Source organism: Streptomyces niveus (assembly GCF_001723055.1).
GTDB lineage: Bacteria > Actinomycetota > Actinomycetes > Streptomycetales > Streptomycetaceae > Streptomyces > Streptomyces niveus.
Genome location: NZ_MDCR01000178.1, coordinates 1 through 54,807 on the forward strand (window position 1 = coordinate 1; position 54,807 = coordinate 54,807).

Sequence of the window (54,807 nt, forward strand, 5' to 3'; positions counted from 1 at the left end):
CCCGCCGCACCGTCTATCTGGCGCTGTGGGTGCCCAACGGTCTGGTCGTCGGCTGTGAGTCCCTGTACGTGTCCTATGCGCCCGACCGCGCGGGGCTCCTCTTCGCCGCCGGTGCGGCGGGCATGCTGACCGGGGACATCCTGATCGGCCGGTTCGTGCCCCGCCGCTGGCGCTCGCGTCTGACGGTCCCGCTGTTGCTGCTGCTCGCCGTGCCGCACCTGTTCTTCTTCCTCGGCCCGGCGCTGCCGGTGGCCGTCGTAGCCGTCACGCTGGCGACGGTCGGCTACGCGGCGAGCCTGATCTCCCAGGAGCGCCTCATGGCCCTGACGCCGGACGAGCTGAGCGGGCACGCGCTCGGGCTGCACTCCGCCGGCATGCTCACGATGCAGGGGGTGTGCGCGCTCCTGGCGGGGGCCGTCGCCGAGCGGACGTCACCGGCGACGGGCATCACGGTGCTGGCGGCGGCCTCGGTCGCGGTGACCCTGATGCTGGCGCGGGGGCTGCGGCGGGCGGAGGAGCCGGTGCCGGAGGCGGTGGTTGTCGCCCGTACGCGTGCAGCTGACGCCGTACCGCCGTCCCCGGGCGATCCGGTGGGTACGGATCCGGCATGAAGTACTTGGTGCGCGACAAGATCTTCGCCATCGGCGACGACTACTGGATCGAGGACGAGCAGGGCCGCCAGGCCTTCCTCGTGGACGGAAAGGCGTTGCGGCTGCGCGACACCCTTGAGCTGAAGGACCCTCAGGGGCGCGTTCTGGTCACGCTCCGTCAGAAGCTGCTCAGCCTGCGGGACGCGATGACGATCGAGCGGGACGGCGAGCCGCTCGCCACCATCCGTAAGAAGAGGCTGTCGCTGCTCCGTAACCACTACCGCGTCGCCCTGGCCGACGGCAGCGAACTGGACGTCAGCGGGCGGATCCTGGACCACGAGTTCGCGATCGAGTACGACGGCGAGCTGCTGGCGCACGTCTCGCGCCGGTGGTTCCGGGTGCGCGAGACGTACGCCGTGGACGTGATCAGGGACGACGCTGACACGTCGCTGCTGATCGCGGTCACGGTGTGTGTGATCCGGATGGCGGAGAAGGAGCGCGACGACGGCTGAGGACGCGCGTCGTGGCCCGTCAGCGGCGGGGCGCGGTCACACCCAGCAGACGGTCCTTCAGGACCGGGAACTGCTCGCGCGTCGTCGCGACCTTCGCCGGGTCGAACTCGACGCTCAGGACCTCCTCGCCCGTCCCCGCCTCGGCCAGCACCTCGCCCCAGGGGTCGACCACGATGCTGTGGCCGGACTGCTCCACCCCGGCGTGCGTGCCGGCCGTGGAACAGGCGAGCACGTACGCCTGGTTCTCCACCGCGCGCGCCTGCGCCAGCAGCGTCCAGTGCGCGCGGCGGCGGGCCGGCCAGCCCGCCGGGACCACGAAGACCTGCGCGCCCTCGTCGAGCAGCCCGCGGAACAGCTCGGGGAAGCGCAGGTCGTAGCAGGTGGCGAGGCCGAGCACGGCGTCCGGCAGGGCGACGGTGACCAGTTGGTCGCCCGCGCCCATCAGCGTCGCCTCGCCCTTGTCGAAGCCGAAGCGGTGGATCTTGCGGTACGAGCGCGCGAGGGCGCCGTCGGGCGAGATGACGAGCGCGGTGTTGTAGAGGTCGGGGGCGCCGTCCAGGACGGCCTCGGGGGCGCGTTCCACGAGGGATCCGGCGTGCAGCCAGACGCCCGCGTCGCGGGCCGCGTCCGACATGGCCCGGAACGTCGGACCGTCCAGCGTCTCGGCCTCGGCGGCGAACGATTCGTACGCGAAAGCGCCCACCGGCCAGAGCTCCGGCAGAACCACGAGGTCGGCGCCGCGCTGCTGCCTCACCAAGGAGGCCGCGCGCTCCCTACGGGAATTGACCGATTCGTCCGGGTCTACTGCGATCTGGATGAGGGAGGCGCGCACACTACCACCGTCCTGGCATTCGAGCCTTCTACACGGGCCTACGATCGTCACACGAAAGCACTGCCGGGGTGCCAACGGGCAGCGTAACTTAGGCTCTCGAACCTCCCACGCAGCACGCAGCCCGCCGCCCGCATCCAGCAGCCCAGCCCGCTAACCGCAGAACCGTCGAGGGGTCCCGTGACCGTCCATCCCAGCCTTCAAACCTACGCCGATGCCTGGTCCCACTCCATCGAAGCCATAGCCGAGCTGGTACAGCCACTCGTCGAGGGTGAGTGGAACCGGCGCACGCCGTGCCCCGGCTGGTCGGTGCGGGACATCGTCTCGCACGTCATCGGGCTGGAGACCGAGATGCTCGGGGATCCACGGCCCATCCACACGCTGCCCCGCGACCTGTTCCACGTGCAGAGCGAGATCTCCCGCTACATGGAGATGCAGGTGGACGTACGGCGCCACCACACCGCTCCGGAGATGACCTCCGAGCTGGAGTACACGATCATCCGCCGCAACCGTCAGCTGCGGAACGAGAACCGCCAGCCGTCCACCATGGTCCGCGCCCCGCTCGGCACCGAGCAGACGCTCGAACAGGCCATGCGGAACCGCGCGTTCGACATCTGGGTGCACGAGCAGGATCTGCGGACGACGCTGAGCAAGCCCGGCAGTCTGGACTCGCCCGGCGCGCTCGTCACCCGCGACGTACTCCTCGAAGCCCTCCCGAAGGTCGTCGCGAAGGACGCGGGCGCGCCGCCGAACACGGCGATCGTGCTCGACGTGCACGGCCCCGTCGAGTTCCTCCGGACGGTCCGGGTCGACGCGGACGGCCGCGGCACGATCGACGGCTCGCCCTCGCTCGGCCCCGCCGTGACGCTGACGATGGACTGGGAGACGTACTTCCGGCTGGCGTGCGGGCGGGTACGCGCCGCCGCGGTGCCGGACCGGATCAAGACGGACGGCGACGGGCAGCTGGCGGCGGCGATCCTGCGGGAGTTCGCGGTCACGCCGTAGCGGCTCCCGCCGCCCCGTGGCTCACGCGGGTACGTGCACGGCCTCCACCCGGCTCGCCACCAGCCGCTCCCGCTCGCGCCGCGCCGTGCGCGCCCGCAGCCGCAGGATCTGTGTGATCCCGAGCGCTTCGAGGACGAAGACGGACGAGAACGCGACGCGGTAGTTGCCGCCGGTCGCGTCGAGCAGCACGCCGACCGCGAACAGTGTCGTCATCGAGGCCATGAAACCGCCCATGTTGACGATGCCGGAGGCGGTGCCCTGACGGGCCGGCGGGTTCGCGGGGCGGGCGAAGTCGAAGCCGATCATCGACGCGGGTCCGCAGGCGCCGAGGACGACGCAGAGCGTGATCAGCAGCCACATCGGCGCGTGGGGGCCCGGGTAGGCGAGGGTCGACGCCCACACGAGCGCGGTCACACCGACCGTACCGAGGGCGAGCGGGGCCCTGGCGGCGTGGTGGCGGGCGATGATCTGCCCGTAGACGAGGCCGATCACCATGTTGACGAGGACGATCAGCGTCAGCAGATCACCCGCCGTGGCCCGGGACTGCCCCTGCGCCTCGACGAGGAACGGCAGGCCCCACAGCAACAGGAAGACCATGGCGGGGAACTGGGTGGTGAAGTGCACCCAGAGCCCCAGCCGGGTGCCAGGCTCCCGCCACGACTCGGCGATCTGCTTCCGTACATAGGTCGCGCCGGCGTGCTCGGCGGGCGGCGGCTCGTGGCCCTCGGGGTGGTCCTTGAGGAAGAACAGCATCAGTACGAGGACGACGACACCGGCCATGGAGCTGCCGACGAAGGTCGTCGTCCAGCCGAGGTCGCTCAGCAGCCGGGCGATGACGAGGGTGGAGACCAGATTGCCCGCCATCCCGAAGAGCCCGGTGAACTGGGCGATCAACGGGCCCTGGCGGGCCGGGAACCAGTGGGCGCCGAGGCGCAGTACGGCGATGAAGGTCATCGCGTCGCCGCAGCCGAGGAGCGCGCGGGCGGCGAGGGCCATGCCGTAGGTGGGGGCGAGGGCGAAGCCGAGCTGGCCGAGGGTGAAGAGCGTCACGCCGAGGGTGAGGACCCGGCGGGTGCCGAGCCGGTCGACCATGAGGCCGACGGGTATCTGCATCCCGGCGTAGACGAGGAGTTGGAGGATCGAGAAGGTGGAGAGGGCGGAGGCGTTGACGTCGAAGCGGTCGGCGGCGTCGAGTCCGGCGACGCCGAGGCTGGTACGGAAGATGACGGCGACGAAGTAGACGGCGACGCCGATGCTCCACACGGCGACGGCGCGCCGGCCGCCGGGCGGATCACCGGGCAGGCCGGGGGCCGGGCGTCGCCCGGATCCTCCTCCGGCCGAGGCACCCTCCCGCCCGGAATCTCCTCCCGCCGACGCGCCGTCGCGCCCGGATCCTCCTCCGGCCGACGCGCCGTCGCGCCCGGAACTTCCTCCCGACGAGGGCGCGCTCACCGGCCCTCACCCCGGATGAGCACCTTGACGCGGCCGACGTGGGCGCGCACGCACCGCGCGGCGGCGTCGGCGTCGCCGGCCCGGATGGCTTCGAGCAGTTCACTGTGCTCGGTGATGCTGGTCCGCACCCGCTCGGGATGCGCCTCCATGACGGCGACGCCCATCCGCAACTGCCGGTCCCTGAGCTGGTCGTAGAGCTTGGACAGGATCTCGTTGCCCGCGTTGCGCACGATCTCGGCGTGGAAGCACCGGTCGGCGACGGCCACGGCGGCCAGGTCACCCTCGTCGGCGAGGCGGCGCTGCTCCTCGACCAGTTCCTCCAGGCGCGCGATGAACGCCGCGGACGCGGGGACGGCCTTGCGGGCGGTGAACTCCTCCACCAGCAGGCGCGTTTCCACGACGTCGGCGATCTCCTGCGCGGAGACGGCGAGGACGAGCGCGCCCTTCTTGGGATAGAGCTTGATCAGCCCCTCGACCTCCAGCTTGAGCAGCGCCTCACGTACGGGCGTACGGGACACCCCGACGGCCTCGGCGAGTTCGCCCTCCGTAAGGAGGGTGCCGCCCTCGTAGTGCCGGTCGAGCACGCCCTGCTTGATGTGGCTGTAGACACGGTCGGCGGCGGGTGGCTGTCTCACGGGAACGACGGGTGCGGCAGGCATGCGCACAGCTTAGATACAACAGGGATGCGACGGGGATTCCGTCCACATCGCGAACACATCGCGAAACGTCGAAGTTTCTCGGGCGTGTCGTACATCCATTTCGCTCTTTCAAACGTCTTTCTGTGGACTCCCTGTTTACCAACGGGGTCCCAATTCACTTCAGACCAAGGCAATTGCGACATCGGAGTCTTCCTTTGATAAGCAGCTTCCCGGGCGTACGCCGAAACGCTCGCCGTTCCACGGTCGTAGCCCTCACCGCCGGCGCCCTGCTGACGGGCTCGGCCCTGGCCGCCCCGGCGGCCCTGGCGACCGAGACCGCGCCCGCCGCCCAGGCCGCCGCCGCGGTCCCGACCATCTCGGCCAAGGGCGCCTTCCTGCTGGACAGCGACACCGGCAAGGCGCGCTACACCAAGACGGGTGACACCCGCCGCCAGATGGCGAGCACCACCAAGATCATGACGGCCGCCGTCGTGCTCAACACCAAGGGCATCGACCTCAACCGCAAGGTCACCATCAAGCAGTCGTACCGCGACTACGTCGCCCGCGAGGGCGCGAGCACCGCGGACCTGCGCACCGGCGACAAGGTCACGATCCGCCAGCTCCTCTACGGCCTGATGCTCCCGTCCGGCTGCGACGCGGCGTACGCCCTCGCGGACGCGATCGGCACCGGCTCGACCGAGGCCGCGCGCACGAAGTCGTTCATCTCGAAGATGAACGCGAAGGCCACCGAACTTGGCCTGAAGAACACCAAGTTCGACTCCTTCGACGGCATCTCCCAGGCCGGCAACAACTACACGACCCCGCGTGACCTGGCGACCATCGCCCAGTACGCGCTGAAGAACTCCGCGCTCCGCACGGTGGTCAAGACGACGACCATCAAGACGTCGGCCACCAGCAGCACGGGCGCCACGCGCACGTACACCTGGCACAACACGAACCAGCTGCTCGGCTCGTACAGCGGCGCGTTCGGCGTCAAGACCGGCACGGGCACCGCCGCCGGCCCCTGCCTGATCTTCGCGGCCACCCGGAACGGCAAGACGCACATCGGCGTCATCCTGAACGGCACGGACCGCTACACCGACGCGGCGAAGCTGCTCGACCACTACTCGGGCGTTTCGACGGCGAAGACGATGAAGCTGCGCCAGCTCCCGGCGGGCGCTCAGCGCGACTGACCCCCCTGCGGGATGCGGTGAAGGGGCGCGGCCACCGGAGGGTGGCCGCGCCCTTGCGTTCGCGGACCGGGCGGCGGAGGCGACCCGGCCCGCCGCTGTAGCCTTCCCCGGTCAGGCAGAACGATCGCGGAACGCACGACATCGCGGAACGACGAGGAGCACGGGTGGCCGGTCAGCGGATCACAACCCGCAACGCCCGCTTCCAGCAGTGGCACGCGCTGCTCGCCAACCGCAACAAGCGCAAGCGCCAGAACGAGTTCCTCGTCCAGGGCGTACGCCCCATCACGATGGCCGTCGAGCACGGCTGGACCGTACGCGCCCTGCTGTACGACGCGAGCCGCCCGCTCTCGCGGTGGGCCGAGGAACTGCTGCGCGACATCCGTACGGACCGCGTCGCGATGGCCCCCGAACTCCTCGCCGAACTCGGCGAACGCGCCGACGGCGCGCCCGAGGTCCTGGCCGTGGTCGAGATGCGCCCGGACGACCTGAGCCGGATCACCGTCCACGACGCCTTCCTGGGCGTGCTGTTCGACCGCCCCACCCAGCCGGGCAACATCGGCAGCATCGTCCGCTCGGCGGACGCGTTCGGCGCGGACGGCCTGATCGTCACCGGCCACGCGGCGGACGTCTACGACCCGAAGGCCGTACGCGCCACGACGGGCTCGCTGTTCGCGCTCCCCGTCGTCCGCAGCCCCTCGCACCACGAGGTCGGCGAATGGCTGGCGGCGGAACGCGCGCGGGGCCGCCCCGTCGCGGTCGTCGGCACGGACGAGCACGGCGATGCCGACGCCGACGCGTTCGACCTGACCCGGCCCTCGCTGCTGCTGATCGGCAACGAGACGAGCGGACTGAGCGCGGGCTGGCGGGAGTTGTGCGACCACGTGGTGAGCATCCCGATGTCGGGCTCGGCCAGCTCCCTGAACGCGTCGAACGCGGCGACGGTGGTGCTCTACGAGGCGGCGCGCCAGCGCCGCCGGGCCGCGCGAGGATCCGCCAAGCGGGGCGCGCCGGCGGGCCCCCGGGAATAACCTCGTGGGATGACGACCGACGACGGCGCGGCAACGGCCCGACAGGCGGCCATCGGAGGCGCCTTCGTCCACGTGGGAGGCCGCGCCATCGCCGTGGTCTGCTGGGCCTCCACCCCGATCCTGCCGGCCCTGGCCGTCTTCGACGGTCTCCACTGGGCCTGGTCGCTGTTCTCGCCGCTCATGGCCCTGAGCGGTCTCGTCATCTGGTCCGACGCGGTCAAGACCAAGCGGGACACAGCACGGCTACGGAAGTCCGGCCGGCCGGCGGTGGCGAAGATCATCACCGCGAAACGCGTCAACCCCGGCGACGGCACGGCGGACGTCTCCGTACTGACCCTGCGCATAAGCGGCGCGGGCGTCCCACCCTTCGACGCGACCTACACCTGCTACCACGACGAACGCTACCGGGCCGGAGCCAGCTTCAAGGCGGTGGTGGACCCGTCGGACAACCTCTTCACGCTGAAGCCGCTGTGAGCCGCCGCGACGACCGGGCGGCGCTCAGGGCCCGCTCCGGGTGGTCCTGACCGGGCTCCCGGGCTTGTCCAGCCATGTCTCCTGGCGCCCCCGCGCCGTGACCGTCAGGCCGAAGCGGGTGAGGGGTGGGCGGCCGTGGGTGTCCCACCAGGTGCGGGCCGACGTGATCTCGTCCCAGAGGCGGCGGGTGCCCCATTGGCGGACCGCGTCCGGTGCGTCCCACGACTCGTAACGCACCGACGCCCAGGAGCCGTTGCCGTCCGACAGGGCGATGCGGTAGGTGGCCGCCGGGTTCGCGGTGTCCCAGGTGTGGACGTAGCGGGCGTCCGGGACGTGGAGGCCGATCGTGAACGCCACGTCCGCGTTCGACAGGGCCAGATCCGGGTCCATCGCGGACGGGCCGCGCTGATCGGGCTCCGTGGGTGGGAGGGTGACGGCGTGCGGGCGTTGGGCGCGCATCCACATGAAGCTGACGTTGGCCACGAAGCGGCCGTACGAGGGGGCGCCGGGCTCGCCCGTCACCAGGCGCAGCAGGCCCGCGTTGGCGTACGGGGTGCCCCACGGCGTCACGATCGTCGCGCCCGGGCGGGTCTGTTCGATCCAGGTGCGGGGGACGCGGCGGACAGCCGCCGTCGAGTGGATGCGGTCGTACGGCGCGGACTCGGGCCGGCCCGCCAGGCCGTCGCCGACCACCAGCCGCGCGGGTTCGAGCGCGGCGGACCGCAGGCGCAGCGCGGCCTGCTCTGAGACGCGGGGGTCGACCTCCACCGTGGTGACGGCCTCGCCACCGAGTCGGGCCGTCAGCAGGGCACTTGTCCAGCCCGTGCCCGTACCGATGTCGAGGACCCGCGCGCCGTCGGTGACATCCAGATGCCCGAGCATCGACGCCACCAGCGAGGGCTTGGAGGCGGACGACGTGGGGATGCCGGGGCCGCCATCGGCGCCGTCGTCCAGCTGCGTGACGACCACCCCGTCGGCGTCGACCAGCGCCCACCACGTCTCGGGTTCCCCGGCCCGGGTCACCAGCCGGTGGCCGGTCGGGGATGTCTCGTCCGGCGCCCATACGGCCTCCGGCACGAACACCGCACGCGGGGCGCGCTCGAACGCGCCCCGCCATCCGTCCGCCAGCGCACCGGACTTGGTCAGGCCGGAGAGCAACCTCGCGTAGCCGTCGCCGTCAGTCACTTCTTCGGCGGAACGGGCCTGGTCCACTGGCCGTCCGACTCCTTCGGCGTCTGCTTCTGATCCCCTTCCGTACCGCCCTTGCCGTCACCGTGCTCGCCCATGGGTGGCTCCCCTCGCTCCCGGACCGACTGCGGTCGGTCACCAAAGCAGGTATACCCGCTTCGCTCCGTAACCACAGGAGCGCACGGAAGCATCCGGACCGAACGGGGCGCACGGCTGTCAACGACCGGCGCGCGGAACCGTCACCGCCAGGGTCCCGGCCGGGCCGCCGACGCGGGTCCAGGTGCCGGTACGGGGGTCCCAACGCCGCACCGACGTACGGTCGTCGGTCAGGACGAACACCTCACGTCCGGCCACCCGGACCTCCGCCCCGGCCGGGCCGATGTCGTGCCACGCGTCCTTCGCGTAGTGGCGCAGCCGGGTCCCCGTCGGGTCGGTGGAGAAGAGCCCGGCGGCGCCCGCGAACAGGGCGCCCGCCGGTCCCGCGGCCCAGGTCCATCTCTCGTCCGCGTCAGGCGTCTCGGGAGCCAGCCAGCGGGTGACCATCGCGCGGTCGGGCGTGAGGCCGTAGAGATGCCGGTCCGTGAGCGCGAAGTCCGCGCCCGCCGTGCCCACGAACTCCCATTCGCCGGGGCGCCCGGCGTACTTGAAGATCCGGCCGTCCTTCGGGTTCGTCGCGAACAGGCCCGGCCCGCCGCCGTACAGCCTGCTCGCGGGACCGCCCACCCAGGTCCATGACGTACCCCGGCCGTCCCAGACATGGACCGAACCGCGGTCCGGCGCCAGGCGGTAGACACGCGTACCGCTGATCGCGAAGTCGGCGCCCGGCTCGCCGACTTGGTGCCAGCGGCCGGGGCTGCCGCCGTACGCGAACAGACCGTCGCCGCGCACACCGGTCGCGAACAGACCGGCGGGTCCGGCCCACAGGCGCTTCGCGGTGTCGCCGATCCGGGTCCAGTCGCCGGCACCGGGGCCGTCCCACTGGAGGACGCCGTCGCCGCCGGGGCCGATCGCGAAGACCCCGGTGCCGGTGAGCGGGGCGGCCCGTACGGGGGGTGAACCGTCCGGCGAGGCGCCGCCGGACGGCGGTTTGCCGCCGGCCGAGATGTTCTCGTCCCCGGACGGGAGCAGGGCGACCAGCAGCAGGAGGGCCACGACGGCGACCGCCGCCGTGACAGTCAAGCCGACCGCGAGGCGGTGGCGCCGGCGCCGCGGTGCTCTATCCGTAGGCGGACTTGGAACCGTGCCCGGAGCGCCGGGCTCGGGAGCCGGCTCGGGCGCCCCCGCCGCCGCGTCCACCACCGTGACGACCACCGCCGCGTCCACCGCCGCCGCGTGCAGCCTCCGCGCCGTCCGCGTACGGCTGACACGGGTCGCCTCGTCCGGCGTACGGTCCGCCACCAACCGCTCCAACAGGTCCAGCGGTACGAGCTTCTGGCCCGAGCGGTACTCCCCCCACATGGTCTTGCCGACGTGATACCGCTCCGCCAACTCCCGCAGCGTGACCCCGTCGGTCACCTCCAGCACGAACGACGCCAGCGCGTTCGCCTGTTCCGTACGGCCCCTCGGCGCGCCCTGCCGTCTGCCGGCTCTGCCCGCGCTTCCCGCCCCGTCCGTCGTGCCACCACCAGTCATCACGGCCCCCCTAGCCCAGTGAGATCCCAGCAGCTCGATTGTCCGCGGACAACTGATTGTCCGGACTTCCCCCGCGATTTCCGGTCGAATCATCCGGACAATCACCGGTCGCGCCAGCCTGGTGTCACGGGCCTCACCGCCCGCCTCCACCAGGAGACACGACGAGAGGAGACCGATGAGACTCGCGTTCGCCGGGGCACTCGCCCTGCTCGCCACCGCACTCGTCACCGTGCCGGCGAGCGCCGACGGCCCGGCGGAGGTCGCGGCCCCCGCGCAGACCGCACCCGCGCAGGCCGCCCCCGCCCAGTACCAGATCGGCACCTTCAACATGGCGGGCGGCAACGCCGAGCACGGCACCAAGGGGGACGAGGCGCCGGAAGCACTGGCGCGCAGTGTGCGCGACCGGATGCCCGCCGTCGTGGCGTTCCAGGAGGGCTGCGGCGACTGGACCTTCGCGCTGGGGAACAAGCTCGGGGCGCAGGGGTACGACGTGTTCATGAGCCCGGTCCTCCAGCGCGCCGGTGGTCCCGACGCCGAGTGCCGGCACCCGAATTCGTCCGGCTTCGGCAACGGGCTGATCACGCGTAAGGACATCGGCTTCGACCCGGACACCTACCGGGAACACGAGCTGACGAGGAACGCCGCGGTGGACCCGGCGCGCAAGGATCTCAAGGAACAGCGGGAGATGCTCTGCGTCAGCGCGCCCGCGCGGCAGTTGGTCGCCTGCTCGGTCCATCTGACCCACGACGACCGCACGTTGCGCATCGCGGAGGCGGCGGAGGCGCGGCGCGTCCTGGCCTTCGAGTACGCCGGGTACACGCAGCTCGTCGGCGGTGACCTGAACGACGATCCGCTGTCCGCCGTGGCCGACCAGTTCTACGACTCCGGTTACGGGTTCGGGGCGCGGGGCGGGCTGAAGGAGAGCGACAGCATCTGCGGCAACGAGATCACCCCTCTCTCGAACATCTACCGGGCGCCCTGCCGGCTGGGTGAACGCACCCACGGCTCCGGCAAGATCGACTATCTCTTCGTCTCCCCGCAGGTCCACGTCCGGTGGGCCGACGCCACTTCGGCGAACCACTCCGACCATGTGCCGCTGTGGGCCGAAGTGACCCTCTGACCATCAACCATCACCAGCACAACTCGCTTTCCAACAAGGAGGAACCATGCCGTTCAGCGACGACGAGATCACCGAGATCGCCTTCCGGGAGCAGCGGGAACGCGACCGCCAGCACCAGGAGATGATGGAGCGCCAGGAGGCCGAGCGGCAGGCGCGCTACGCCGAGGAGCAGGCCCGCAGGGCCGCCGAGCAGCCGCACTCCGGGCCCACCTGGTAGGTCCCGCGAGCGCCCTCCTGAAGAGGGCCGCACAGAGGGCCGCACAGACGGAAGGGTCGCAACCCACGGGGGTCGCGACCCTTTCCCGCGTCCGGGGCGCTCAGCCCCAGGTGATCAGCCGCTTCGGCTGTTCCAGGATCGCCGCGATGTCCGCGAGGACCTTGGAGCCCAGTTCGCCGTCGACCAGGCGGTGGTCGAACGACAGCGCCAGGGTGGTGACCTGGCGGGGCTTCACCTTGCCCTTGTGGACCCATGGCTGGAGCTTGATCGCGCCGACCGCCAGGATCGCGGACTCGCCCGGGTTGAGGATGGGCGTGCCCGTGTCGACGCCGAAGACGCCGACGTTGGTGATCGTCACCGTGCCGCCCTGCATGGCCGCCGGGGTCGTCTTGCCCTCGCGGGCCGTGGACACCAGTTCGCCCAGGGACTCGGCGAGTTGGGGCAGCGTCTTGTCGTGCGCGTCCTTGATGTTCGGGACGAGCAGACCGCGCGGGGTGGCCGCCGCGATGCCGAGGTTGACGTAGTGCTTGAGCACGATCTCCTGGGCGGCCTCGTCCCAGGTGGCGTTGACGTCGGGGTGCCGCTTGATGGCCACCAGCAGCGCCTTGGCGACGAGCAGCAGCGGGTTGACCCGTACACCCGCCATGTCCTTGTCGGACTTGAGCTCCTCCACCAGCCTCATCGTGCGCGTCACGTCGACCGTCACGAACTCCGTGACGTGCGGCGCCGTGAACGCGCTGCCCACCATCGCCGCCGCCGTGGCCTTCCGTACGCCCTTCACGGGGATACGGGTCTCCCGGCCGGCCACCGCGGGAGCTGCGGCCACCGGAGCCGGTACGGGCTCCGCGACCGGAACGGCCTGCGGCGAGGGCGCCGGCGCCGTCGCCGCGTGCACGTCCTCGCGCGTGATGATCCCGTCCGGACCCGTCGGCGTGATCGTCGCCAGGTCCACGCCCAGATCCTTGGCGAGCTTGCGCACCGGCGGCTTCGCCAGCGGGCGGGACAGCGCGGCGGGGGCCGGTACGCCGTTCATCTCCGCCTGGATCGCCGCGGTCGCCGCGCCCTGCTCGGGAACGGCCGCCGCCCCTCTGCGCGGACGCCGCTTCGTGGACGCCTCCGAGACGCCGTAGCCCACGAGCACCGGCTGGCGTCCCTTCGGCTCGGCGGCCTCGGCCTCGGGCTCGGGCTCCGTCGCCGGCGCCGCGGCGGCGGGCGCCTCCGACGGGGTGCCCGGCGCCACGTCCACGGTGATGATCGACGCGCCGACGTCTACGGTCGTGCCCTCGTCGAAGCGCAGCGCGTGCACCACCCCGTCGTAGGGGATGGGCAGTTCGACGGCCGCCTTCGCCGTCTCCACCTCGCACACGACCTGCCCGTCGACGACGGTGTCGCCCGGCTGTACGTACCACTTGAGGATCTCGGCCTCGGTGAGTCCCTCGCCCACGTCGGGCATCTTGAACTCTCGATAGCGAGCAGAAGTGTCAGCAGTCATGGTCACGGCACTCCTCAGTACGCGAGCGAGCGGTCGACGGCGTCGAGCACTCGGTCCAGGCCCGGAAGGTACTCCTCCTCCAGGCGCGCCGGCGGGTACGGGGCGTGGAAGCCGCCGACCCTCAGCACCGGAGCCTCCAGGTGGTAGAAGGAGCGCTCCGTGATCCGGGCGGCGATCTCCGCGCCGGCGCCGTAGAACACCGGTGCCTCGTGGACCACGACCAGCCTGCGCGTCTTCTCCACCGACGTCTGGATCGTGTCGAAGTCGATCGGGGACATCGAGCGGAGATCGAGCACCTCCACCGACTTGCCCTCCTCGGCAGCGGCGGCGGCGGCCTCCAGGCAGACCTTCACCATCGGGCCGTACGCCGCGAGGGTGAGATCCGTGCCGGTCCGGGTGACCCGGGCCTTGTGCAGGGGGCCCGGGATGGCCTCGGTGTCGACCTCGCCCTTGTCCCAGTAGCGCCGCTTGGGCTCGAAGAAGATGACCGGGTCGTCGCTCTGGATGGCCTGCTGCATCATCCAGTAGCCGTCGGCGGACGTCGAGGGCGAGACGATCTTCAACCCCGCCACGTGCGCGAACAGGGCCTCCGGCGACTCCGAGTGGTGCTCGACGGCGCCGATGCCGCCGCCGTACGGAATGCGGATGACGACCGGCATCTTGATCTTGCCGAGCGCGCGGGCGTGCATCTTCGCGAGCTGCGTGACGATCTGGTCGTACGCGGGGAAGACGAAGCCGTCGAACTGGATCTCCACGACGGGCCGGTAGCCGCGCAGCGCGAGGCCGATCGCCGTACCGACGATGCCGGACTCGGCGAGCGGGGTGTCGATGACCCGGCCCTCGCCGAAGTCCTTCTGGAGACCGTCGGTGACCCGGAAGACGCCGCCGAGCTTGCCGACGTCCTCGCCCATGATCAGGACCTTGGGGTCGGTGTCGAGTGCGACGCGCAGCGACTCGTTGATCGCCTTCGCGAGGGGGAGTTTCTGTACGGCCATGGCTACTTGCCCTCCTCGACAGCGCCGGCACCTGAGTCCGAGAACGACGCCTCGTACGCCGCGAACTGCGCCCGCTCCTCGTCCACCAGAGCGTGCCCGTCCGCGTAGACATGGTCGAAGATCGCCATGTGGTCGGGGTCGGGCATCGCCCGTACCGCCTCACGCACCCGTCGCCCGAGCGCCTCGCTCTCCTTCTCCAGAGCCGCGAAGAACGCCTCGTCGGCGGCCGACTCGCGCTCCAGATAGGCGCGCAGCCGCAGGATCGGGTCCTTCGCCTCCCACGCCTCGCGCTCCTCGTCGGCCCGGTACTTCGTCGGGTCGTCGGAGGTGGTGTGCGCGCCCATGCGGTAGGTGAACGCCTCGACGAGCATCGGGCCCTGGCCGGTGCGGGCGCGCTCCAGCGCGGCGCGTGTCACGGCCAGACAGGCCAGTACGTCGTTGCCGTCGACCCGGACGCCGGGGAAGCCGAAGCCCTGCGCGCGCTGGTAGAGCGGTACGCGCATCTGCTTCTCGGTCGGCTCGGAGATGGCCCACTGGTTGTTCTGGCAGAAGAACACCACCGGCGCGTTGTAGACGGCCGAGAAGGTGAACGACTCCGCCACGTCGCCCTGGCTGGACGCCCCGTCGCCGAAGTAGGCGATGACGGCCGAGTCCGCGCCGTCCTTGGCCACGCCCATCGCGTAACCGGCGGCGTGCAGCGTCTGCGAGCCGATGACGATCGTGTAGAGGTGGAAGTTGTTGGTCTTCGGGTCCCAGCCGCCGTGGTTCACACCGCGGAACATCCCGAGCAGGTTCGTCGGGTCGACGCCCCGGCACCAGGCGACACCGTGCTCCCGGTAGGTCGGGAAGACGTAGTCGTCGTCGCGCAGCGCGCGGCCCGAGCCGATCTGGGCTGCCTCCTGGCCGAGCAGCGAGGCCCACAGGCCCAGCTCGCCCTGGCGCTGGAGGGACGTGGCCTCGGCGTCGAAACGGCGCGTGAGGACCATGTCGCGGTAGAGCCCGCGCAGGGATTCGGGGGTGATGTCGGCTACGTAGCCGTCGTACTCGTCGTTCTTGACGCGCTCGCCCTCGGGCGTCAGCAGCTGTACGAGCTGGGGCTCGGAAGCCTTCGGCTGCGACGCCGTCTTGGCGCCGGCGCGCTTGGTGCCGCTGCTACGTCGCGGCTTTCGCGCGGCGGCAGTGCTCTCCACGGTCACGTGCGTGCTCCTCCGTCGGTCCGGTCCCCGGGATCCGCCGGGAACCAGTGCGGCTCGCCTGCTTCCGGACGCGTGCACGGGGTGGGTGCGGCCCGGCCGGGACAGGCGTGACAGGTGCCCCGGCGAGCGCCCTGTCACAGGCACGTTACCCAGTGGGTCGCATTCCTGCGAAACCCCTATTGACCTGCGATTTTGCTTGGATATCCAAGTAAATCGCAAAAGTCGGGGACAACCACTGGTCACAGCCTTGCAGGCCGCCGGAACAACGGCACGTTATCCCGGCGGCCCACGACGGGGATAGAGGGAAGTGTGTTTGACTGATCTCGTGCCTGAAAAGGGAAAAATCACCGTATTTCTGCTGGATGACCACGAGGTCGTACGGCGGGGCGTGCACGAGCTGCTCGCCGTCGAGGACGACATCGAGGTCGTGGGCGAGGCGGGTACGGCCGCGGACGCGCTGACCCGGATCCCGGCGACGCGTCCCGACGTCGCCGTCCTGGACGTACGGCTGCCGGACGGCAGCGGGGTCGAGGTCTGCCGCGAGATCCGCTCCAGGGACGACGCCATCAAGTGCCTGATGCTCACCTCGTTCTCCGACGACGAGGCGCTGTTCGACGCGATCATGGCCGGGGCCTCGGGTTATGTGCTCAAGGCGATCCGCGGCGACGAACTGCTGACCGCCGTACGGGACGTGGCGGCCGGCCGCTCCCTGCTGGACCCGGTCGCGACGGCGCGGGTGCTCCAGCGGCTGCGCGAGGGAAACACCCCCAAGGGCGACGACAAGCTCGCGAACCTCACCGACCAGGAGCGCAAGATCCTGGATCTGATCGGCGAGGGTCTGACCAACCGGGTGATCGGCGAGCGGCTGCATCTCGCCGAGAAGACGATCAAGAACTACGTCTCCAGCCTGCTGGCCAAGCTGGGGATGGAGCGACGCTCGCAGGCCGCCGCGTACGTCGCGAGGATCCAGGCCGAACAGCGCTGAGAGCACCACCGGGCAGCAGCGAGCAGCACCGACCGCCGCTGAAACCTGTCGAAGGGCCCCACCCTGCCCGAGTTCCCTAAAGGCCCGATAAGGACGAAGGTCCCCTTCATCCGGGGCGGGCGGCTCTGTTCTGTGGACGATCGGTGACAGAGAGTGGATGGCATGTCCACCGATGATCTGCGCGCGATCGACCTCCTCAGCCGAGTCCGGTACGGGCGGGTGGCCACCAGCATGCGGGCGATGCCCTTCGTGGCCCCCGCACGGCACATCGTCAAGAACGAGAACGTCGTCCTACGCATGCACCGCGGAATGGGATACCACCGCGCGTGCAGCGGGAGCGTGGTCGCGTACGGCGCCGACAACTTCCACACCGGTGAGCCGGATCTCTGGTCGGTCCAGTTCACCGGCACCGCGAGCATGATCAGGCCGACGACGGACGAGCTGGCGCTCTTCGGGCCGGGTCCGCACCATGTCGACGGAGAGCCGTTCGAGCCCGTCTACATGAGCCTGACGCCCCAGTTCGTGACGGTGCACGTCCTTGAGTACGCGACCGGGCAGCCGGCCGAGCAGCCCGCCGAGCTGAGCGGGAGCGGGAGCGTGAGCGGACGGCGACACGATCGCCACGCTGCGTGATCTATCATTTGAAGGGTGCCCTGCTCATCTGCAACGACCGCGACCATGCCCTATGTCGCGACCGCTCCACCCCTGGTGGACCTCCCCTTCGGGCTCCTGCCCCTGGGTGACCTGCTCCGACGCTACGACCACTGCGGCGACCCGCTGGCCTGCCGGCCGGTCGCCCAGGGCCTGCTGAACCGCGGATACCGGCTCACCACCACCCGTGGCACCTACTTCCTCAAGCACCACCTCGACGGCGACCGCGAGTCCATCGCCCGCCAGCACCGCGCCACCCGCCGCCTCCAGGCGCTGGGGGTGCCCGTCGCCCCGCCCGTCCGGGACAGCGAGGGCGGCACGGTCGCCGTCGTCGGCGGCCACTGCTACGCCCTGCACCCCTGGATCGACGGCAGCCACCGCACCGGCGCCCAGCTGACGCCCGCCGCCTCGCGGCACCTCGGGTCGCTCCTCGGAGCCGTACACACCTGTCTGGCAGGGGTCATGGAGTCGGCGACGGACCGGACGGACCGCCTCGCGTACGAAGGGGCGTACGACTCCGCCGCCCCCGCCGACACCTTCGCGCTCATCGACGAGTTACTGGCCCTCGCCCGTGGGCGCACCCCGCGCGACGGCTTCGACTCGCTCGCCGAACACCGGCTGCGCGAGCGCCGCGCCCTTCTGGAGCTGCACGCCCACCACCGGCCGCCGCCGGCCGCCGAGGCGGCCACCGGATGGGTGCACGGCGACTTCCATCCGCTGAATCTGCTCTACCGGGGCACCGACCCGGTCGCGATCGTCGACTGGGACCGGCTGTCCGTCCAGCCCCGCGCCGAGGAGGCGGTCAGGGCGGCGGCGATCTTCTTCGTACAGCCGTCGGGGGAGCTGGACCTGGTGAAGGTACGGGCGTACGCGCGCGCCTACCGGCTCGTGTCCGGGGCCGACACCGCCGAACTGGCGTCGGCCGTCCACCGGGTGTGGTGGGAGCGGCTGAACGACTTCTGGATACTGCGCTGGCGCTACCAGCTGGACGACCGAAGGGCCGACCCGCAGTTTCCTGCGGTGTCGGCCCTGGCGGTGTGGTGGACGCGGAGGTACGAGGAGGTGTGCGAGGCGTTCGCGGGGTGATCAGCCGCCTGTCGCACCCTGCGCGGTGCCCGCCACGACGCCGCCGCCCGGGTCGCCCGCGGCGCCGCCGCCCGGCGTTCCCGTGTTGCCCTCCGTGGTGCCCTCGTTCGTGGCGCCCTCCGGGTCGCCCGTATCGCCCGACGGCGGGGGATCCGACGACGGATCGCCGCTGCCGCCCTCGGTCGTCCCCTCGTCGTCGCCCGGATCGGTCGAGGACGGCGGATCCGTCGGCCGGTCCGTCTCGGACGGCTTCTCGCTCGGGGACGTGTCGTTCGACGGGTACTCCGGCTGCTGGTTGCCGCCCGTGGAGGTGTTCTGGTCGTCGTCGGTCGGCGTGGACTCCTCGTCCGACTTCGACGGCTTGTCGCTCGGGGTGGAGGACGGGCTCTGCGTGGTCTTCTGGTCCTCCTTGTTGCCGCCGGTCGTACCGGTCATGTTGTTCACCGCGTACGCGGCGCCCGCCAGGATCGCGACCACGGCGAACAGCGCGAACAGCCACATCTTGCCGCGCCCGCCGCGACCGTTGCCGCCGTGGTGGCCGCCGTCGTAACCGCCGTCGTTCGGGTTCTGCGGCGGCAGCAGGGGGCGCTGCGTGGTGTCGCCGTGCTGCGGGTGACCGAGCGCGGTCGTCGCGGCGGTGCCCATCGCCGGGGTGCCGCCCTCGTGCATGTCGACGGGCCCGGTGTTCCAGGTGCCGACGTGACTGCCCTGCTGCTGGAGCATCTGCATGCCGTACTGGACGAGGCCGCGCATCTCCTCGGCGCTCTGGAACCGGTCGTCCGGGTCCTTCGCGAGCGAGCGCATGACCAGACCGTCCAGCTCCGGCGGCACCACGTCCGAGACCTCGGACGGCGGGACGGGGATGTCCTGGACGTGCTGGTACACGACGGACAGCGGCGTCTCACCGGTGAACGGCGGGCGCAGCGACAGGAGTTCGTAGAGCAGACAGCCCGTGGCGTACAGGTCGGACCGGTGGTCGACGGCCTTGCCGAGCGCCTGCTCGGGGGAGAGGTACTGCGGCGTGCCCATGACCATGCCGGTCTGCGTCATGGTCGACTGCGCGCCGTGCAGGGCGCGCGCGATGCCGAAGTCCATCACCTTGACCGCGCCGCCGTGCGTGATGATCACGTTCGCGGGCTTGATGTCGCGGTGCACGATGCCGTGCTGGTGCGAGTACGCGAGCGCCTCCAGCACACCGGAGACGATGATCAGCGCCTGCTCCGGCGGCGGCGCCTCGGCGTTGAGCAGCAGATCGCGGATCGTGCGGCCCTCGACCAGCTCCATGACGATGTACGGCACGGTCTGGCCGCCCACGACATCCTCACCGGAGTCGTACACCGCCACCACGGCGTGGTGGTTGAGACCGGCCACCGACTGGGCCTCGCGGGTGAAGCGGGCCTTGGAGACCGGGTCCTCGGCGAGGTCGGACCGCAGCAGCTTGACGGCCACGGTGCGGCCGAGCCGCACGTCCTCCGCCGCGTACACCTCGGCCATACCGCCCCGGCCGAGGCGGTACGTCATCCGGTAGCGGCCGTCTCCGACCAGCCCGCCGACGCCCCATGAGTCAGCGGCATCAGGCACTCCGCCGCCGCCTGCTTCGGGTTCGGGTGCCATCAGTCCTCGCCGTCGTTTCTGTCCGCGTGCCGCCCGCGTGCGCGGGGGCGCGGTGGTGCCTGGAATGGATGGGGGAAGGTTACGGGTCCAGGAGCCGGTACGAATCCTGGCTGACACTGTGCCGGTCACGCTACAGGCTTCGCGCGGCACGCCAATCGGGGATGGAACCGGCCATCAAACCCGGTACGGCTGCGCGCACGCAAATTCCATGCTTGTTCCATGCTTTTCCTGTAACGCTTCCGAGACGCTTGTTGTGCGTAGGGTCACGGAACGGGCACCTGGCTTGACGTGTCACTGCCCTGCGGCAGACTTGGCCCGTAAATCACGGGATCACCGGATCACGCGAGTGCGGGTGCGGATCAGCGCGAGCCACTGACATCACCGCGTCGCCGTGCCGAGGGGGAAGCACAGTCATGAGCCACGACGGCGCACAGGGCCGCTACGCGGGCGGTTCGGTCGCGGGCGGCCGGTACCAGCTTCGTGACCTTCTCGGCGAGGGCGGCATGGCGTCCGTCTACCTCGCGTACGACGCGGCGCTCGACCGGCAGGTCGCGATCAAGACCCTCCACACCGAACTCGGCCGTGAGCAGTCCTTCCGTGAGCGCTTCCGGCGCGAGGCGCAGGCCGTCGCGAAGCTGTCGCACACCAACATCGTCTCGGTCTTCGACACGGGTGAGGACGAGCTGGACGGCTCGCTCATGCCGTACATCGTCATGGAGTACGTGGAGGGGCAGCCGCTCGGCTCCGTACTCCAGACGGACATCCAGCAGTACGGGGCGATGCCCGCCGACCGCGCGCTGAAGGTGACGGCGGACGTGCTCGCCGCGCTGGAGACCAGCCATGAGATGGGCCTGGTACACCGCGACATCAAGCCCGGCAACGTGATGATGACCAAGCGCGGCGTCGTCAAGGTGATGGACTTCGGCATCGCGCGGGCCATGCAGTCCGGTGTCACGTCGATGACGCAGACCGGCATGGTCGTCGGCACTCCGCAGTACCTCTCCCCCGAGCAGGCGCTGGGGCGCGGTGTCGACGCCCGCTCCGACCTGTACTCGGTCGGCATCATGCTCTTCCAGCTGCTGACGGGCCGGCTGCCCTTCGAGGCGGACTCGCCGCTGGCGATCGCGTACGCGCATGTGCAGGAGGAGCCGGTCGCGCCCTCCTCCATCAACCGGTCGATCACACCCGCGATGGACGCGCTGGTCGCGCGGGCGCTGAAGAAGAACCCGAACGAGCGGTTCCCGAGCGCCGCCGCGATGCGCGACGAGTGCGCGCGGGTGCTTCCGCAGGGTCACACCGGCGCGCCGGTGATCGTGCAGGGCGCCCCCTCCACGAGCGGCTCGGGCGTCGGCTCGGCCGTCTTCCCGCCGGTCGACCAGGGCACTCCGGCGCCGCAGGCCGGGATGCAGACGCCGTACCAGCCGGGTGCGTACGGGCCGCCGACTCCGGCGGCCATGCAGAGCCCGGCGCCGATGCAGACACCGCCTCCGACGTACGGCTACCCGCCGCAGCACCACCAGGGCTACCAGACGCCGGCGCCCACGTACCCGATGGGGCCGCACGGTGGCGGCGGCGGGGACGGGCGGAAGCGGAACATGCCGGTGATCATCGGCTCGATCGTGGTCGCGATCGCGGCGATCGGCGGTCTGACGTTCGCGCTGACGCAGGGCGACAACGAGGGCGACGGCGGCTCGGAGGCCAAGCCCAGCGGGTCCGCGGTGGCCGGCCACCGGCCGCCGGAGCGCAACCGGACCATCGACAAGGAGAAGTGCTCGGACGCGTACGAGGACGGGGTGGACCCGAAGAAGGTCCAGGCACCCGACCTGCGCTACAAGGACATCCTCTCCGTCAAGGAGTGCCTGCGGTCCGCCGGGTGGACGTGGACGGAGACCGACGTCAACGACCCCACGCAGGCGGAGGACATCGTGGTCGACCAGTTCCCGCGCCAGGGCTCGGCGGTGCTGCCCAAGGACCAGGAGTTCGAGCTCAAGATCTCCACGGGCAACCCGGAGTAGCCACCGGCCCGGCACGGCCGCCGGCCCCGGCCGGCGGATGACCGCGGCAGTGTACGGCGGCCGTTCGCGCCCGCCGTCGCCGAGATGCCGCTTCTGTCACCACATGTGACGCTGAGTCCGTGATGTCACGGCTCCACGCACGGCTCCGCACCTCCTGCGCGCTCGCGGTCGCGGGCACGCTCGCCTCCCTGTTACTGGCCGCGCCCCTGGCGTACGCCGAGGACCGTGAGCCGCCGCGCGTCGGCCCCTCGCGTACACCGAGCGCGACGTCCTCGCTGGCGGGGAATCAGGCCGGGCAGGGGCGGCCCCGGCCGGGGCGGACCACCGCGAGCCCCGCGTCCTCGGAGCCGGCGGCGACCGACGAGTCGACGGACGCCGCGCCGTCACCGTCCCTGTCATCCCCGAGCACCGGCAAGAGCGCGAACGGAAGGACATCATCCGGTTCCGCTTCGCCGTCTCCCAGCGCCTCCGCGCCACGCTCCGCCGAGCCCAAGAAGGAGAAGAAGCGCGAGAAGGAGAGCGCCCCGAGGACGGAACCCGAGCGGACGCCGGAGCGCCGGGGCGAGGACGACGGAGACGAGGACGTGGCCCTGTCGGACGACTCCGAGGCCTCGGGGAACGCGCCCTACGCGCCCCCCACACCCCCTCAGGACGCCTCCGCGCAGGAGCGGAGCAGCCAGGCGGTCTCCCAGCCGGTCGCCCGCGCCGTCCCCGCGCTGACCCTCGGCATCGGCATGGCGCTCATGGGTCTCGGTATCGGATTTCTGGGCGTACGGCAGCGTCGACACTGACCTCCGGCACCCCGAAAACGGTCTCGCACACCCACTCTGAGCTGCGCCTTCAGCACCCTCGTACATCTCGCGTCACCCTTACGTCCTCCTTACGACGGACGCGTGACGTCCCCCTCAGGGCCCTTGCCGTAGGGGCCATACTCGGTATACATACTCAGTATGTCGATCCGCCACGGGCTGCTGGCCCTCCTCGAACCGGGACCGCGCTACGGCTCCCAGCTCCGTACGGAGTTCGAATCCCGCACCGGTGCCACCTGGCCCCTCAACGTCGGCCAGGTCTATACGACGCTGAACCGTCTGGAGCGCGACGGCATGGTCGTCCAGGACGGTGAGGACGAAGCCGGCCACGCGCTCTACGTGATCACCGACGCCGGTCGCGACGAACTGCGGAACTGGTTCCGCTCTCCGGTCGACCGGACCAGTCCGCCGCGCGACGAGCTGGCCATAAAGCTCGCGATGGCCGTCGGCGCACCCGGGATCGACATCCGGGACGTGATCCAGTCGCAGCGCCACCACACGGTCCAGGCGATGCAGGACTACACCCGCCTCAAGGCCCAGGCCACCGACGTCTCGCCGGACAACCGCGACGACGTGGCGTGGCTGCTCGTCCTCGAACAGCTCATCTTCCAGACCGAGGCCGAGGCGCGCTGGCTCGACCACTGCGAGGCCAGGCTCGTGCGGCTCTCGCTGATGGCCGCGGAGAAGGAGAAGCGGCGGAAGAAGACGGACGGGGAGGAGCGGAGCGCCGATCGGCGTCCGCCGGGGGAGCGGCCGGCGACCGCACCACAGGCCGGTCTCGGCCGCTCCAAGAACCGCTGACCCGACACCCGCGGCACAGAACGAACCACAGAACACACCACGAAGACGAACCACGCCCGCACCACCCACCCCACGTACCAGATCCGTTCTCTAGGGGGATCCACCCATGCCTGACCAGGCATCGCACCCTGTGCTCCAGCTCAAGGAGCTGACCCGCGTCCACGGCAGTGGCGCCACCGAGGTCCACGCCCTGCGCGGGATCAACCTCGACGTGTTCCCCGGCGAACTCGTCGCCGTCATGGGCCCGTCCGGCTCGGGCAAGTCGACGCTGCTCACCATCGCCGGCGGCCTCGACACCCCCACGTCCGGCCAGGTGATAGTCGAGAACACCGACCTCACCACCGCAGGCCGCAAGCAGATCGCCGCGCTGCGCCGCCGCAGCATCGGCTACGTCTTCCAGGACTACAACCTCATCCCGGCCCTCACCGCCGCCGAGAACGTCGCCCTCCCCCGCGAGCTGGACGGCACATCGGCCCGCAAGGCCCGCGCCGAGGCCGTCGCCGCGCTGCGCGAGATGGACCTCGACCAGCTCGCCGACCGCTTCCCGGACGAGATGTCCGGCGGCCAGCAGCAGCGCGTGGCCATCGCCCGCGCGCTCGTCGGCGACCGCCGCCTCGTCCTCGCCGACGAGCCCACCGGCGCCCTGGACTCCGAGACCGGCGAGTCCGTCCTCGCCCTGCTGCGCAGCCGCTGCGACGCGGGCGCCGCCGGTGTCCTGGTCACGCACGAGCCGCGCTTCGCGGCCTGGGCCGACCGGGTCGTCTTCCTGCGGGACGGCGCCGTCGTCGACCAGACCATCCGCAGCGACGCCGCCTCGCTCCTCACGGGCCAGGCGGCCGAGCGGTGAAGAACTGGTACCACTCCTGGCGCGCCGCGATCCGAATAGCCCGCCGCGACGCCTGGCGTTTCAAGGGCCGCAGCTTCCTGGTCCTCGCGATGCTCGCCCTGCCGATCGTCGGTGTGAGCGGCGCCGATCTGACGCAGCGCAGCTCGGAACTGTCCCCCGCCCAGCAGCTCGACCGCGACCTGGGCAAGGCCGACGCCGCCATCCACGACCCGGGTCTCGGCGGCGCCGCGCTCATGCAGAACCCCAAGGGCGACAACTACCAGCCGGCCAAGGAGTACGGCGACAGCGAGCCGTGGCCCGAGGGGAAGACGGACATCACGGCGGCCCTCCCGGCCGGCGCGAAGTACCTCGTCGACACCACGGGCATGGCCAAGCTCAAGACCGCGCACGGGCTGCGCAACACCTCCGTCCGCGAGCTGAAGGCGGCCGACCCGATGGCCGAGGGCATCATGGTCCTCGACCGCGGCCGGTTCCCCCGGAAGCCCGGTGAGGTCGCCGCGACCAACGCGTTCCTGGAGAGCAGCGGGCTGTATGTCGGCTCGAAGCTCACCGCGCGCGGTCTTGACACCACGTACCGGATCGTCGGCGCGTACGAGCTGCCGGACGATCTGAAGGAAGCCCAGGTCAACGCCCTTCCCGGCGCCCTGCTGGCCCCGCTCGACAAGGTCCTGGCGGCGGCGGAGCTGCCCGGCACGGACGCGAGCGACAGCTATCTGGCCACCGTTCCCGGCGGCGCCGGTTTCACGTGGAACATGGTCGAGGAGACCAACACCAAGGGCGTCACGGTCACCTCTCGCGCGGTCACGCTCAACCCGCCGCCGGACTCGGAGGTGGCGCTGTACCAGAAGGACGGATGGTCGTCCCACGGCGACAACTCCTCCGGCAACGCCACCGAACTGGCCATCCTGAGCACCGTCGTCGGCCTCGTGATGCTGGAGATCTGCCTGCTGGCGGGCCCCGCGTTCGCCGTCGGCGCCCGCCGCTCCCGCCGCCAGCTCGGCCTGGTCGGCGCCAACGGCGGCGACCGGCACCACATCAGGGCCATCGTCCTCAGCGGCGGACTGGTCATCGGCGTGGTGGCCGCCGTGGTCGGTACGGCCCTGGGCATCGCCCTGACCTTCGCGTTCCGGCCGGTCCTCGAAGGCGTACTCGGCCAGCGCTTCGGCAGCTTCGACGTCCGGCCGCTGGAACTGCTGGGGATCGCGCTGCTCGCGGTCGTCACCGGCCTGCTGGCCGCGATCGTGCCCGCCGTGACCGCGTCGCGGCAGACCGTCGTCGCCTCGCTCACCGGGCGGCGCGGCATCCGGAAGGCCAACCGGGTCCTGCCGATCGTGGGTCTGACCGCCGTCGTGCTCGGCGCGGGCATCGCGCTGTACGGCTCGGCGGTCTCCGACAAGGCCATCATCGTCGGCGGAGGCAGCGCGCTCGCCGAACTGGGTGTGGTGGCGCTGACCCCCACCCTGGTGGGCCTCTTCGGCCGGATCGGCCGCTGGCTGCCGCTCTCGCCGCGCCTCGCCCTGCGGGACGCCGTACGTAACAGGGGGCGTACGGCTCCGGCGGTGGCGGCGGTGCTGGCGGCGGTCGCGGGCACGGTGGCCGTGGCGACGTACTCGGCCAGTTCGGACGCCCAGTCCGAGGCCCGGTACGAGCCGCGGCTGCCGCACGGCGCGGTCGCGATCCTGTCCCCGGAATCGGCCGTGGACGTCCCGTCGATGCGGGACGACACGCAGAAGCTGCTGCCGACGGACGTACGGGCCGATGTGGACCGGGTCGTGGTCGGCAAGAAGAGCTGCTCCGCCTACGGGGGCGGCGACGACTGCGGACGGTACGAGATCGTCCGGCCCAAGGCGTACGAGTGCCCCCTGTGGATGTACGACGCCTCGGGCGAGGACCCGGCGGAGAAGTACTCCAAGGCGGAGCGCCGCGAGCTCTCCAAGGACTGGCGCTGCCTCCAGAACGACTACGGCATCGGCAGCGAGGGCGGCGAGATCCTGATCGGTGACGACCGGCTGCTGAAGGTCCTGAAGATCGACGACCCGGGCGCGAGCGAGGCGTTGGCGAACGGGCGGGCCGTGTCCTTCGTCAAGCAGAACATCGTCCCCGACGGCGCCGACAAGGGCGCCGGCAAGGGCGGTGCGACGACCGCGGCGACCACCGCCGCCAACAGCGTGGCGGCCCCCCAGGACGGGGCGAACGGCACGATCGGTGTCCGTCTCATCTCGGCGGAGGACGTCGACGAGGCGGACGCGGCGGGCATGAAGGGCGAGGAGCCGCCGGGCACCGTCAAGTCCATCCCCGCCCACCAGGTCGCCGGCGGCCAGAACGCGTACGGCGTGACGATGATCGTGCCTCCGAAGGCGGCCGAGAAGGCGGGCTTCACGACCGTCCCGCTCGGTTCCTTCTTCAGCACCGAGCGGCAGCCGAGCGACGCGCAGGAGCAGCGGCTCAACGGCGAACTGGCCAAGACCGGCAGCGATTCCACGCTGACCATCGAGAAGGGCTTCACCCCCGAGAACAGCGGCACGCTGCTGGCGCTCGCCGTCTTCGCGGGGCTGGTCACCATCGGCGCCGCCGGTATCGCCACGGGCCTCGCCCAGGCGGACGCGGAGCCCGACCTCAAGACGCTCGCCGCCGTCGGGGCGCCGACGAGGGTCCGTAAGGCCCTGAGCGGTTTCCAGTGCGGGGTGGTGGCCGCGATGGGTGTCGTGCTCGGCTCGGCGTCGGGGATCCTGCCCGCGATCGGGCTGCGCTTCACCGAACGCCGCGCGGAGGAGGCGATGTACGCGGAAGCGCTGGACGAGGGCTGGGGCGCCTGGCAGGACGTAACGGCGCCGTTCGTACCCGTCGTCATCCCGTGGGCGACGCTGGGCATGCTGCTCGTCGTGGTCCCGCTCGGCGCGGCGCTACTGGCCGCGCTGGTCACCCGCTCACGGGGCGCGCTGGCCCGCCGGGCGGTGATCTGACCCGGTCCGACGGGGGATGACGGGGGAATCCGACGGGGGACAAGACGGGGGACAACGGGGGAACGGGGCCCGTGGGAGAGCGATTCGCGCTCCCACGGGCCCCACCGCGCGCCGGCACCCGGGTGCGCGACAATGAACATATGGAAATGCCGAGGAACGAACGGTCGCAGGAGAGCAACCCCCACGTTCTCGTGGTGGGACAGGACGGGATGGCGCTCGGCGGCGGCCACGGGGACGACGAGCCGCGCGAGATCCCGGTGACGGAGATGGTCGAGCAGCCGGCGAAGGTCATGCGCATCGGCAGCATGATCAAGCAGCTGCTCGAAGAAGTGCGAGCGGCTCCTCTGGACGAGGCGAGCAGGGTACGGCTCAAGGAGATCCACGCCGGTTCGGTGAAGGAGCTCGAGGACGGGCTCGCCCCCGAACTCGTCGACGAGCTGGAGCGCCTCTCGCTTCCCTTCACCGACGAGGCCATTCCCTCGGAGGCCGAACTGCGTATCGCGCAGGCACAGTTGGTGGGCTGGCTGGAGGGTCTCTTCCACGGGATCCAGACGGCGCTGTTCGCCCAGCAGATGGCGGCACGGGCGCAGTTGGAGCAGATGCGCAGGGCGCTGCCGCCGGGTGCGTCGCCGCACGAGGACGAGGACGGCGAGGACCCGGGCGGGCACGGCGCGATCCGGTCCGGCCCGTATCTCTGAAGTCTCCGTCACCCCAGGGGTCCGGTTGCTAGGTTGATCAAGATCCGCCAAAGCAGCCGAACTACCCGACAAGGTGACCCAGTTGAGCGAACTCAGACAAAGCGGAGAAGCGAATTCCGTAAGCCGTCGCACGCTCCTCAGAACAGGCACAGGGATAGTCGCCGCCGCCGCGAGCGGCGGCTTTTCCTTGCTCTCCGCCCCACCGGCGAACGCCGACGTCCCCACGTCCCAGCGGTTCGTGTTCGACGGGCCCGGCGGTGATCCCGTCCTGCGACGGAAACTCCACCAGCCCTACTGGGCCATGCAGTCCTTCGCGTACGACCATGTCCACGGGCACATCTACTTCGTGCAGACCAAGCCCGGGAGCGACACCGGCGACCTCTGGATGACCCGCACCGACCTGTCGGGCAACGTGCTGGGAGCCATGGCGCTCCACTCGTTCGACCACGGCTCGTCGATGGGGATCGAGCCGGACACGCCCGGAGCGCCCTACGTGTGGATCGCGGGTGACTGGCAGAGCCTGAAGCCCGACACCAAGCCCAACAGCCACAAGATCGCCCGCTTCAAGTACGTCGACGACGGCCTCATCGACTACCACAACCACCAGGGCCGGGTACGGGAGTTCCCGATCGGTCTCGCCGACTTCCTGGACTGCCCGAGACCGTCGATCGACCCGTACACGAACCGGCTGCTCATCCGGTACATGGGGACGCAGAACCCCTGGCGCCTCGCGCTGTTCGACCTCTCCGCCGTCCTCAGGAACGGCATCAGCAACTCCACCCCCGCCCTCGCCATCCGGGCGCTGCCGACCAACGCCCAGCTGGGTCTCAGCGACTCCGACCACTTCCAGGGCGTGACCTCGTACGGCCAGTACGCCTACCTGAGCTACGGCGGCCCGCCCGCCAAGCCCACGGACCCGGCCAAGCCGTCGTATCTGGTCCGCCTCGACATGAACAACGTGGGCGGTTCGGTGGAGGAGGTGTACCGGACGACGGCCGGGAACTCGCTGCCCGGCCGCGAACCCCAGGGAATGGCGATCTGGCGCACGTCGAGCGGTCCGCGACTCGCGTTCGGCTTCTCCGCCAAGGTGGCCACGAGCCCCGACCAGTTCGAGGCGAGCGTCTTCTACAAGAGCCAGCTCACCGGCTAGACGGTGATCGTGTCCGGTCGGTCCTCGTGGGCCCGCGAGGACCGACCGGTCCGTCTCTACGCGCGCGTCAGCAGGATCTTGCCGATGTGGTCGCCCGCCTCCAGCGCCCGGTGCGCCTGCGCGGCGTCCGACATCGGGAACGTACGGTCCACGATGGGCCGCACCTGCCCGGCGCCGATCAGCGGCCAGACATGCTCCCGTACGGCGGCGACGATCGACGCCTTCTCGCCGAGCGGACGCCCCCGCAGCGAGGTCGCGGTGATCGCGGCGCGCTTGACCAGGAGGGCGCCGAGGTTGAGTTCGCCCTTCACCCCGCCCTGCATACCGATCACGGCGAGCCGCCCGTTGACGGCCAGGGCCTTCACGTTCCGGTCGAGATACTTCGCGCCGACGATGTCGAGGATGACGTCGGCGCCCGCCCCGTCCGTGGCCTTCTTCAGCTCGTCGACGAAGTCCTGCTCGCGGTAGTCGATCAGGATGTCCGCGCCCAGCTCGGCACACCGCGCCAGCTTCTCGGGCCCGCCCGCCGTGACGGCGACCCGCGCGCCGACCGACTTCGCGAGCTGGATCGCCATGGTGCCGATCCCGCTCGCCCCGCCGTGCGCCAACAGCGTCTCGCCGGGCCGCAGATGGGCGATCATGAAGACGTTCGACCAGACGGTGCAGGTCACTTCGGGCAGCCCGGCGGCCGTGACCAGGTCCACGCCGTCCGGTACGGGGAGCAACTGGCCCACGGGAACGGCGACCTTCTCCGCGTAACCACCGCCCGAGAGCAGGGCGCACACCTCGTCGCCGACCGACCATCCCGAGCCCTCGGTACCGGGTCCGAGCGCGACGACGCGGCCCGCGCACTCCAGACCGGGGTACGGGGACGCGCCGGGCGGTGGGTTGTAGAAGCCCTGGCGTTGCAGCAGATCGGCACGGTTGACCGCGCTCGCCACGACGTCGACGAGGACTTCTCCCTCGGCGGGTACGGGATCGGGCACGTCGTCCCAGACGAGCGCCTCGGGGCCACCGGGTTCCGGAATCGTGATCGCATACATGGTCGGGAGGCTACCCCCGGTCGTGTCCGCGATACCGGTCCCGGCCCCGGTCCAGCCGGCCTCTCGTTCTCAATCGGTCCTGCTCTGCTCGGGGTTGGGCGGGTCCGCCCGCACGATCGTGATCAGGCGGTCGGTGAGCTGGAGCGGGCTGGCGGCCGGGTCGTCGTACCCCAGCAGCCGGTGCCCGCGCAGGACACTGACCACCAGGTCGTCCGTCTCCCGTACGCTCCGCCCCACCTCGGCCTTTATCACCGGCCGTTCGATGAGGTCGAGGCCGCTGCCCTGCTGGATCAGGTCCTCCATCACCGTGCCCGCGACGGGGCTGAGCACGGAGAGGCCGAGCAGCCGGCCCGCCGCGCTGGCGCTGGTGATCACGGCGTCCGCGCCGGACTGGCGCAGCAGCGGCGCGTTCTCCTCCTCACGCACGGCGGCGACGATCTTCGCCCCCCGGTTGAGCTGGCGCGCGGTCAGCGCGACCAGCACCGCCGTGTCGTCGCGCTGAGTGGCGATCACGATCTGCCGTGCCCGCTGGAGTTCGGCCCGCAGCAGCACATCGCTGCGGGTCGCGTCGCCGATGACACCCACGAAGCCGTCCGCGTTGGCCGCCTCGATCACCTTGGCGCTCGGGTCGACGATGACGATCTGGTCCTTCTTGAGCCCGGTGGCACAGAGCGTCTGCATCGCCGACCGGCCCTTGGTACCGAAGCCGACGATGACAGTGTGGTCACGCAAGTTGGACCTCCAGCGGTTCAGCCGCCACTCCTCCCGGGTGCGCTCGGTGAGGACCTCAAGAGTGGTGCCGACCAGGATGATCAGAAAGAGCACGCGCAGCGGCGTGACCAGCACGACGTTGATGAGCCGGGCCGCGTCGCTGTACGGGACGATATCGCCGTAACCCGTCGTGGAGAGCGTGACGGTGGCGTAGTAGACCGAGTCGAGGAAGTCGACCGAGTCGTCGGCGTTGTCGTGGTAGCCGGTGCGGTCGATCCAGACGATGAAGACCGTGGTGGCCAGCACCCCCAGCGCCATCAGCAGTCGCTTGCTGACCTGCCGCAGCGGCCGGTCCACGATCCGGCGCGGCAGCTTCACCCGGCCGGTGACCAGATGTTCGTCGGCATGACGCGCCATCGCGTCGTGGCCGGGAAGTTTCACGTGAAACACCCGTCGTCGAGAGAGGCGGTGGCGTCGGCCCGGACGGCCCACGGCAGGTCGAGCACGTCCAGCGCGTCCCCGGGCCGCGCGCCGCCGGGCGGTACGACCGCCAGCCCGTCCGCGACCGCGATCCCGCGCAGCATGGCGGGACCGTTGTAGCGCAGCGGCACGAGCCTGCCGTCGCGGTGGACGAAGGGGACGAGACGGGTGTCGTACGGGTGGCCGTGGACCTCGTCCTGTACGGGTGCGCGGTACGCGGGACGGCTCGCCCGGCCCCCGAGCGTCCGCAGCAGCGGCTCGGCGAGCGTCAGCAGGCCGGACACGGCGGCGAGCGGATTGCCCGGCAGGCCGACCAAATGGCGGCCGGAGGCGAGCCGGGCCAGCAGCATGGGGTGGCCGGGGCGTACGGCGACACCGTCCACGAGCAGTTCGGCGCCGGCGCGGGCGAGCACGGGGTGGACGTGGTCGACGGGGCCCGCGGCCGTACCGCCCGTGGTGAGGACCAGATCGGCGTCGGACTCGGTGACCGCCCGGTACAGCGCGTGCGCGTCGTCGGCGACCCGCCGGGTGTCGATCACATCGGCGCCGAGCGCGCGCAGCCAGGGCGCGATCATCGGGCCGAGCGCGTCGCGGATGAGGCCGTCGTGGGGCAGTCCGCGGACGAGCAGTTCGTCACCGAGGACCAGGACGTCGACGGTCGGGCGGCGGGCGGTGAGCAGTTCGTCGTAACCGGCGGCGGCTGCCAGGCCGAGGACGGCCGGGGTCACCACGGCTCCCGTGGGCAGGAGTTGGTCGCCGGAGCGGCACTCCTGGGCGCGTGGGCGGATGTCCTGGCCGTGGACCACGGGGCGTTCGGCGTGGAGATGGCCGGTGGTGTCGGTGCGGGCGTGCTCGCTGCGGATGACGGCGGTGGTGTCGGGCGGGACGCGGGCGCCGGTGGCGATGCGGACCGCGGTGCCGTCGGGGAGCGGGGCGGCGGGGGCGTGCCCGGCGAGTATGCCTCCCGCGCCCCGGGCGGGCTGCTCCGGCTCCGCCTTCCAGGGGCCGGGTCCGGACACCGCCCAGCCGTCCATCGCGGAGGTGTCGAAGGAGGGCAGGTCGGTGAGCGCGGCCAGGGGCTCGGCGAGGACGTGTCCCAGGGCCTGGTCGAGCGGGACGCGGCGGGCGGAGGCGGTGGGGGCGCCACGGCCGGAGCGGGCGGCGACGGTACGGGCGTCGGCCCACGACGAGGCGCGGGCGCGGCGCCGGCCGGCGTCGGGCGCCGGCCCGGCTCCGGCTGTGGACGCGCCTGTGGCCCGTGCGTCGGCGGGGGTGGCCGTGGGCTGCCTGGCGAACAGCGCCAGTACGTCGTCGACCCCGTCGGAGTCGTCGACCTCGCGGTCCTGAGCCGTCATCCGGCGTCGGCCCCCTTGGCCCTGCCGTCGTCCCCGGCCGCCTCGTCGGCCCAGCGCAGCGCGAGCGCCGTGGCCTTGCGGGACGCCTCGGCCACCGCCTCGGGGCCGCCGCCCCCGGCCGCGGCACGGCCCGCCGCGTACCCGACCAGGAAGGTCGTCAACGGGGCTGCGGGCCGTGCGACACCGTGCGCGGCGTCGCGGGCGAGATCGAGGAGGACGGTGATGTCGACGTCGAGCTCGAAGCCGAGTTCGTCCTTGACTGCGGTGATCCATTCGTCCAGCACGGTCCCATGCTCCCTGATGCGTGCCCGCGCCGTGGAGACGTCTTCCCAGGTGTCGCAGTCGAAGGACGCGAGCGGGTCGGCGTCCGCGGCGACGCGGGCGAGGTCGAGTTCATGCGTCAGCAGCCGTAGCGGCAGCCCGGCGAGGCTGCCGTACTCGGTGGCGAGGAGGGCGATCTCACGGCGCAGCGGTTCCGTGCGGTACGCGGCGACCAGCGGCTGGTCCCGGCCGTCGGGGTCGGTGAGCAGCGCGCCCTCGCGTTCGGCGTCCGCCGCGAGTACGTCCAGGAGCCTGCCCGTCGTCTCCCGTGTCAGGAACGGCAGATCGGCCGACAGCACGAGCACGGTGTCCGCCTGGACGTGCCGCACGCCCGCGTCGAGCGCGGCGACCGGCCCTCCGCCGGGCGGCTCCTCGCGTGCCCAGTGCACGGGCCGCACGGTGGCGCGCCGGCCCCCGACGACCACGGTCCGCCCGGCCCCGCCGCACGCGGCGAGCACCCGGTCGAGCAGGGCCCGGCCACCGACGCTGACGGCGGGCTTGTCCACCCCGCCGAGCCGCTTGGCGGCACCTCCGGCGAGCACGATGGCGTCATGGGCGCTCATGGTCATGACTGAAGTATGGTCCGCGATCGCGCGTCGGAACGTATGCGATGTACGACCGTGATGTTGGAGGGTGCCGGGCGGGGCCGGGGCGGCGGCCCGGCACCCTCCTCCCGCCTACAACGTCCGCAGCAGGACCGCCGGTTGTTCCACGCAGTCCGCCACATACCGGAGGAAGCCGCCCGCCGTGCCCCCGTCACATACCCGGTGGTCGAACGTGAGCGAGAGCTGCACGACCTGGCGTATCGCCAGCTCGCCGTCGTGCACCCACGGCTTGGCGACGATGCGGCCGATGCCCAGCATCGCGGCCTCGGGGTGGTTGATGATCGGCGTGGAGCCGTCGACGCCGAACACGCCGTAGTTGTTCAGCGTGAACGTCCCGCCGGTCAGATCGCCGGGGGTCAGCGTCCCCGTCCGTCCCGCCTCCGTCAGCCGGGCGAACTCCGCGCTCAGCGACTCCGCCGAGCGGTCCTGCGCGTCCCGTACGACGGGGACGACCAGCCCGCGCTCGGTCTGGGCGGCGAACCCGAGATGGACGTCGCGCAGGCGGACGATCTCCCTGGCGTCCGTGTCCACCGTGGAGTTGAGCTCCGGGAACCGGGCGAGGGCGGCTGTGCAGATCCGCGCCAGCAGGGCGATGAGGGAGATCTTCGGGCCACCCGCCGCGTTGGCAGCGGTCCTGGCCGCCATCAGCTCCGTCGCGTCCGCGTCGACCCAGCAGGTCGCCTCCGGGATCTCGCGCCGGCTGCGGCTGAGCTTGTCGGCGACGGCGCCGCGTACACCGCGCAGCGGTACGCGCTCGGTGACGGCCCCGGTCGCGGCGGGCGCGGTCGTGGGCGCGGGTGCGGCCGGTGCCTGTACGGCCTGCTCCATGCGCTCGATGGCCAGCTCGACGTCGCACCGCAGGATCAGCCCGTCCCGCCCGGATCCGTCCAGCGCCCGCAGGTCGAGCCCGTTCTGCCGGGCCAGCCTCCGTACGAGGGGCGAGATGACCGGCACGGGCCCGGCACGGTCCGGTACGGCCTCGGCAACCGCGACGGGAGCCTCGACCGGAGCCGTGACGACCGCCGTCGCGGGGCGGACCCGGCGCCGCCTGGCGGCCGGCGCGCCCGTGCCGTAGCCGACCAGCACGTTCCCCGACGTCTCGCCCGGTCCGCCGTCGGCGGCCGGCGCCGACTCCGCCTCCGGTGCCGGCTCCGACGCGCCGACGGCCACCGTCAACAGCGGTGCGCCGACGGGCAGTTCCGTGCCCTCCTCGCCGTACCGCGCGGTGACCACGCCCCCGTAGGGGCACGGCACCTCCACCATCGCCTTGGCCGTCTCGACCTCGACGACGGGCTGGTCGATCGCGACGACGTCGCCGACCGCCACCAGCCAGCGGACGATCTCCGCCTCGGTCAGCCCCTCACCGAGATCCGGCAGCTTGAATTCGAGCACCTGGGCCATCAGCTGTCCGCCTCCCACTGAAGCCGCGCGACCGCGTCGAGGACCCGGTCCACACCCGGCAGATGGTGCTGTTCCAGCATCGGGGGCGGATACGGGATGTCGAATCCGGCGACCCGCAGCACCGGCGCCTCCAGGTGGTGGAAGCACCGCTCGCCGATCCGGGCGGCGATCTCCCCGCCGGGCCCGCCGAAGCCGTTGGACTCGTGGACGACCACCGCGCGGCCCGTGCGCCGTACGGACGCCATGACCGTCTCGTCGTCGAAGGGCACCAGCGAGCGCAGGTCCACCACTTCCAGGTCCCAGCCCTCCGCGCGCGCCGCCTCCGCCGCCTCCAGACACACGGTCAGGGAGGGGCCGTAGGTGACCAGCGTGGCGCTCGGTCCCGTACGCCGCACGACGGCGCGGCCGATCGGCTCCACCGTGGCCGGCGCGTCGGGTGACCACTGCGCCTTCGACCAGTACAGCCGCTTGGGCTCCAGGAAGACCACCGGGTCGTCGGAGGCGATGGCCGCCCGCAGCAGCCCGTACGCGTCGTCGACCGTCGCGGGGGTGACGACATGGAGGCCCGGCGTCGCCATGTAGTACGCCTCGGAGGAGTCGCTGTGGTGCTCGACGCCGCCGATCNNGCCGTACCGAGGATGCCCGCCTCGGCCAGCGGTGTGTCCGTACAGCGGTCCTCGCCGAACTCGGCGGCGAGTCCGTCGGTGACCCGGAAGACCCCGCCGAGCGCCCCGACGTCCTCACCGAGGATGTGCACGGTCGGGTCCTCGGCCATCGCGTCACGCATCGCGCGCCGCAACGCCTGCGCCATGGTGGCCGGCTTCGCCGCCTTCGCGGTCCCGGCTGCCCTGGAGGCCACGGTGGTCATCGCGCGTCACCCTGTCCCGGTGCGTCGTCGTGCGTCTGGGCCGCGTCCAGCTCGGCCCGCAACTGGGCCGCCTGCTCGCGCAGTTGCGAGGTCTGCTCCGCGTAGACGTGCGCGAAGAGGTCCATGGGGTCCAGCTCCGGATCGGCGTTCATTCCCTCGCGCAGACGGGCGGCCATCGCGTCGGCGTCGTCGGCGGCCTTCCTGATCCCGTCCTGGTCGAGCAGCCCGCGCTCCGTCAGCTCGTGCTCCAGGAGGCGGACCGGGTCGTGGGCGCGCCACGCCTCGACCTCGCCGTCGCCTCGGTAACGCGTCGCGTCGTCCGCGTTCGTATGAGCCTCGATGCGGTAGGTCACGGCCTCGATGAGCGTGGGGCCACCGCCACTCCTGGCCCGCCGTACGGCCTCGGAGAGCACCGAGTGCACCGCCGGCGCGTCGTTCCCGTCGACGAGCCGTCCCGGCATCCCGTAGCCGACGGCCTTGTGCGCCAGTGACGGCGCCGCGGTCTGCTTGGCGAGCGGGACGGAGATGGCGAAGCCGTTGTTCTGCACGAGGAAGACGACGGGCGCCTGCCATACGGCGGCGAAGTTCAGCGCCTCGTGGAAGTCGCCCTCGCTGGTGCCGCCGTCGCCGACCAGGGCGAGCGCGACCACGTCGTCACCCTTCAGGCGCGCGGCGTGCGCCAGCCCTACGGCGTGCGGCAGCTGCGTGGCCAGGGGCGTCGAGAGGGGCGCGATGCGGTGCTCGCGCGGGTCGTACCCCGTGTGCCAGTCGCCGCGCAGCAGCGTGAGCGCCTGGACGGGGTCGAGGCCGCGCGCCACGACGGCGAGGGTGTCGCGGTAGCTGGGGAAGAGCCAGTCCTGCTCCTGGAGCACCAGGGCCGCGGCGACCTCGCAGGCCTCCTGACCGGTGCTCGACGGGTAGACGGCCAGTCGGCCCTGCTTGGTGAGGGCGGTGGCCTGCGCGTTGAACCGACGGCCGCGGACCAGCTCCGCGTACAGCCGCAGCAGCAGCTCGGGGTCGGCGTCCGCCGCGGCTTCCGTACCCAGTACGCGGTACGGCTCGCGGTCGGGGAGCAACGGGGCGGGGTCCGTGCGGGGCTGCCACGGCGGGGGCGGGGTGGACCGGTGGACGACGGCACCCGGGGGCTCCTGGACCGTCGTGCTGCTCTTCTTCAACGCGTGCACCTCCTCGGGGAGCGGGGCATGGGCGGCGCGGGAATGTGGTGCGCCTCACCTACCGATTGTTCGGTTGTCGCGCCAATTTGGCTACTGGCGCCTTCAGCCTGTGGACAAACGGTTCTGCACAGCCTGAGATGGGCACAGGACGTCCAAGAGTGGAGAGGTGGGGGACATGACGGCTGAACAAATGGCCGAGGACTGGGAGCGGACCGGGCAGGAGCCCCCGCCCCGGCCGCTGGACGCGATCGACCGCGACATCCTGCGGATCCTCCAGACGGACGGCCGGGCCTCGATACGGTCCGTGGCCGAGCGCGTCCATGTCTCGCGCGCCAACGCGTACGCCCGGATCAACCGGCTCATCGAGGACCGCGTGATCCGGGGGTTCGGCGCCAGGATCAACCACGAACGCGCAGGTCAGGGAGCCTCCGCCTACATCACGCTCAAGATCGTGCAGAACTCCTGGCGGACCGTGCGCGAACAGCTCCAGGAACTGCCGGGCGCCACGCACATCGCGCTGGTCAGCGGCGATTTCGACGTGCTGCTGCTCGTCCACGCGCCGGACAACCGGACGCTGCGGGAGCTGGTCCTGACCAGGCTCCAGTCGATCCCCGAGGTGCTGTCCACCCGCACCCTGCTGGTCTTCGAGGAGACCGACCTCGACCCGAAGGCCCCGCCCGCGCCCTGAGACGGGCGCCGGGCCGGGGCCGGAGGGTGAGCGCTACGAGGATTCGGTACGCAGCCCGTCGAAGGCCATCCGTACGACCGCCTCGGCCACCTGGTCGCTGTCGTAGCCGCCGGCCGCCTGCGGCCGGTACCACTCCACCAGCGAGTTGATCATGCCGAAGAGCAGCCGCGTCGCCAGCCGGATGTCCATGTCCGCCCGGAGGTCGCCGTCGGTCGCCGCGGCCTTCAGCAGATCGGCGACCCGCTGGTCGAACTCGCGCCGCCGCTCCATGGCCCAGCGCTCGGTCTTGGTGTTGCCCCGCACCCGCAGCAGCAGGGTGACGTAGGGCAGCTCCGCCATCAGGACCTCGACGGTGCGGCGCGTCACGTACTCGACCTGCTCGATGGCCCTGCCGCGTCCGGCGCCCGGCTCGTCGAGGATCCCGAAGAGGCCGTCGATGGCGCGGCTGACCGCGCGCCGCAGCAGTTCCTCCTTGCCCGCCACATGGTGGTAGATCGAGGACTTGGAGATCCCGGCGGCCTTCGACAGATGCTCCATGGACGTGCCGTCGTAGCCGCGCTCGTTGAAGACGCCGACGGCGACGGTCAGCAGGGTCTCGGGGGTGTACGTGTCGCGCTTGGCGGTCGTCATGAGCCCGCTCCTTCCGACGCGGCCTCGGCGGCGGCGCGGCGGCGCAGCGCCTGTGAGGCGGCGTACCGGCCGGTCGGATACTCCTCGTGCAGCCGCTCCAGCAGACGCAACGTCCGCCCGGCCCCCAGTTCGGCGCCCCAGTCGAGCGGCCCGCGCGGGTAGTTCACGCCGAGCCGCATCGCGGTGTCGATGTCCTGCGCGGACGCGACGCCGCGTGCCTCGGCGTCGAGAGCGAAGTCGACGAGCATGGCGACCGTACGGGCCACGATCATGCCGGGGACGTCGGCGATCACGCTGACCTGCTTGCCGAGCGCCTGGAAGAGACCGGTGGCCGAGCGGACCGACTCCTCGGCCACCGACGCGGACGGCGCCAGGGCTATCCGGGTCGCGGTGCGGTAGTCGAGCGCGAGGTCGAAGTGGATCAGCGGCGGCCGGGAGTTGTCCGCCGCCCGGCCGTCCGTGAGGAACAGCCGGGTGCCGCAGGGCAGTTCGAGCCACCCGGGACGGCCCGGATCGGCGTCCTCCTTACGTATGACGTCGATCCCGGCCTCCTCGATCAGCCCGGGCAGCGCCGCGGCCACGGCCAGCCCGCCGTGGACGACGACGGACGACGGCGGGTCGGCGGGCGGCGCGGTGTCCGGTACGGGGGCGGGGGCGCCGTCCTCGTAACCGAACCAGCCCCGGCCCGACTTGCGGCCGAGCCGGCCCGACTCCACGAGGCGCCGCTGGGCGAGGGAGGGCGTGAACCTCGCGTCCTGGAAGAAGGACTCCCAGACCGAGCGGGTGACCGCCTCGTTGACGTCCTGGCCGATGAGGTCGGTCAACTCGAAGGGGCCCATCCGGAAGCCGCCGCACTCGCGCAGGACGGCGTCGACGGTCGCGGGGTCGGCGGCCCGCTCCTCGTGCAGGCGCAGCGCCTCGGCGTAGTAGGGGCGGGCGACGCGGTTCACGACGAAGCCGGGGGTGTCGGCGCAGCGCACCGGGGTCTTGCCCCACGCCGCCGCCGTCGCCCACGCGCGCGTGGCGCTCGCCTCGTCCGTCGCGTGGCCGCTGACGACCTCGACCAGCGGCAGGAGGGGCGCGGGGTTGAAGAAGTGCAGCCCGACGAAGCGGCCGGGGAGGCGCAGGGCGCCGGCGACGGCCGTGACGGAGAGGGAGGAGGTGTTGGTGGCGAGCAGACAGTCGTCGCCGACGATGTCCTCCAGCGCCGCGAACAGCTCCTGTTTGACCGTCAGTTGTTCCAGGACGGCTTCGACGACGAGCGCGGCGTCGGCGAGGTCGGACAGTTCCGCGGCGGGCAGGAGCCGGGCCTTGGCGCCGTCGCGGTCCGCCGCGTCCAGCCGCCCCTTCTCCGTCAGCCGGTCCAGCCTGGCTCCGACGGCCTCCGCCGCCTGCTGGGCGCGGCCTGGCAGGGCGTCGTACAGGCGCACGGGATGGCCGGCGACAAGGGCCACCTGGGCGATCCCCTGCCCCATCGTGCCGGTGCCGACCACCGCGACGACCCGAGAGCGCTCGATTGCAGTCATGAACACGATCCTCCTGTATGGGCGTGCGCCGCGGTACGGGACCTCCCCAAGGCGGCCGGTCCCCGGCGGCGATCAGCCGGAACTGACCGGAACGACACGGTCCGCGCCGACGGCCCTGTCGGCGGGGAGGACGGCCGGGGAGGCGGCCGGAAAGCGTGGGTTTTCCACAGCCCCCCTTGTCCCGACCGATCGTTCGGTTACTCTAACTCTGTCTGTTGCCCGTGTCCCCCTGTCGCTCATGTCCCCTGTCCCGCCCAGCTCGAAGAGGAGTTGGTCAGTCATGGCCGCCCAGCTCAGCACCCAGCAGCTCACCGAGAAGCACCGGCCCACGCTCGACCAGGCCCTCGACGCGATTCGCACGCGTGCCTACTGGTCGCCGCACCCCGAGCACCCGAAGGCGTACGGCGAGAGCGCGCCGGCCGACGGACTGGCCGCGTTCAAGGCCCTGCGCGGCACCCGTGTCGACCTGGACCAGCCGGGCACCGACGGCTGGACGGGCGGCGAGGTCTCGCCGTACGGGCCGGAGCTCGGCGTCGAGTATCCGCACGCCGACATCGACGTCCTGCTGCCCGCCATGCGCGCGGGCATGAGCGCCTGGCGCGCCGCGGGACCGGAGACACGCGCGCTGGTCAGCCTGGAGATCCTGGCCCGCGTCAGCGCCCGCACCCACGAGTTCGCCCACGCCGTGATGCACACCAGCGGGCAGGCGTTCATGATGGCGTTCCAGGCGGGCGGACCGCACGCCCAGGACCGCGGCCTGGAGGCGGTGGCGTACGCGTACCGGGAGCAGACCGGCACGCCCGACGACGCCGACTGGTCCAAGCCGCAGGGCAAGCGGGACCCGCTGGAGCTGCGGAAGTCCTTCACCGCGGCGCCGCGCGGCATCTCGCTGCTGATCGGCTGCAACACCTTCCCGACGTGGAACGGCTATCCGGGCCTGTTCGCCTCGCTGGCCACCGGCAATCCGGTCCTCGTCAAGCCGCACCCGCGCGCGGTGCTGCCGCTCGCCCTCACGGTGCAGGTGGCGCGCGAGGTCCTCGCCGAGACCGGCTTCGACCCGAATCTGGTCGCGCTGGCCGCCGAGCGCCCCGGCGAGGGCATCGCGAAGACCCTGGCCGTACGGCCCGAGATCAAGATCATCGACTACACCGGGTCCACCGCCTTCGGCGACTGGCTGGAGACCAACGCCCGCCAGGCGCAGGTCTACACGGAAAAGGCCGGCGTCAACACGGTCCTGGTGGACTCCACCGACGACTACAAGGGCATGCTCGCCAATCTGGCCTTCTCGCTCTCGCTCTACAGCGGCCAGATGTGCACGACCCCGCAGAATCTCCTGATCCCGCGCGACGGCATCACGACGGACGCGGGCCCGAAGTCGTACGACGAGGTGGTCGCCGATCTGGCGGCCTCGGTGAGCGGCCTGCTGGGCGACGACGCCCGTGCGAACGGCCTGCTCGGCGCGCTGGTCAACCCGGAGGTGAAGGGACGGCTGGACGCCGCCGACTCGCTGGGCGACGTCGCGCTTCCCTCGCGCGAGATCGTCAACGCGGACTTCCCCGACGCGGTGGTCCGCACCCCGGTGATCGTCAAGGCCGACGGCTCGCGCAAGCAGTGGGACGCGGCGGAGGGGGGATCCGGCGCCGAGGCCCCGTATCTCGCCGAGTGCTTCGGCCCGGTCTCCTTCGCGGTCGCCGTGGACTCGACCGAGGAAGGGCTGGAGCTGCTGCGCCGTACGGTGCGCGACAAGGGCGCGATGACCGTCGGGGCGTACACGACGTCGCCGGAGACCGAGCGCGCCGTCGAGGACGTCTGTCTGGAGGAGCTGGCCCAGCTGTCGCTGAATCTGACGGGCGGCGTCTATGTGAACCAGACGGCGGCCTTCTCCGACTTCCACGGCTCCGGCGGCAACCCGGCGGCGAACGCGGCGCTGTGCGACGCGGCGTTCGTGGCCAACCGCTTCCGTACGGTGGAGGTCCGCCGCCAGGCGTGAGCCCCGCAACAGGCCCTAGGGCCCGGCCGCCGTGCAACGGCGACCGGGCGCAGGTCAGTTGGGCCCGCCCCAGTGGAACAGGGTCATGGCCACACTGGTGGCGAGGTTGTAGCTGGAGACCTGGGGCCGCATCGGCAGCGCCAGCAACGTGTCGGCCCGCTCCCGCAGTTCGACGGAGAGCCCGTGCCGCTCGGAGCCGAAGGCGAGCAGCGCGTCGTCGGGCAGGGTCACCGTCCGGATGTCCTCGCCGGCCGGATCCAGGGCGTACAGCGGCCCCGGGGGGAACGCGTCGGGGGACAGCCGCTCCACGGCGGTCGCGAAGTGCAGCCCGGCGCCCGCGCGGACGACGTTCGGATGCCAGGGATCGAGATCCCCGGTGGTCACCACGCCCGTCGCCCCGAAGCCGGCCGCGAGCCGCACCACCGCCCCGACGTTCCCGAGGTTGCGCGGATTGTCGAGCACGACGACCGGCGAGCGCCGGGGCGCCGCCGCCAGCGCGGCCAGGTTCTCCGTACGCCCGCGCCTGACCGCCAGGGCCACCACCCGCGTCGGATGCACCTTCGGCACCAGATCCCGCAGCTCGTCGGCCGGCACCTCGACCACCGACCGCCGCAGGGTGTCGGTCAGATCGTCGGCGAGTTCGGCCGCGAGGGCGAGCACGGACTCCTTGTCACTGGTGACGGCGAGCCGTACGTCCGCCCCGAACCGCAGCGCGTGCTTCAGCGCGTGGAAGCCGTCGAGCACCACGGCGCCGGGGGCGCTCTCGTGCCACAGCCGCAGGGCGCTCGTGGGATCGAGGTCGTTCATCGCCCCACCGTAGGCCGTCACCGGACGAGCGGGGTGTCCGCGCCGGCGTCCTTCCGGCGCTGGTCCGGCACGGTGCCACCACCGCCGTCGCCGTCCCCGTGCTCGCCCTTGGCCGCGCCCGCGCCCGCGTCGCCGGCGTCCTCGTACGCCGAGCGCGCCGTCAGCCGCTGCCGTCCGCGCGTCGCCGTGGCGCCGACCCAGAGCAGGAAGGCGGTCGGCAGGAAGACGGCGTCGGCGGCGATCATCGCCAGCGAGAAGAACGGCAGCCCGAGCAGGACGGCGATCCCCGCGTGCTCCAGGATCATCGCCACCAGCAGGACGTTCTTGATCCGCCGGTTGAAGACCGTGAACGGGAACGCGACCTGCACGATGACCGTGCCGTACGTCAGCAGCAGCACGATCACACCGCTGGACGCCAGGATGTCGGACAGGGCGGGCCAGGGGGCGAAGTAGTCCAGGTGCAGCGGGTAGTACAGCGCGGTGCCGTCCTGCCAGCGCGAGCCCTGGACCTTGTACCAGCCCGCCGTGGCGTAGATCAGACAGACCTCGACCATGATCACGACGAGTGCGCCGTTGTGCGCGAGGTTCGCGATGACATCGAGCAGCGCGCGCGGCTCACTCCTCGGCGCGTAACGGTTCACCGCCCACCACAGCCCCTGGGAGAGCCACAGCGTCCACAGCAGCGTCGTCACCCACCACTCGCCGCCGGGCGAGTCCAGCAGGGTGCCGAGCAGGCCCACGCCGAGCACGGCCCACAGGACCGGTCCGACCCGGTCCACCGGCGCCTTCCCGCCGGACGCCACGACGCGCGCGGCGCGGGCCTCCCGGCGTGCGTCGAGCGACCAGACCTGGCCGCAGCGGGTGAGCACCAGGTAGATCGCCATCAGGTGGATGACGTTGTCGCCGCCGTCTCCCATGAAGATGCTGCGGTTCTGGAGGGACAGAACGCCCACCATGAAGAGCACGGACATGGTGCGGGTGCGCCAGCCGAGCATCAGCAGCGCGCTGGACAGGACGGCGACGGCGTACACGATCTCGAACCAGAAGCCGCTGTCGGACCACATGAGTGTGGTGAACGCGCCGTTGCCCGCTATCAGCTGCTGCGCGAGGTCCCAGCTCCACGGGCTGCCGGGTCCGTACAGCTCACGGCGGTTCGGCAGTTCGCGCAGCAGGAACAGGAGCCAGGCGGCGGCGAAGCCGATCCGGACGACGGCGCTCTGGTGCGGGCCGAGGGCCCGGGCCGTGACGTGCTGGAGGGCGAGCGCGGCCTTGCGGCCGAGGGGGGACTCGTGGTCGGGGCGGGCGGGGCCGACGGGGCCGGCGACGTGGCTCATCCGCTGGCCTCCGTACCGCCGCCGTGGTTCCGTACGCCTTCGGACAGGTCGTCGGGCGTCACGGTCCACCAGGGGAAGACCCGGTAGGCGGGCTTCGTGTTGGTCTTCTCCTCGCTCCAGGGCGGCGCCTCGACGAGCCGGGTGGCGGACCTGAGCTGGAAACGGTCGACGGGGCCGCCGAGATCGTGCGACTCCAGACGCAGCATCGCTATCCGGCGTATGTAGCTCTCGGAGAGCTGCCCGCGCAGACCGTTGGGGCGGGCCTTGTCGTCGTGCGAGTTGACGTAGAAATCCCAGCCCCGGCGCAGCTCGTTCTGGTCGACATGGCTGGGGAGGGGGTTGCCGCGGATCGCCGCGCCGTCCTCGGCGCTCAGATTGATCCAGCCGGTCGTGTGGCGCGATCCGTCCGCCTTGCTGATCTCGGCGCGGACCTCGACGGCGACGTTCTGCTGGAGGGGGTTGGGCGCGAAGAGCTTCCAGTTCTGCTCGAACTCCGGGAAGACCCAGTCGCCCACCTGCTCGCCGTACCTCTTGGAGACCGTGTTGTCGGGCGCGACGTGCAGGAACACCATGGCCACATGGACGACGGCGACCAGTGCGACCACCGCGAGGGCGAGCGCGGCGACCACCTGGTACGGAAAGGAGAGCCCCGCTATCCCCCGCGAGGGGCCGGGTGGTGGACTCGGTGGTCGACCCGGTGGTGGCGCCGGATTCTCACCCTTGTCGTCGTACGAATCCATCCGCCCCGATCCCCGTCTTTCCACAGTCGGTTATCCACAGGGTTGACACCCTACGGGCCGCCGACCGACCATTGAAGTCCATGAACCGAACGATCGGTCGGTAGGGGGCCCGGATGACGGCAGTGACCGCGGGGACGGCTGTGGAGGCAACGATGGAGACGACGGCAGCGGCGAGGGAGGCGGCGTTCGACACCGCCGTGGCCGCCGACGAGCGCATCGAGCCCCGCGACTGGATGCCGGAGGCCTACCGCGCATCGCTCGTCCGCCAGATGGCCCAGCACGCGCACTCGGAAATCATCGGCATGCAGCCGGAGGCGAACTGGATCACCCGCGCGCCCTCCCTGCGGCGCAAGGCGATCCTGATGGCCAAGGTGCAGGACGAGGCGGGACACGGGCTGTATCTGTACAGCGCGGCGGAGACGCTGGGCACGAGCCGGGACGAGCTGCTCGACAAGCTCCACGCCGGCCGCCAGAAGTATTCGTCGATCTTCAACTATCCGACGCTGACCTGGGCGGACGTCGGCGCCATCGGCTGGCTGGTGGACGGCGCGGCGATCACGAACCAGGTGCCGCTCTGCCGCTGCTCCTACGGACCGTACGCCCGCGCGATGGTCCGCATCTGCAAGGAGGAGTCGTTCCACCAGCGCCAGGGGTACGAGTCCCTGCTCGCCCTCAGCCAGGGGACCCCCGCGCAGCACGAGATGGCGCAGGACGCGGTGAACCGCTGGTGGTGGCCGTCGCTGATGATGTTCGGCCCGCCGGACGACGAGTCGGCGCACTCCGCGCAGTCGATGATCTGGAAGATCAAGCGCCACTCCAACGACGAACTGCGGCAGCGGTTCGTCGACATCTGCGTCCCCCAGGCCGAGGCACTCGGCCTGACACTCCCCGACCCGGACCTGAAGTGGAACGAGGAGCGGGGACAGCACGACTTCGGGGCGATCGACTGGAACGAGTTCCGGGAGGTCCTGAAGGGCAACGGGCCCTGCAACGAAGCGCGGATCAGCCAGCGTCGCCGTGCGCACGAGGAAGGTGCCTGGGTGCGCGAGGCGGCGACGGCGTACGCGGCGAAGCACAGCGGCGATGACAGTGGCGGCGGCAGCGACGCCGCGGGAGAGGTGACGGCATGAGCGGTTCGACCCAGTGGCCTCTGTGGGAGGTGTTCGTGCGGTCCCGCCGTGGTCTGTCGCACACGCACGCGGGAAGCCTGCACGCCCCGGACGCGGAGATGGCCCTGCGCAACGCGCGCGATCTCTACACCCGGCGCAGCGAGGGCGTGTCGATCTGGGTGGTCCCCTCCGCCTCGGTCACGGCGTCCTCACCGGACGAGAAGGACTCGTTCTTCGAGCCGGCCGGCGACAAACCGTACCGGCACCCGACGTTCTACGAGATCCCGGAAGGGGTGCGCCACCTGTGAACAGCACCCCGACGGACACGGACCCCGGTACCGGCGCCGGTCTCGGCGCCGAGACCGCGACCGCGGCCCTCGCGCTCGCCGACGACGCGCTGATCCTGTCGCACCGGCTGGGGGAGTGGGCGGGCCACGCGCCGGAGCTGGAGGAGGACGTGGCCCTCGCCAACATCGCGCTGGACCTGCTGGGCCAGGCCCGGATCCTCTACACCCTGGTGGGGGACGAGGACGAGCTGGCCTATCTGCGCGAGGAGCGCGCCTTCCGCAATCTCCAGCTGGTCGAGCAGCCGAACGGCGACTTCGCCCACACGATCGCCCGCCAGCTCTACTTCTCCACCTACCAGCGGCTGCTCTACGGCCGGTTGGCCACCGGGGACGGCCCCTTCGCCGCCCTCGCCGCCAAGGCCGTGAAGGAGGTCGACTACCACCAGGACCACGCCGAGCAGTGGACGCTGCGCCTCGGTGACGGCACCGCCGAGAGCCATGAGCGGATGGAGCGGGCCTGTACGGCGCTGTGGCGGTTCACCGGCGAGATGTTCCAGCCCGTCGGGGACGGTGACGGGCTGGACGGCGTCGACAGGCAGGAGCTGGCGGAGAGTTGGCTCTCCTCCGTCACCGCCGTGCTTCGGCGCGCGACGCTGACGGTGCCCGAAGGGCCACGCTCCGGGGCATGGACGGCGGGCGCGGGACGGCAGGGTCTGCACACCGAGTCGTTCGGCCGGATGCTCGCCGAGATGCAGCACCTGCACCGCAGCCACCCGGGGGCGTCATGGTGACCGGCACGGGCGGACCGACCGCGCTGGAGAGCGAACTGCGCGCGCTCGCCGGCTCCGTCCCCGACCCCGAACTGCCGGTCGTGACGCTGGAGGAGCTGGGCGTGCTGCGCGCCGTCCATGTCTCGGGACCCGGCAGGGTCGAGGTCGAGCTGACCCCGACGTACACCGGCTGCCCGGCGATCGAGACGATGTCCACGGACATCGAGCGCGTGCTCCACGAGAACGGGATACCGGACGTCTCCGTCGTCACGGTGCTCTCCCCCGCCTGGTCGACGGACGACATCAGCGCCGAAGGCCGACGCAAACTCGCCGAGTTCGGCATCGCCCCGCCCCGCCCGCACAGCACGGACGGACCGGTGCCGCTCACCCTCGCCATCCGCTGCCCGCACTGCGGCTCGACGGACACCGAACTGCTGAGCAGGTTCTCCTCCACCGCCTGCAAGGCGCTGCGCCGCTGCTCGGCCTGCCGTGAACCGTTCGACCACTTCAAGGAGTTGTAGATGTTCCATCCGCTCCGCGTCAGCGAGGTCGAGCGGCTCACGGACGACTCGGTGACCGTCACCTTCGCCGTGCCGCCCGAGCTCGACGAGACGTTCCGGCACACACCGGGCCAGCACATCGCGCTGCGCCGCGTCGTGGACGGCGAGGAGATCCGTCGTACGTACTCGATCTGCGCGCCCGCCGGCGAGCGCCCGGTGCTGCGGGTGGGCATCCGGCTGGTCGAGGGCGGTGAGTTCTCGACGTACGCCCTGAAGGAACTGACCGTGGGAGACACAGTCGAGGTCATGGAGCCCACCGGCCGCTTCCTGCTCGCGCCGCGCGCCGGGCACTTCGCCGCGATCGTCGGCGGCAGCGGCATCACCCCGGTGCTGTCGATCGCCTCGACGCTCCTGGCACGGGAGCCGGACGCCCGGTTCTGTCTGATCCGCAGCGACCGCACGGTGGCTTCGACGATGTTCCTCGAAGAGGTCGCGGACCTGAAGGACCGTTATCCGGACCGCTTCCAGCTGGTCACGGTGGTGTCCAGGGAGGAGCAGCAGGCCGGGCTGCCCTCGGGCCGGCTGGACGAGGAGCGGCTGGCACAGCTGCTGCCCGCGCTGCTCTCGGTGGACGGTGTCGACGGCTGGTTCCTGTGCGGGCCGCTCGGTCTGGTCAAGGGCGCGGAGCGGGCGCTGCGCGGTCTCGGCGTCGGGCGCAAGGTGATCCACCAGGAGATCTTCCACGTCGACGACGGCGCGCTGGGCGCGGCCACGCCCGCCGCAACATCGGGCGCCGCCACCGGAAGCACGCTCACCGCGACGCTCGACGGCCGATCCGGCAGCTGGCCCGTCCGCGAAGGCGACTCCCTGCTGGAGACCGTGCTGCGCAGCCGGGCGGACGCGCCGTACGCGTGCAAGGGCGGCGTCTGCGGCACCTGCCGGGCCTTCCTCGTCTCGGGCGAGGTGCGGATGGACCGCAACTTCGCCCTGGAGCCGGAGGAGACGGAAGCGGGTTACGTGCTGGCCTGCCAGTCCCATCCGGCCACCGCCGAGGTCGAGCTGGACTTCGACCGCTGACAACGGCCCACGTGCGCCGCCGGGCCCGCCTCCCCTGGGCGGCCGGGCCCGGCGGCGCACGGCGTCACGTCACGGGCCCGCCCAGCACCGCGATCTCCAGGCCGCGCAGGCGCTCGGGGTCGGCGATCACCTCGAAGGCCGCGATCCTGTCGCCCTCGACGGTGCAGGTGAGCGCGTAGAGGAGCCGGCCGTGCGGCGCCACGACCACGCCGACCGCCCCGTTGACCAGTGCCGTCTCCGCGGACCGCGACCTGCGCCCGAAGTACACCGTCTCCCGCGCCACCTCCCGCGCGCCCCGGACCTCGGTGGCCGCGCCCCCGGGCAGCGCCTGGGGGTCCGCCCGGCGTACGACGTCGGGGGCCAGCACCGCGAGCAGCCCGTCGAGATCGCCGCCGCGCGACGCGGCGAGGAAGGCGTCGACAACCGCCCGGTGCCGGTCGAGTTCGGCGGCGGGGACATCAGTGGTACCCCGCACCCTCTGCCGTGCCCGGCTGGCGAGCTTCTTCGTGGTGACCGGTGAACGGCCCACGAGAGGCGCGATCCGGTCGAACGGCACCGCGAACATGTCGTGCAGGACGAACGCGACCCGCTCGGCGGGGGCGAGGGTGTCCAGTACCACCAGCATCGCCCGGCCGACGGAGTCGACCAGCACCGCCTCACCCTCGGGATCGCCCGCCGCCCGCTCGTCTCCGGCGCCCCACGGCCGGTCGGGGACCCGCTGCCCCACCGGGTCCTCCCGGCGCGACGTACGGGAGCGCAGCATGTCGAGACAGATCCGCGAGAGGACCGTCCGCAGCCAGGCGGCGAGATTCTCCACCTCCGCGCCGTCGAACCGGCTGAGCCGCAACCAGGTCTCCTGCACGGCGTCGTCCGCCTCGGCGAGCGAGCCGAGCATCCGGTGGGCGACGGCGCGCAGATGGGTGCGGTGGGCCTCGAACCGCCGCGCCAGCTCGTCCTGGGCTTGCCCCTGCTCCTGCTCCTGCGGATGCCTCAGCCGCCGCTCCCGCTCGTCCATCGGTTCAGGTCACCTTTCCTCGCTCCGGCCCGTCCATTGAATGACGTAGCCGAACCAACAGAAGTGACGGAGCGATCCCGATGACCACACACACGCCTTCCCTGCTGCATCTCGACTCCAGTGCCGACGACGCGGGGGAAAGCATCAGCAGACAGCTGACCGCCCTGTTCGCGGAGACCTGGCGCGCGCTGCACGGCCCCTCCGGCCACCGGCACCGCGACCTGGCCGCCGATCCCGTACCGCTGGTGTCCTCCGCCTACGCCACCCTCGGCCGGCGGGTGGAGGGGCGCGGCACCGTCGCGCCCGCCGAGGTGGCGGCTCTGGCCGAGAACGACGCCGAGCGGCGGGAGTGGGCGCTGACCCTGCCACTGATCAAGGAGCTGCTCGCCGCGGACACCGTGCTGATCGGCGTCCCGATGTACAACTTCTCGATACCGGCCTCACTGAAGGCCTGGATCGACCGGCTGACGTTCCCCGGCGCGTACGTGGACCCGGACACCGGAAGCAGCCTGCTGCGCGACACACGGGTGGTCGTCGTCACCGCGCGCGGCGGGGGATACGGCCCCGGCACTCCACGGGAGGCGTACGACTTCCAGACGCCCTATCTGCGTACGTACTTCGGCGAGCTGGGAGTGGCCGACAAGAACCTGTGTTTCACGCACGCCGAGATGACCCGCTCCGGCGACGTCCCGGCGCTGGCCGGCTTCCAGGAGATGGCGGTCCACTCCCTCGCGGCGGCCCGCACCGCCATGACCGACCTGGCCACCTCGGCGCACCACCGATGACGGATCGTCAGAGCACGAACGCCGCAGTGCCGTTGTCGGTGACCATCGGACGGCCGGCGCCGTCCCAGGCCTGCATCCCGCCCTCGACGTTCGCCGCGTCGATGCCCTGCTGCACCAGATACTGGGTGACCTGCGCGGACCGGCCGCCGACCCGGCACATGACGAAGGCCCTGCGGCCGTCGGCCACGGCCTCGGTGACCTCGCCGAAGCGCGCCACGAAATCGCTCATCGGAATGTGCAGCGCGCCCTCGACATGGCCCGCCGCCCATTCGTCGTCCTCACGGACGTCGAGCACCAGAGCGTCGGACGGTACCGCCGCGACATCCACCGCGGGCAGCTGGGCGAAACTCATGTGATGTGCCTTCTCTCGTACGGATGTGTCTGCCGGTGCGACAGGTACAGCCGGTGCACCGGATGCGTCGGATACAGCCTCGCGCACGCGACGCGTTACTGCTGCGCCAACCTGGCCAGTTCGGACTCACGTCCCGAAACCTCGGCGAGCAGTTGCTCGGCGATCTCCTCCAGCAGCCGGTCGGGATCGTCGGGCGCCATCTGAAGCATCGCGCCGATCGCGCTCTGCTCCAGCTCCTGCGCGACGAGCGTCAGCATCTCCTTGCGCTGGGCCAGCCACTCCAGCCGGGCGTACAGCTCCTCGCTCTCGCTCAGGCGCGGCTCCTTCGGCGCGGGCCCCGCCGCCCACTCCTCGGCGAGCTGCCGGAGCAGCCCCTCGTCGCCACGCCCGTAGGCCGCGTTCACCCGGGTGATGAACTCCTCCCGCCGGGCCCGCTCGGTCTCGTCCTGCGCGAGATCCGGGTGGGCCTTGCGGGCGAGATCGCGGTAGAGCTTGCGCACCTCGTCCGTCGGCCGCACCCGCTTCGGCGGCTGCACCGGCTGGTCGGTGAGCATCGCCGCGGCCTCCGGCGACAGACCGTCGGAGTCGAGCCAGTCGTGGAACAGCTCCTCGATCCCCGGCATGGGCTGCACCATCGCCCGTGCCTCACGCGCCTTGCGCAGATCCTCCGGGTCGCCCGACCGCGACGCGCGGGCCTCGGCGATCATCGCGTCCAGCTCGTCCAGCCGCGCGTACATGGGGCCGAGCCGCTGGTGATGCAGCCGGGAGAAGTTCTCCACCTCGACCCGGAACGTCTCCAGCGCGATCTCGAACTCGATCAGCGCCTGCTCGGCGGCCCGCACGGCCCGCTCCAGCCGCGCCTCCGGCCGCTGGGCCCCCGCCCCGTCCGCGGCGCCCGCCGTGGCATCCGGTCCGTTCCCGGCATCCGTCGTCGCGGCTGTCGCGGCATCCGGCACATCTGGCACGTCTGGCACGTCCTGCTCGTCGTCGTTACGGATCGTCGGCTCCCGGAAGGCGTCCTGCGTCACCCGTCCAGCCTACGGGCGAACGCACCCCGCTCCTCCACATCCCTGGCGCCACGCCCCCGGGCGCCCCACGGATGCCGGGCCTCGCCCCGCGACACCGCCGCCCTCAGACGCCGAGCTCGGCGGCTATCCGTCCGTTCCTGACGGCCGTCACCAGCTCGGCGTGATCCGCCTCGGTCCGGTCGGCGTACGCGACGGCGAAGGCCGCGACCGACTCGTCCAGCTCCTCGCTCTTGCCGCAGTAGCCCGCGACGAGCCGCGGGTCCACGCTGTGCGCGTGCGCCCTGGCCAGCAGCGCGCCGGTCATCCGCGCGTAGTCGTCGACCTGGTCGGCCGGGAGCGCGGCCGGATCCACACTGCCCTTGCGGTTCCTGAACTGCCGCACCTGGTACGGCCTGCCGGCCACCGTCGTCCAGCCCAGCAGGTTGTCGCTGACGACCTGCATCCGCTTCTGCCCGAGCACCACCCGGCGCCCCTCGTGACCCACCCCCGCCGTCCCGAACCCGGCCGCCTCCACGAATGGCAGCAGCGCCGACGCCCGCGCCTCCTTCACCTGGAGCACCAGCGGCTCGCCCCGGTGATCCAGCAGCAGCACCACGTACGACCGGGTCCCGACGCTGCCCGTGCCGACCACGCGGAACGCCACGTCGTGGATCGCGTACCGCGCGAGCAGCGGCAGCCGGTCCTCCGAGAGCGTGCCCACGTACTCACCCAGCCCGGCGGCGACCGCCGAGGCCTCCTCGTCCGGCACCCGCCGCAGCACGGGCGGCGCGTCGACGAACCGCCGCTGCGCCCCCGCACCGCCGCTCCCGTCGCCGTCCACGATCTCGGTCGACTTGGCGGCGAACCGCGCGCTCGTGTTCTTACGCGCCTTCTCCGACACCCGCTCCAGCGTCCCCACCAGATCGCGCGCGTCCGTGTGGGAGACCAGCTCCTCGTCGGCGATCGCGTTCCACGCGTCCAGGGCCGACAGCTTCGACAGCAGCCGCATCGTGCGCCGGTACGCGCCCACCGCGTCCTGAGCGCCGCGCCGGCACGTCTCCTCGTCGGCCCCGGCCACCCGCCCGGCGAGCACCAGCGAGGTGGCGAGCCGCTTGACGTCCCACTCCCAGGGGCCGACGACCGTCTCGTCGAAGTCGTTGAGATCGATGACGAGGCGGCCTCGCGCGTCCCCGTACAACCCGAAGTTCGCCGCGTGCGCGTCACCGCAGATCTGCGCGCCCGCGCCCGTCACCGGCGTACCCACCAGGTCGTACGCCATCAGTCCTGCCGCGCCCCGCAGAAAGGCGAAGGGCGTCGCGGCCATGCGACCCACCCGCAGCGGCGTCAGCTCGGGCACCCGGTCACGGTTCGACTCCTCGACGGCCCGCACCGCGTCCGGCCGCTCGGCCGAGAGCACCAGCGAATCGTGCGAGGACCTCGGCACCCGCTCCCGCAGTGCCTTCCCCGCCTCCTTGGGCGTGCTCCCCGCGTCACCCGAAGCCTCGCGCCGCGCGAAGCCCGGCACCACCGGAATGCGCGCGTCCGTCACCACCGAACCGGCCTCACCCATGGCGCGCCGCCTCCCCCGAACTCGACCAACATCAACTGGCCACGACGGTACCCCCGCACCCCGACAGCCGTCTCCCCCTGTGGATAACCCTCCGACCTGCCGACTCCCGACGCCCCGTCGGTCCCGCCCACGGCCACCGGACAAGGCCGCCGGACAAGGCCGCCGGACAAGGCCGCCGGACGGAACCTAGGCCGGACCGTGGTCCCGCTTCGGGCAGCTGTTCTCGCCGGCCAGGTGCTTCTCGGCCCACCGCCCCAGCTCCTCCAGCGCGGGCTCCATCGCCGCCCCCGCGTCCGTGAGCCGGTAGGCGACCCGCAGCGGCGGCCCTTCCTCGACCTCGCGCACGACCAGCCCGGCCGCGGCCAGCTCCGTGAGCCGGTCGGACAGCATGCGCTCGCTGATGCCGGGGATCGCCCGCCGCAACTCCGCGAAATGCACGGCGCGTTGCATGAGAACGGACACGATCAGCCCGGTCCATCGCTTGCCGAACAGCTCGAAGACACGCGTCATCCCCACATCAGCCGGCTTGCACGGGTTTCCGCTTGCCTCCATGGCGTCAGTGTACTGGGGCAGCCATGAGTCCCTAATGAAAAGTAAGCTACTGTGCTATCCATAGGTACGAACGAATCCGCTCTCCCCACCCATGGAGATCCTCATGGCCACACTGCTGCACCTCGACTCCGCCGTCTCCCCGCAGGGATCGGCCTCCCGCGACGTCACCGCCGCGTTCGTCGACGGCTGGCGCGAACAGCACCCGAGGGGTGAGGTCGTCTACCGCGATCTCGCCGCCGCCCCGCTGCCGCACCTGGACATCGCGGCCGTCGCCGCGGGCGCGGAGAACGCGCTGCGCGCCGAACTCGCCGCCGAACTGGCCGCCGCGGACGCGGTGCTCATCGGCGCCCCGATGTACAACTTCACGATCCCGTCCACCCTGAAGGCCTGGCTGGACCACGTGATCATCAACGGCCACAACGCCGGCGAGGACAGCCCGATCAAGGGCAGGCCGTTCACTGTCGTCGCCAGCCGGGGCGGCTCGTACGCGGCGGGCACCCCGCGCGAGGACTTCGAGTTCGTCCAGAACTATCTGGAGAAGGTGCTGAACGGCATGTTCGGCGTCGAGGTCGACTTCATCGTCCCCGAACTGACCCTGGCCCACTCCGTGCCCGCGATGGCCGACCTCATCCCGCTCGCCGAGGCCTCCCGCGCGAAGGCGCGCGAAGAAGCGGCCCAGAAGGCCAAGTCCCTGGCCGCCCGCCTCGCCGCCTGACCGGGGCACATACGCGTACGGCCGCCCCGCGGCACAAGCCGCCGCCGTGGATGTCCTGTTCACCAGGACCGACGATCAACAGAACAGGGCTCGCCCCGTGACGTAGGTCACGGGGCGAGCCCTGCCGCATGTTGCCGAGCCGAACCGATCGAGCGACCGAAGAACCGACCAGCGAGATTGGTGAGATCGGCGAGATCGGCGAGATCGGCGAGAT

General features: G+C 71.6%; 53 protein-coding genes and 2 pseudogenes. 27 read left to right on the forward strand and 28 right to left on the reverse strand.

The annotated features are described in order from the left end of the window. Both BHU15_RS39340 and BHU15_RS21075 read left to right on the forward strand, forming a co-directional pair. Nucleotides 1-611: MFS transporter (locus BHU15_RS39340; RefSeq protein WP_497210036.1), on the forward strand; the 611-nt coding region annotated here is incomplete at its 5' end. Beyond that, entirely contained in the window at nucleotides 608-1,102 is a 495-nt protein-coding gene (locus BHU15_RS21075) for an LURP-one-related/scramblase family protein (protein ID WP_069628618.1), read from the forward strand. The genes BHU15_RS39340 and BHU15_RS21075, both read left to right, overlap by 4 nt. Nucleotides 1,103-1,121: 19 nt before the next feature. On the opposite strand, the gene BHU15_RS21080 is transcribed toward BHU15_RS21075, so the two are convergent. Beyond that, on the reverse strand, nucleotides 1,122-1,934 hold the full coding sequence (locus BHU15_RS21080; protein WP_069628619.1) for a carbon-nitrogen family hydrolase: 813 nt from the start codon (nucleotides 1,932-1,934) through the stop codon (nucleotides 1,122-1,124). Nucleotides 1,935-2,111: 177 nt separating this feature from the next. Between BHU15_RS21080 and BHU15_RS21085 the strand changes: the two genes are divergently transcribed. Beyond that, a complete protein-coding gene (locus BHU15_RS21085; RefSeq protein ID WP_069628620.1) occupies nucleotides 2,112-2,936 on the forward strand; it encodes a maleylpyruvate isomerase family mycothiol-dependent enzyme in 825 nt (274 codons plus the stop codon). A gap of 21 nt (nucleotides 2,937-2,957) precedes the next feature. Here BHU15_RS21085 and BHU15_RS21090 read toward each other — a convergent pair whose 3' ends face one another. Beyond that, complete coding sequence (locus tag BHU15_RS21090) at nucleotides 2,958-4,238, reverse strand: MFS transporter (RefSeq protein WP_069628655.1); 1,281 nt, start codon at nucleotides 4,236-4,238, stop codon at nucleotides 2,958-2,960. A gap of 146 nt (nucleotides 4,239-4,384) precedes the next feature. Next, nucleotides 4,385-5,047 carry a GntR family transcriptional regulator gene (locus BHU15_RS21095; RefSeq protein ID WP_069628656.1) on the reverse strand — a complete coding sequence of 221 codons (663 nt, stop codon included), beginning with the start codon at nucleotides 5,045-5,047 and terminating at the stop codon, nucleotides 4,385-4,387. Nucleotides 5,048-5,241: 194 nt separating this feature from the next. Between BHU15_RS21095 and BHU15_RS21100 the strand changes: the two genes are divergently transcribed. The 3 genes from BHU15_RS21100 (at nucleotide 5,242) to BHU15_RS21110 (ending at nucleotide 7,721) form a co-directional block, all read left to right on the forward strand. Further along, on the forward strand, nucleotides 5,242-6,219 hold the full coding sequence (locus BHU15_RS21100; RefSeq protein WP_069628621.1) for a D-alanyl-D-alanine carboxypeptidase family protein: 978 nt from the start codon (nucleotides 5,242-5,244) through the stop codon (nucleotides 6,217-6,219). 164 nt (nucleotides 6,220-6,383) lie between these two features. Next, nucleotides 6,384-7,247 carry an RNA methyltransferase gene (locus tag BHU15_RS21105; RefSeq protein ID WP_069628622.1) on the forward strand — a complete coding sequence of 288 codons (864 nt, stop codon included), beginning with the start codon at nucleotides 6,384-6,386 and terminating at the stop codon, nucleotides 7,245-7,247. 9 nt (nucleotides 7,248-7,256) lie between these two features. After that, complete coding sequence (locus BHU15_RS21110; protein WP_069628623.1) at nucleotides 7,257-7,721, forward strand: hypothetical protein; 465 nt, start codon at nucleotides 7,257-7,259, stop codon at nucleotides 7,719-7,721. A 24-nt stretch (nucleotides 7,722-7,745) separates the two neighbouring features. On the opposite strand, the gene BHU15_RS21115 is transcribed toward BHU15_RS21110, so the two are convergent. Next, nucleotides 7,746-8,933 (reverse strand): methyltransferase domain-containing protein, encoded by a 1,188-nt coding sequence (locus BHU15_RS21115; RefSeq protein ID WP_079128272.1) that lies wholly within the window; start codon nucleotides 8,931-8,933, stop codon nucleotides 7,746-7,748. A gap of 192 nt (nucleotides 8,934-9,125) precedes the next feature. Continuing rightward, on the reverse strand, nucleotides 9,126-10,541 hold the full coding sequence (locus tag BHU15_RS21120; protein ID WP_141726848.1) for a hypothetical protein: 1,416 nt from the start codon (nucleotides 10,539-10,541) through the stop codon (nucleotides 9,126-9,128). 175 nt (nucleotides 10,542-10,716) lie between these two features. Between BHU15_RS21120 and BHU15_RS21125 the strand changes: the two genes are divergently transcribed. Further along, a complete protein-coding gene (locus BHU15_RS21125) occupies nucleotides 10,717-11,661 on the forward strand; it encodes an endonuclease/exonuclease/phosphatase family protein (RefSeq protein ID WP_069628625.1) in 945 nt (314 codons plus the stop codon). Nucleotides 11,662-11,707: 46 nt separating this feature from the next. Then, nucleotides 11,708-11,878: a hypothetical protein gene (locus BHU15_RS40215; protein WP_167756095.1), complete on the forward strand. Its 171-nt coding sequence runs from the start codon at nucleotides 11,708-11,710 to the stop codon at nucleotides 11,876-11,878. A 100-nt stretch (nucleotides 11,879-11,978) separates the two neighbouring features. On the opposite strand, the gene BHU15_RS21130 is transcribed toward BHU15_RS40215, so the two are convergent. Genes BHU15_RS21130 through pdhA (BHU15_RS21140) form a run of 3 tightly spaced genes read right to left on the reverse strand, consistent with a single transcriptional unit; the run spans nucleotide 11,979 to nucleotide 15,561 of the window. Continuing rightward, complete coding sequence (locus tag BHU15_RS21130) at nucleotides 11,979-13,370, reverse strand: dihydrolipoamide acetyltransferase family protein (RefSeq protein ID WP_107422890.1); 1,392 nt, start codon at nucleotides 13,368-13,370, stop codon at nucleotides 11,979-11,981. A 14-nt stretch (nucleotides 13,371-13,384) separates the two neighbouring features. Beyond that, nucleotides 13,385-14,365 (reverse strand): alpha-ketoacid dehydrogenase subunit beta, encoded by a 981-nt coding sequence (locus BHU15_RS21135; RefSeq protein ID WP_023540185.1) that lies wholly within the window; start codon nucleotides 14,363-14,365, stop codon nucleotides 13,385-13,387. A gap of 2 nt (nucleotides 14,366-14,367) precedes the next feature. After that, nucleotides 14,368-15,561 carry a pyruvate dehydrogenase (acetyl-transferring) E1 component subunit alpha gene (gene pdhA / locus BHU15_RS21140; protein WP_069628627.1) on the reverse strand — a complete coding sequence of 398 codons (1,194 nt, stop codon included), beginning with the start codon at nucleotides 15,559-15,561 and terminating at the stop codon, nucleotides 14,368-14,370. 325 nt (nucleotides 15,562-15,886) lie between these two features. Between pdhA (BHU15_RS21140) and BHU15_RS21145 the strand changes: the two genes are divergently transcribed. The 3 genes from BHU15_RS21145 to BHU15_RS21155 all read left to right on the forward strand — a co-directional run bounded on the left by BHU15_RS21145 (nucleotide 15,887) and on the right by BHU15_RS21155 (nucleotide 18,283). Next, on the forward strand, nucleotides 15,887-16,546 hold the full coding sequence (locus BHU15_RS21145) for a response regulator (RefSeq protein ID WP_031230628.1): 660 nt from the start codon (nucleotides 15,887-15,889) through the stop codon (nucleotides 16,544-16,546). A 162-nt stretch (nucleotides 16,547-16,708) separates the two neighbouring features. Then, nucleotides 16,709-17,179, forward strand: coding sequence for a pyridoxamine 5'-phosphate oxidase family protein (locus BHU15_RS21150; RefSeq protein ID WP_069628628.1), 471 nt, complete (start codon nucleotides 16,709-16,711; stop codon nucleotides 17,177-17,179). Nucleotides 17,180-17,224: 45 nt separating this feature from the next. Further along, nucleotides 17,225-18,283 carry a phosphotransferase gene (locus BHU15_RS21155; protein WP_079128275.1) on the forward strand — a complete coding sequence of 353 codons (1,059 nt, stop codon included), beginning with the start codon at nucleotides 17,225-17,227 and terminating at the stop codon, nucleotides 18,281-18,283. On the opposite strand, the gene BHU15_RS21160 is transcribed toward BHU15_RS21155, so the two are convergent. Then, nucleotides 18,284-19,897 (reverse strand): protein kinase domain-containing protein, encoded by a 1,614-nt coding sequence (locus tag BHU15_RS21160; protein ID WP_069628630.1) that lies wholly within the window; start codon nucleotides 19,895-19,897, stop codon nucleotides 18,284-18,286. It lies immediately after the preceding gene. A 413-nt stretch (nucleotides 19,898-20,310) separates the two neighbouring features. Here BHU15_RS21160 and BHU15_RS21165 point away from each other — a divergent pair, with 413 nt between their 5' ends. The 7 genes from BHU15_RS21165 (at nucleotide 20,311) to BHU15_RS21195 (ending at nucleotide 29,180) form a co-directional block, all read left to right on the forward strand. Continuing rightward, nucleotides 20,311-21,912 (forward strand): protein kinase domain-containing protein, encoded by a 1,602-nt coding sequence (locus BHU15_RS21165; RefSeq protein ID WP_069628631.1) that lies wholly within the window; start codon nucleotides 20,311-20,313, stop codon nucleotides 21,910-21,912. A gap of 119 nt (nucleotides 21,913-22,031) precedes the next feature. Continuing rightward, nucleotides 22,032-22,703, forward strand: a complete 672-nt coding sequence (locus tag BHU15_RS21170; protein WP_135064670.1) for a hypothetical protein — start codon at nucleotides 22,032-22,034, stop codon at nucleotides 22,701-22,703. A gap of 159 nt (nucleotides 22,704-22,862) precedes the next feature. Beyond that, nucleotides 22,863-23,522 (forward strand): PadR family transcriptional regulator, encoded by a 660-nt coding sequence (locus tag BHU15_RS21175; RefSeq protein WP_079128276.1) that lies wholly within the window; start codon nucleotides 22,863-22,865, stop codon nucleotides 23,520-23,522. Between the two features lie 106 nt (nucleotides 23,523-23,628). Next, nucleotides 23,629-24,369, forward strand: coding sequence for an ABC transporter ATP-binding protein (locus BHU15_RS21180; protein ID WP_069628633.1), 741 nt, complete (start codon nucleotides 23,629-23,631; stop codon nucleotides 24,367-24,369). Continuing rightward, nucleotides 24,366-27,332: an FtsX-like permease family protein gene (locus tag BHU15_RS21185; protein ID WP_069628634.1), complete on the forward strand. Its 2,967-nt coding sequence runs from the start codon at nucleotides 24,366-24,368 to the stop codon at nucleotides 27,330-27,332. Before BHU15_RS21180 ends, BHU15_RS21185 begins: the two co-directional genes overlap by 4 nt. Before the next feature lie 140 nt (nucleotides 27,333-27,472). Further along, on the forward strand, nucleotides 27,473-28,030 hold the full coding sequence (locus BHU15_RS21190; RefSeq protein ID WP_031230637.1) for a bacterial proteasome activator family protein: 558 nt from the start codon (nucleotides 27,473-27,475) through the stop codon (nucleotides 28,028-28,030). Between the two features lie 187 nt (nucleotides 28,031-28,217). Further along, the gene (locus BHU15_RS21195; RefSeq protein WP_069628635.1) at nucleotides 28,218-29,180 is read left to right on the forward strand and encodes a phage baseplate protein; all 963 of its coding nucleotides are present in this window, start codon (nucleotides 28,218-28,220) and stop codon (nucleotides 29,178-29,180) included. 56 nt (nucleotides 29,181-29,236) lie between these two features. Here BHU15_RS21195 and BHU15_RS40220 read toward each other — a convergent pair whose 3' ends face one another. From BHU15_RS40220 to pdhA (BHU15_RS21230), 9 genes and pseudogenes are all read right to left on the reverse strand, one after another. Next, nucleotides 29,237-30,223 carry an NAD(P)H-quinone oxidoreductase gene (locus BHU15_RS40220; protein ID WP_069628636.1) on the reverse strand — a complete coding sequence of 329 codons (987 nt, stop codon included), beginning with the start codon at nucleotides 30,221-30,223 and terminating at the stop codon, nucleotides 29,237-29,239. 69 nt (nucleotides 30,224-30,292) lie between these two features. Beyond that, nucleotides 30,293-31,351, reverse strand: coding sequence for a potassium channel family protein (locus tag BHU15_RS40225; protein ID WP_245685980.1), 1,059 nt, complete (start codon nucleotides 31,349-31,351; stop codon nucleotides 30,293-30,295). Nucleotides 31,352-31,371: 20 nt separating this feature from the next. Then, nucleotides 31,372-32,769 carry a molybdopterin molybdotransferase MoeA gene (locus BHU15_RS21210; protein ID WP_069628637.1) on the reverse strand — a complete coding sequence of 466 codons (1,398 nt, stop codon included), beginning with the start codon at nucleotides 32,767-32,769 and terminating at the stop codon, nucleotides 31,372-31,374. Next, the gene (locus tag BHU15_RS21215; protein WP_069628658.1) at nucleotides 32,766-33,653 is read right to left on the reverse strand and encodes an NTP transferase domain-containing protein; all 888 of its coding nucleotides are present in this window, start codon (nucleotides 33,651-33,653) and stop codon (nucleotides 32,766-32,768) included. The genes BHU15_RS21210 and BHU15_RS21215 overlap by 4 nt, the downstream gene beginning before the upstream one ends. Before the next feature lie 114 nt (nucleotides 33,654-33,767). After that, nucleotides 33,768-35,096, reverse strand: a complete 1,329-nt coding sequence (locus BHU15_RS21220; protein ID WP_069628638.1) for a dihydrolipoamide acetyltransferase family protein — start codon at nucleotides 35,094-35,096, stop codon at nucleotides 33,768-33,770. Beyond that, entirely contained in the window at nucleotides 35,096-35,584 is a 489-nt protein-coding gene (locus BHU15_RS21225; RefSeq protein WP_368483211.1) for a transketolase C-terminal domain-containing protein, read from the reverse strand. Before BHU15_RS21225 ends, BHU15_RS21220 begins: the two co-directional genes overlap by 1 nt. Continuing rightward, a pseudogene (locus tag BHU15_RS42165) lies at nucleotides 35,567-35,720 on the reverse strand (hypothetical protein); the annotation flags it as partial. The gene BHU15_RS21225 and the pseudogene BHU15_RS42165, both read right to left, overlap by 18 nt. Before the next feature lie 2 nt (nucleotides 35,721-35,722). Continuing rightward, nucleotides 35,723-35,964 (reverse strand): annotated as a pseudogene (locus tag BHU15_RS41455) (alpha-ketoacid dehydrogenase subunit beta); the annotation flags it as partial. Then, nucleotides 35,961-37,139, reverse strand: coding sequence for a pyruvate dehydrogenase (acetyl-transferring) E1 component subunit alpha (pdhA, locus tag BHU15_RS21230; protein ID WP_079128277.1), 1,179 nt, complete (start codon nucleotides 37,137-37,139; stop codon nucleotides 35,961-35,963). The gene pdhA (BHU15_RS21230) and the pseudogene BHU15_RS41455, both read right to left, overlap by 4 nt. A gap of 175 nt (nucleotides 37,140-37,314) precedes the next feature. Between pdhA (BHU15_RS21230) and BHU15_RS21235 the strand changes: the two genes are divergently transcribed. After that, a complete protein-coding gene (locus tag BHU15_RS21235) occupies nucleotides 37,315-37,827 on the forward strand; it encodes an Lrp/AsnC family transcriptional regulator (RefSeq protein ID WP_247748427.1) in 513 nt (170 codons plus the stop codon). A gap of 33 nt (nucleotides 37,828-37,860) precedes the next feature. On the opposite strand, the gene BHU15_RS21240 is transcribed toward BHU15_RS21235, so the two are convergent. After that, complete coding sequence (locus tag BHU15_RS21240) at nucleotides 37,861-38,457, reverse strand: TetR/AcrR family transcriptional regulator (RefSeq protein ID WP_069628641.1); 597 nt, start codon at nucleotides 38,455-38,457, stop codon at nucleotides 37,861-37,863. Beyond that, nucleotides 38,454-39,983, reverse strand: a complete 1,530-nt coding sequence (locus BHU15_RS21245; RefSeq protein ID WP_069628659.1) for a 3-hydroxyacyl-CoA dehydrogenase — start codon at nucleotides 39,981-39,983, stop codon at nucleotides 38,454-38,456. The genes BHU15_RS21240 and BHU15_RS21245 overlap by 4 nt, the downstream gene beginning before the upstream one ends. A 280-nt stretch (nucleotides 39,984-40,263) precedes the next feature. Between BHU15_RS21245 and paaN the strand changes: the two genes are divergently transcribed. Continuing rightward, nucleotides 40,264-41,973: a phenylacetic acid degradation protein PaaN gene (paaN, locus tag BHU15_RS21250; RefSeq protein ID WP_069628642.1), complete on the forward strand. Its 1,710-nt coding sequence runs from the start codon at nucleotides 40,264-40,266 to the stop codon at nucleotides 41,971-41,973. 54 nt (nucleotides 41,974-42,027) lie between these two features. On the opposite strand, the gene BHU15_RS21255 is transcribed toward paaN, so the two are convergent. From BHU15_RS21255 to BHU15_RS21265, 3 genes are read right to left on the reverse strand one after another with little or no spacing between them, the layout of a single operon-like run. Beyond that, nucleotides 42,028-42,780 carry a TrmH family RNA methyltransferase gene (locus BHU15_RS21255; RefSeq protein ID WP_069628660.1) on the reverse strand — a complete coding sequence of 251 codons (753 nt, stop codon included), beginning with the start codon at nucleotides 42,778-42,780 and terminating at the stop codon, nucleotides 42,028-42,030. Nucleotides 42,781-42,797: 17 nt separating this feature from the next. Continuing rightward, on the reverse strand, nucleotides 42,798-44,114 hold the full coding sequence (locus tag BHU15_RS21260; RefSeq protein WP_069628643.1) for an HTTM domain-containing protein: 1,317 nt from the start codon (nucleotides 44,112-44,114) through the stop codon (nucleotides 42,798-42,800). Beyond that, nucleotides 44,111-44,854, reverse strand: coding sequence for a DUF5819 family protein (locus BHU15_RS21265; RefSeq protein WP_069628644.1), 744 nt, complete (start codon nucleotides 44,852-44,854; stop codon nucleotides 44,111-44,113). The genes BHU15_RS21260 and BHU15_RS21265 overlap by 4 nt, the downstream gene beginning before the upstream one ends. Nucleotides 44,855-44,967: 113 nt before the next feature. Here BHU15_RS21265 and paaA point away from each other — a divergent pair, with 113 nt between their 5' ends. The 5 genes from paaA to paaE are packed head-to-tail and all read left to right on the forward strand — an operon-like array spanning nucleotide 44,968 to nucleotide 48,597. Further along, entirely contained in the window at nucleotides 44,968-45,984 is a 1,017-nt protein-coding gene (gene paaA, locus BHU15_RS21270) for a 1,2-phenylacetyl-CoA epoxidase subunit PaaA (protein WP_069628645.1), read from the forward strand. Next, nucleotides 45,981-46,271, forward strand: coding sequence for a 1,2-phenylacetyl-CoA epoxidase subunit PaaB (gene paaB / locus BHU15_RS21275; RefSeq protein WP_069628646.1), 291 nt, complete (start codon nucleotides 45,981-45,983; stop codon nucleotides 46,269-46,271). The genes paaA and paaB overlap by 4 nt, the downstream gene beginning before the upstream one ends. Beyond that, nucleotides 46,268-47,041 carry a 1,2-phenylacetyl-CoA epoxidase subunit PaaC gene (paaC, locus tag BHU15_RS21280; RefSeq protein WP_079128278.1) on the forward strand — a complete coding sequence of 258 codons (774 nt, stop codon included), beginning with the start codon at nucleotides 46,268-46,270 and terminating at the stop codon, nucleotides 47,039-47,041. Before paaB ends, paaC begins: the two co-directional genes overlap by 4 nt. Next, nucleotides 47,035-47,541 carry a 1,2-phenylacetyl-CoA epoxidase subunit PaaD gene (paaD, locus tag BHU15_RS21285; RefSeq protein WP_069628647.1) on the forward strand — a complete coding sequence of 169 codons (507 nt, stop codon included), beginning with the start codon at nucleotides 47,035-47,037 and terminating at the stop codon, nucleotides 47,539-47,541. Before paaC ends, paaD begins: the two co-directional genes overlap by 7 nt. Beyond that, complete coding sequence (gene paaE, locus BHU15_RS21290; protein ID WP_069628648.1) at nucleotides 47,542-48,597, forward strand: 1,2-phenylacetyl-CoA epoxidase subunit PaaE; 1,056 nt, start codon at nucleotides 47,542-47,544, stop codon at nucleotides 48,595-48,597. It begins immediately after the preceding gene. A 64-nt stretch (nucleotides 48,598-48,661) separates the two neighbouring features. On the opposite strand, the gene BHU15_RS21295 is transcribed toward paaE, so the two are convergent. Further along, nucleotides 48,662-49,612 (reverse strand): sigma-70 family RNA polymerase sigma factor, encoded by a 951-nt coding sequence (locus BHU15_RS21295; protein ID WP_069628649.1) that lies wholly within the window; start codon nucleotides 49,610-49,612, stop codon nucleotides 48,662-48,664. A gap of 80 nt (nucleotides 49,613-49,692) precedes the next feature. Between BHU15_RS21295 and BHU15_RS21300 the strand changes: the two genes are divergently transcribed. Beyond that, nucleotides 49,693-50,397, forward strand: coding sequence for an FMN-dependent NADH-azoreductase (locus BHU15_RS21300; protein ID WP_069628650.1), 705 nt, complete (start codon nucleotides 49,693-49,695; stop codon nucleotides 50,395-50,397). 7 nt (nucleotides 50,398-50,404) lie between these two features. Here the strand turns inward: BHU15_RS21300 and BHU15_RS21305 are convergent, their stop codons facing one another. The 4 genes from BHU15_RS21305 to BHU15_RS21320 form a co-directional block, all read right to left on the reverse strand. After that, nucleotides 50,405-50,749: a rhodanese-like domain-containing protein gene (locus BHU15_RS21305; protein WP_069628651.1), complete on the reverse strand. Its 345-nt coding sequence runs from the start codon at nucleotides 50,747-50,749 to the stop codon at nucleotides 50,405-50,407. 95 nt (nucleotides 50,750-50,844) lie between these two features. Further along, entirely contained in the window at nucleotides 50,845-51,777 is a 933-nt protein-coding gene (locus tag BHU15_RS21310) for a J domain-containing protein (protein WP_069628652.1), read from the reverse strand. 103 nt (nucleotides 51,778-51,880) lie between these two features. Beyond that, entirely contained in the window at nucleotides 51,881-53,326 is a 1,446-nt protein-coding gene (locus BHU15_RS21315; protein WP_069628653.1) for a DUF2252 domain-containing protein, read from the reverse strand. A 186-nt stretch (nucleotides 53,327-53,512) separates the two neighbouring features. Beyond that, nucleotides 53,513-53,878 carry a winged helix-turn-helix transcriptional regulator gene (locus tag BHU15_RS21320; protein WP_079128279.1) on the reverse strand — a complete coding sequence of 122 codons (366 nt, stop codon included), beginning with the start codon at nucleotides 53,876-53,878 and terminating at the stop codon, nucleotides 53,513-53,515. Nucleotides 53,879-53,981: 103 nt separating this feature from the next. On the opposite strand from BHU15_RS21320, the gene BHU15_RS21325 reads away from it, so the two are divergent. Continuing rightward, nucleotides 53,982-54,593 (forward strand): FMN-dependent NADH-azoreductase, encoded by a 612-nt coding sequence (locus tag BHU15_RS21325; RefSeq protein WP_031230651.1) that lies wholly within the window; start codon nucleotides 53,982-53,984, stop codon nucleotides 54,591-54,593. Nucleotides 54,594-54,807: the final 214 nt, after the last annotated feature.

Coding starts and splice junctions, on each gene's coding strand:
- BHU15_RS21075 (WP_069628618.1), top strand. CDS start 608: ATGAAGTACTTGGTGCGCGACAAGATCTTCGCCATCGGCGACGACTAC.
- BHU15_RS21095 (WP_069628656.1), bottom strand. CDS start 5,047: ATGCCTGCCGCACCCGTCGTTCCCGTGAGACAGCCACCCGCCGCCGAC.
- BHU15_RS21110 (WP_069628623.1), top strand. CDS start 7,257: ATGACGACCGACGACGGCGCGGCAACGGCCCGACAGGCGGCCATCGGA.
- BHU15_RS21120 (WP_141726848.1), bottom strand. CDS start 10,541: ATGACTGGTGGTGGCACGACGGACGGGGCGGGAAGCGCGGGCAGAGCC.
- BHU15_RS21125 (WP_069628625.1), top strand. CDS start 10,717: ATGAGACTCGCGTTCGCCGGGGCACTCGCCCTGCTCGCCACCGCACTC.
- BHU15_RS40215 (WP_167756095.1), top strand. CDS start 11,708: ATGCCGTTCAGCGACGACGAGATCACCGAGATCGCCTTCCGGGAGCAG.
- BHU15_RS21130 (WP_107422890.1), bottom strand. CDS start 13,370: ATGACTGCTGACACTTCTGCTCGCTATCGAGAGTTCAAGATGCCCGAC.
- BHU15_RS21135 (WP_023540185.1), bottom strand. CDS start 14,365: ATGGCCGTACAGAAACTCCCCCTCGCGAAGGCGATCAACGAGTCGCTG.
- BHU15_RS21150 (WP_069628628.1), top strand. CDS start 16,709: ATGTCCACCGATGATCTGCGCGCGATCGACCTCCTCAGCCGAGTCCGG.
- BHU15_RS21155 (WP_079128275.1), top strand. CDS start 17,225: ATGCCCTATGTCGCGACCGCTCCACCCCTGGTGGACCTCCCCTTCGGG.
- BHU15_RS21160 (WP_069628630.1), bottom strand. CDS start 19,897: ATGGCACCCGAACCCGAAGCAGGCGGCGGCGGAGTGCCTGATGCCGCT.
- BHU15_RS21165 (WP_069628631.1), top strand. CDS start 20,311: ATGAGCCACGACGGCGCACAGGGCCGCTACGCGGGCGGTTCGGTCGCG.
- BHU15_RS21175 (WP_079128276.1), top strand. CDS start 22,863: ATGTCGATCCGCCACGGGCTGCTGGCCCTCCTCGAACCGGGACCGCGC.
- BHU15_RS21180 (WP_069628633.1), top strand. CDS start 23,629: ATGCCTGACCAGGCATCGCACCCTGTGCTCCAGCTCAAGGAGCTGACC.
- BHU15_RS21190 (WP_031230637.1), top strand. CDS start 27,473: ATGGAAATGCCGAGGAACGAACGGTCGCAGGAGAGCAACCCCCACGTT.
- BHU15_RS40220 (WP_069628636.1), bottom strand. CDS start 30,223: ATGTATGCGATCACGATTCCGGAACCCGGTGGCCCCGAGGCGCTCGTC.
- BHU15_RS40225 (WP_245685980.1), bottom strand. CDS start 31,351: ATGGCGCGTCATGCCGACGAACATCTGGTCACCGGCCGGGTGAAGCTG.
- BHU15_RS21210 (WP_069628637.1), bottom strand. CDS start 32,769: ATGACGGCTCAGGACCGCGAGGTCGACGACTCCGACGGGGTCGACGAC.
- BHU15_RS21215 (WP_069628658.1), bottom strand. CDS start 33,653: ATGAGCGCCCATGACGCCATCGTGCTCGCCGGAGGTGCCGCCAAGCGG.
- BHU15_RS21220 (WP_069628638.1), bottom strand. CDS start 35,096: ATGGCCCAGGTGCTCGAATTCAAGCTGCCGGATCTCGGTGAGGGGCTG.
- BHU15_RS21235 (WP_247748427.1), top strand. CDS start 37,315: ATGACGGCTGAACAAATGGCCGAGGACTGGGAGCGGACCGGGCAGGAG.
- BHU15_RS21240 (WP_069628641.1), bottom strand. CDS start 38,457: ATGACGACCGCCAAGCGCGACACGTACACCCCCGAGACCCTGCTGACC.
- BHU15_RS21245 (WP_069628659.1), bottom strand. CDS start 39,983: ATGACTGCAATCGAGCGCTCTCGGGTCGTCGCGGTGGTCGGCACCGGC.
- paaN (WP_069628642.1), top strand. CDS start 40,264: ATGGCCGCCCAGCTCAGCACCCAGCAGCTCACCGAGAAGCACCGGCCC.
- BHU15_RS21255 (WP_069628660.1), bottom strand. CDS start 42,780: ATGAACGACCTCGATCCCACGAGCGCCCTGCGGCTGTGGCACGAGAGC.
- BHU15_RS21260 (WP_069628643.1), bottom strand. CDS start 44,114: ATGAGCCACGTCGCCGGCCCCGTCGGCCCCGCCCGCCCCGACCACGAG.
- BHU15_RS21265 (WP_069628644.1), bottom strand. CDS start 44,854: ATGGATTCGTACGACGACAAGGGTGAGAATCCGGCGCCACCACCGGGT.
- paaA (WP_069628645.1), top strand. CDS start 44,968: ATGACGGCAGTGACCGCGGGGACGGCTGTGGAGGCAACGATGGAGACG.
- paaB (WP_069628646.1), top strand. CDS start 45,981: ATGAGCGGTTCGACCCAGTGGCCTCTGTGGGAGGTGTTCGTGCGGTCC.
- paaD (WP_069628647.1), top strand. CDS start 47,035: ATGGTGACCGGCACGGGCGGACCGACCGCGCTGGAGAGCGAACTGCGC.
- paaE (WP_069628648.1), top strand. CDS start 47,542: ATGTTCCATCCGCTCCGCGTCAGCGAGGTCGAGCGGCTCACGGACGAC.
- BHU15_RS21295 (WP_069628649.1), bottom strand. CDS start 49,612: ATGGACGAGCGGGAGCGGCGGCTGAGGCATCCGCAGGAGCAGGAGCAG.
- BHU15_RS21300 (WP_069628650.1), top strand. CDS start 49,693: ATGACCACACACACGCCTTCCCTGCTGCATCTCGACTCCAGTGCCGAC.
- BHU15_RS21305 (WP_069628651.1), bottom strand. CDS start 50,749: ATGAGTTTCGCCCAGCTGCCCGCGGTGGATGTCGCGGCGGTACCGTCC.
- BHU15_RS21315 (WP_069628653.1), bottom strand. CDS start 53,326: ATGGGTGAGGCCGGTTCGGTGGTGACGGACGCGCGCATTCCGGTGGTG.
- BHU15_RS21320 (WP_079128279.1), bottom strand. CDS start 53,878: ATGGAGGCAAGCGGAAACCCGTGCAAGCCGGCTGATGTGGGGATGACG.
- BHU15_RS21325 (WP_031230651.1), top strand. CDS start 53,982: ATGGCCACACTGCTGCACCTCGACTCCGCCGTCTCCCCGCAGGGATCG.